Annotated in this window: 43 protein-coding genes and 2 pseudogenes; 23 read left to right on the top strand and 22 right to left on the bottom strand. The window is 62.2% G+C overall.

Annotated elements, in window-relative coordinates:
- Positions 1-16: 16 nt before the first annotated feature.
- Positions 17-373 carry an autoinducer binding domain-containing protein gene (locus TP2_RS05225; protein WP_169739505.1) on the bottom strand — a complete coding sequence of 119 codons (357 nt, stop codon included), beginning with the start codon at positions 371-373 and terminating at the stop codon, positions 17-19.
- 140 nt (positions 374-513) lie between these two features.
- Between TP2_RS05225 and TP2_RS05220 the strand changes: the two genes are divergently transcribed.
- The 4 genes from TP2_RS05220 (at position 514) to TP2_RS05205 (ending at position 3,097) form a co-directional block, all read left to right on the top strand.
- A complete protein-coding gene (locus TP2_RS05220) occupies positions 514-1,116 on the top strand; it encodes a helix-turn-helix transcriptional regulator (RefSeq protein WP_038074446.1) in 603 nt (200 codons plus the stop codon).
- Between the two features lie 92 nt (positions 1,117-1,208).
- A complete protein-coding gene (locus TP2_RS05215; protein WP_038074443.1) occupies positions 1,209-1,910 on the top strand; it encodes a LuxR family transcriptional regulator in 702 nt (233 codons plus the stop codon).
- 273 nt (positions 1,911-2,183) lie between these two features.
- Positions 2,184-2,822 carry an acyl-homoserine-lactone synthase gene (locus TP2_RS05210; protein WP_038074440.1) on the top strand — a complete coding sequence of 213 codons (639 nt, stop codon included), beginning with the start codon at positions 2,184-2,186 and terminating at the stop codon, positions 2,820-2,822.
- The gene (locus tag TP2_RS05205; protein ID WP_038074437.1) at positions 2,822-3,097 is read left to right on the top strand and encodes a hypothetical protein; all 276 of its coding nucleotides are present in this window, start codon (positions 2,822-2,824) and stop codon (positions 3,095-3,097) included. The genes TP2_RS05210 and TP2_RS05205 overlap by 1 nt, the downstream gene beginning before the upstream one ends.
- A gap of 259 nt (positions 3,098-3,356) precedes the next feature.
- Here the strand turns inward: TP2_RS05205 and TP2_RS05200 are convergent, their stop codons facing one another.
- The 3 genes from TP2_RS05200 to TP2_RS05190 all read right to left on the bottom strand — a co-directional run bounded on the left by TP2_RS05200 (position 3,357) and on the right by TP2_RS05190 (position 6,130).
- Positions 3,357-5,315, bottom strand: a complete 1,959-nt coding sequence (locus TP2_RS05200) for an AsmA family protein (protein ID WP_038074434.1) — start codon at positions 5,313-5,315, stop codon at positions 3,357-3,359.
- A gap of 328 nt (positions 5,316-5,643) precedes the next feature.
- On the bottom strand, positions 5,644-5,838 hold the full coding sequence (locus TP2_RS05195; protein ID WP_038074431.1) for a hypothetical protein: 195 nt from the start codon (positions 5,836-5,838) through the stop codon (positions 5,644-5,646).
- Between the two features lie 67 nt (positions 5,839-5,905).
- On the bottom strand, positions 5,906-6,130 hold the full coding sequence (locus tag TP2_RS05190) for a DUF465 domain-containing protein (RefSeq protein WP_038074429.1): 225 nt from the start codon (positions 6,128-6,130) through the stop codon (positions 5,906-5,908).
- A 204-nt stretch (positions 6,131-6,334) separates the two neighbouring features.
- Between TP2_RS05190 and TP2_RS05185 the strand changes: the two genes are divergently transcribed.
- The 3 genes from TP2_RS05185 to TP2_RS05175 all read left to right on the top strand — a co-directional run bounded on the left by TP2_RS05185 (position 6,335) and on the right by TP2_RS05175 (position 9,616).
- Positions 6,335-7,267 (top strand): hydrogen peroxide-inducible genes activator, encoded by a 933-nt coding sequence (locus tag TP2_RS05185; RefSeq protein ID WP_038074427.1) that lies wholly within the window; start codon positions 6,335-6,337, stop codon positions 7,265-7,267.
- A 78-nt stretch (positions 7,268-7,345) separates the two neighbouring features.
- Positions 7,346-8,140 (top strand): ion transporter, encoded by a 795-nt coding sequence (locus tag TP2_RS05180; RefSeq protein WP_157617043.1) that lies wholly within the window; start codon positions 7,346-7,348, stop codon positions 8,138-8,140.
- Positions 8,141-8,257: 117 nt separating this feature from the next.
- Positions 8,258-9,616, top strand: coding sequence for an ABC1 kinase family protein (locus tag TP2_RS05175; RefSeq protein WP_051692201.1), 1,359 nt, complete (start codon positions 8,258-8,260; stop codon positions 9,614-9,616).
- On the opposite strand, the gene TP2_RS05170 is transcribed toward TP2_RS05175, so the two are convergent.
- Positions 9,598-9,801, bottom strand: a complete 204-nt coding sequence (locus tag TP2_RS05170) for a hypothetical protein (protein WP_157617042.1) — start codon at positions 9,799-9,801, stop codon at positions 9,598-9,600. The two genes, TP2_RS05175 and TP2_RS05170, sit on opposite strands and share 19 nt — an antisense overlap.
- Positions 9,802-9,812: 11 nt before the next feature.
- On the opposite strand from TP2_RS05170, the pseudogene TP2_RS18240 reads away from it, so the two are divergent.
- Positions 9,813-10,090, top strand: a pseudogene (locus TP2_RS18240) (IS5/IS1182 family transposase); the annotation flags it as partial.
- Between the two features lie 70 nt (positions 10,091-10,160).
- Here TP2_RS18240 and TP2_RS05160 read toward each other — a convergent pair.
- From TP2_RS05160 to TP2_RS05135, 6 genes are all read right to left on the bottom strand, one after another.
- Positions 10,161-11,102 (bottom strand): FAD:protein FMN transferase, encoded by a 942-nt coding sequence (locus tag TP2_RS05160; protein ID WP_038074420.1) that lies wholly within the window; start codon positions 11,100-11,102, stop codon positions 10,161-10,163.
- Complete coding sequence (locus TP2_RS05155; protein ID WP_038074418.1) at positions 11,083-13,290, bottom strand: PepSY domain-containing protein; 2,208 nt, start codon at positions 13,288-13,290, stop codon at positions 11,083-11,085. Before TP2_RS05155 ends, TP2_RS05160 begins: the two co-directional genes overlap by 20 nt.
- A gap of 12 nt (positions 13,291-13,302) precedes the next feature.
- Positions 13,303-13,773: a DUF2271 domain-containing protein gene (locus TP2_RS05150; protein ID WP_038074414.1), complete on the bottom strand. Its 471-nt coding sequence runs from the start codon at positions 13,771-13,773 to the stop codon at positions 13,303-13,305.
- A gap of 38 nt (positions 13,774-13,811) precedes the next feature.
- Positions 13,812-14,201: a PepSY domain-containing protein gene (locus TP2_RS05145; protein ID WP_038074411.1), complete on the bottom strand. Its 390-nt coding sequence runs from the start codon at positions 14,199-14,201 to the stop codon at positions 13,812-13,814.
- A gap of 175 nt (positions 14,202-14,376) precedes the next feature.
- Positions 14,377-15,063, bottom strand: coding sequence for a cytochrome b/b6 domain-containing protein (locus tag TP2_RS05140; RefSeq protein ID WP_051692203.1), 687 nt, complete (start codon positions 15,061-15,063; stop codon positions 14,377-14,379).
- Positions 15,056-15,373, bottom strand: coding sequence for a PepSY domain-containing protein (locus TP2_RS05135; protein ID WP_038074406.1), 318 nt, complete (start codon positions 15,371-15,373; stop codon positions 15,056-15,058). Before TP2_RS05135 ends, TP2_RS05140 begins: the two co-directional genes overlap by 8 nt.
- A gap of 144 nt (positions 15,374-15,517) precedes the next feature.
- Here TP2_RS05135 and TP2_RS05130 point away from each other — a divergent pair, with 144 nt between their 5' ends.
- Entirely contained in the window at positions 15,518-16,177 is a 660-nt protein-coding gene (locus TP2_RS05130) for a response regulator transcription factor (RefSeq protein ID WP_038074460.1), read from the top strand.
- A complete protein-coding gene (locus tag TP2_RS05125) occupies positions 16,174-17,523 on the top strand; it encodes an ATP-binding protein (RefSeq protein WP_038074403.1) in 1,350 nt (449 codons plus the stop codon). Before TP2_RS05130 ends, TP2_RS05125 begins: the two co-directional genes overlap by 4 nt.
- Before the next feature lie 638 nt (positions 17,524-18,161).
- Here the strand turns inward: TP2_RS05125 and TP2_RS05120 are convergent.
- Entirely contained in the window at positions 18,162-18,647 is a 486-nt protein-coding gene (locus TP2_RS05120) for a hypothetical protein (protein WP_038074400.1), read from the bottom strand.
- 399 nt (positions 18,648-19,046) lie between these two features.
- Here TP2_RS05120 and TP2_RS05115 point away from each other — a divergent pair, with 399 nt between their 5' ends.
- From TP2_RS05115 to TP2_RS05105, 3 genes are all read left to right on the top strand, one after another.
- Entirely contained in the window at positions 19,047-19,271 is a 225-nt protein-coding gene (locus TP2_RS05115; protein WP_038074397.1) for an AbrB/MazE/SpoVT family DNA-binding domain-containing protein, read from the top strand.
- Positions 19,268-19,654, top strand: a complete 387-nt coding sequence (locus tag TP2_RS05110; RefSeq protein ID WP_038074394.1) for a type II toxin-antitoxin system death-on-curing family toxin — start codon at positions 19,268-19,270, stop codon at positions 19,652-19,654. The genes TP2_RS05115 and TP2_RS05110 overlap by 4 nt, the downstream gene beginning before the upstream one ends.
- A gap of 169 nt (positions 19,655-19,823) precedes the next feature.
- Complete coding sequence (locus tag TP2_RS05105; protein WP_038074458.1) at positions 19,824-20,606, top strand: YdcF family protein; 783 nt, start codon at positions 19,824-19,826, stop codon at positions 20,604-20,606.
- A 239-nt stretch (positions 20,607-20,845) separates the two neighbouring features.
- On the opposite strand, the gene TP2_RS05100 is transcribed toward TP2_RS05105, so the two are convergent.
- The 7 genes from TP2_RS05100 to TP2_RS05070 all read right to left on the bottom strand — a co-directional run bounded on the left by TP2_RS05100 (position 20,846) and on the right by TP2_RS05070 (position 28,256).
- Positions 20,846-21,619, bottom strand: coding sequence for a carbon-nitrogen hydrolase family protein (locus TP2_RS05100; RefSeq protein ID WP_038074392.1), 774 nt, complete (start codon positions 21,617-21,619; stop codon positions 20,846-20,848).
- Positions 21,620-21,672: 53 nt separating this feature from the next.
- On the bottom strand, positions 21,673-22,848 hold the full coding sequence (locus TP2_RS05095; protein ID WP_038074389.1) for an iron-containing alcohol dehydrogenase: 1,176 nt from the start codon (positions 22,846-22,848) through the stop codon (positions 21,673-21,675).
- A gap of 21 nt (positions 22,849-22,869) precedes the next feature.
- Positions 22,870-23,703, bottom strand: a complete 834-nt coding sequence (locus TP2_RS05090; RefSeq protein ID WP_084713984.1) for an ABC transporter permease — start codon at positions 23,701-23,703, stop codon at positions 22,870-22,872.
- Positions 23,696-24,568, bottom strand: coding sequence for an ABC transporter permease (locus TP2_RS05085; protein WP_038074386.1), 873 nt, complete (start codon positions 24,566-24,568; stop codon positions 23,696-23,698). The genes TP2_RS05090 and TP2_RS05085 overlap by 8 nt, the downstream gene beginning before the upstream one ends.
- Before the next feature lie 3 nt (positions 24,569-24,571).
- Positions 24,572-25,660, bottom strand: coding sequence for an ABC transporter ATP-binding protein (locus tag TP2_RS05080; RefSeq protein ID WP_051692198.1), 1,089 nt, complete (start codon positions 25,658-25,660; stop codon positions 24,572-24,574).
- A 64-nt stretch (positions 25,661-25,724) separates the two neighbouring features.
- On the bottom strand, positions 25,725-26,834 hold the full coding sequence (locus tag TP2_RS05075; RefSeq protein ID WP_038074383.1) for an ABC transporter substrate-binding protein: 1,110 nt from the start codon (positions 26,832-26,834) through the stop codon (positions 25,725-25,727).
- Between the two features lie 75 nt (positions 26,835-26,909).
- Positions 26,910-28,256 carry a glutamine synthetase family protein gene (locus TP2_RS05070; protein ID WP_051692197.1) on the bottom strand — a complete coding sequence of 449 codons (1,347 nt, stop codon included), beginning with the start codon at positions 28,254-28,256 and terminating at the stop codon, positions 26,910-26,912.
- Positions 28,257-28,382: 126 nt separating this feature from the next.
- Here TP2_RS05070 and TP2_RS05065 point away from each other — a divergent pair, with 126 nt between their 5' ends.
- Both TP2_RS05065 and TP2_RS05060 read left to right on the top strand, forming a co-directional pair.
- Positions 28,383-29,210 carry a helix-turn-helix transcriptional regulator gene (locus tag TP2_RS05065; RefSeq protein WP_051692196.1) on the top strand — a complete coding sequence of 276 codons (828 nt, stop codon included), beginning with the start codon at positions 28,383-28,385 and terminating at the stop codon, positions 29,208-29,210.
- 107 nt (positions 29,211-29,317) lie between these two features.
- Positions 29,318-30,073 carry a glycosyltransferase family 2 protein gene (locus TP2_RS05060; RefSeq protein WP_038074381.1) on the top strand — a complete coding sequence of 252 codons (756 nt, stop codon included), beginning with the start codon at positions 29,318-29,320 and terminating at the stop codon, positions 30,071-30,073.
- Between the two features lie 61 nt (positions 30,074-30,134).
- On the opposite strand, the gene TP2_RS05055 is transcribed toward TP2_RS05060, so the two are convergent.
- From TP2_RS05055 to TP2_RS19040, 3 genes and pseudogenes are all read right to left on the bottom strand, one after another.
- Positions 30,135-30,389, bottom strand: coding sequence for a hypothetical protein (locus TP2_RS05055; protein ID WP_038074379.1), 255 nt, complete (start codon positions 30,387-30,389; stop codon positions 30,135-30,137).
- 797 nt (positions 30,390-31,186) lie between these two features.
- Positions 31,187-31,918, bottom strand: coding sequence for a LysR substrate-binding domain-containing protein (locus TP2_RS05050; RefSeq protein WP_240473712.1), 732 nt, complete (start codon positions 31,916-31,918; stop codon positions 31,187-31,189).
- Positions 31,919-31,945: 27 nt separating this feature from the next.
- Positions 31,946-32,122: pseudogene (locus TP2_RS19040) on the bottom strand (helix-turn-helix domain-containing protein); the annotation flags it as partial.
- A 109-nt stretch (positions 32,123-32,231) separates the two neighbouring features.
- Here TP2_RS19040 and cuyA point away from each other — a divergent pair.
- The 8 genes from cuyA to TP2_RS05010 all read left to right on the top strand — a co-directional run bounded on the left by cuyA (position 32,232) and on the right by TP2_RS05010 (position 40,052).
- Positions 32,232-33,254, top strand: a complete 1,023-nt coding sequence (gene cuyA / locus TP2_RS05045) for a D-cysteate sulfo-lyase (RefSeq protein ID WP_038074377.1) — start codon at positions 32,232-32,234, stop codon at positions 33,252-33,254.
- A gap of 4 nt (positions 33,255-33,258) precedes the next feature.
- On the top strand, positions 33,259-34,467 hold the full coding sequence (locus TP2_RS05040; protein ID WP_038074375.1) for a DegT/DnrJ/EryC1/StrS family aminotransferase: 1,209 nt from the start codon (positions 33,259-33,261) through the stop codon (positions 34,465-34,467).
- Positions 34,464-35,186, top strand: coding sequence for a cysteate racemase (gene cuyB / locus TP2_RS05035; protein WP_038074373.1), 723 nt, complete (start codon positions 34,464-34,466; stop codon positions 35,184-35,186). Before TP2_RS05040 ends, cuyB begins: the two co-directional genes overlap by 4 nt.
- A 49-nt stretch (positions 35,187-35,235) precedes the next feature.
- Positions 35,236-36,225, top strand: a complete 990-nt coding sequence (tauA, locus tag TP2_RS05030; protein WP_038074371.1) for a taurine ABC transporter substrate-binding protein — start codon at positions 35,236-35,238, stop codon at positions 36,223-36,225.
- 64 nt (positions 36,226-36,289) lie between these two features.
- Complete coding sequence (locus TP2_RS05025) at positions 36,290-37,078, top strand: taurine ABC transporter ATP-binding protein (RefSeq protein WP_038074369.1); 789 nt, start codon at positions 36,290-36,292, stop codon at positions 37,076-37,078.
- Positions 37,075-37,944 carry an ABC transporter permease subunit gene (locus TP2_RS05020; RefSeq protein WP_038074367.1) on the top strand — a complete coding sequence of 290 codons (870 nt, stop codon included), beginning with the start codon at positions 37,075-37,077 and terminating at the stop codon, positions 37,942-37,944. Before TP2_RS05025 ends, TP2_RS05020 begins: the two co-directional genes overlap by 4 nt.
- Before the next feature lie 14 nt (positions 37,945-37,958).
- Positions 37,959-39,269: a histidinol dehydrogenase gene (hisD, locus tag TP2_RS05015; protein WP_038074364.1), complete on the top strand. Its 1,311-nt coding sequence runs from the start codon at positions 37,959-37,961 to the stop codon at positions 39,267-39,269.
- An 18-nt stretch (positions 39,270-39,287) separates the two neighbouring features.
- Positions 39,288-40,052, top strand: a complete 765-nt coding sequence (locus TP2_RS05010) for an alpha/beta fold hydrolase (protein ID WP_038074360.1) — start codon at positions 39,288-39,290, stop codon at positions 40,050-40,052.
- Positions 40,053-41,153: the final 1,101 nt, after the last annotated feature.

Raw genomic sequence — 41,153 nt, 5'->3', positions numbered from 1 at the left:
CCCATTGGCGCTGACGTCAGACAGTCTGGCCCTGCGCGATCTCCTCATCTGTGATCGGGCGCGACGCATGAGAAAAGAAACCGAGCGACCGGTCCAATTCCCCGATCGCGACCACTTTACCGAAGCGAAGCCCGAAGCGCGCAGCGGCGCCAAAGACATCGCTCTCGTCATTGTCCGAAAGATCAGCCCAATCGCAAACGCCCTGGTTCGCAATCGCCCAACGCACTGCGGGGTCTACGAAAACGAGCTCTTTTTCCGTGTAAAAGTCCACCCACTCGCGCGGGTAGGTGACGTAGCGAAGGGTTGGATTCGCGAAGCGAATGTGCAACCCAAGGGCAAAGGTCCAGTCAGTCACTTGCGTCAAACGTTGCAAGCAGTCTTGTATTGTGTGCAGTCTGTCCAAACGTCGCCTCCGGATCACCTCGGTGAAGTTTCATGAATGCGTATGGCGTTTCCAGTGCTCGTCTCACAGAGACTACGATTTGCAAATTCGGAATAAAAGAGCTGTGATGGATGAAACCCAGTGAATGCAAAACATTGTTTTCCGAACTTGCACCGGCAGGTTTCTATGTGGCCATTCGCGTAGGCTTCTATTCTCCGGAATTGGAGATGAACCACTTCTCCCCAGAATGGATTGATCACTACACCCGCGTGGGAGGCGCGCTGTCCGACCCCCTCCTGCAATGGGCGCGTGACAACGCGGGCCATGCCCATTGGCGCGATATCGCATTGGCGCTCAAATCACAGGTTCTCAACGATTACGCGCGCTTCGGGCTGGGCCACAGCTGCGTCGTGTCCGTATTGGGATCGCGCGAAAACCCGAAACGTTCGGTCGGGATCTTCGCCCGGCGAGAGCGGGACTTCAACGCGTCCGAACTGGCCGAGTTCGAGGCGATTTTGAAAAACCTGCATGAAGACAGCGGCAGGTGCCTGACCGAGCCCCAGCTCGAAGCCCTTCGCCTCTATGCCAAGGGATTTCTCTACAAGGAGATCGCCCATGAGCTCGATATCTCTCAAGGCGCCGTGAAGTTGCGCCTGCGAAATGGAGCCGACCGGCTCGACGCGCGATCGGTCCGGGAAGCGGCTCACATTGCCGCGAGCCGAGGCCTGTTATAACATCCTTTCAGAACCTCATGTATACGCAACCGTGTGAGAGCGGTGTGCGCGGCCATCCGTCACTCGTTACGGGCAGGAAATAGAGGGCTGTAATGGATATCATTGACCTCGGCGCGCAGAGCCCGACCTCCGCGGATTACATGTCCTACATCGCCACGATGTGCGATGCGCTCGAGCTCGATTACGGATCCTACGCTTCGGTAAACCCTGTCACGGGGGACGTGGTGGGATACGCCAACTACTCCGACGACTGGAAACAGCATTACATTTCGCGAAATCTTCACCGCGTCGATCCCACGCTTCATGTCGCGAGCCGAAGCATTGCCCCTGTCGACTGGCAACGCTTCGAGCGAGATCGCAAATTTCATTCCGTTTTTCGGGCGGCCGCAGATTTCGGGGTAAGCGCTCAGGGTTTGACCGTTCCCATCCGTGGACCCTACGGAGATCGAGGTCTCCTGTCAGTGACGCGCAACTGCTCGATCGAGGAGTGGGAGAAGCTGAAGAAGCACATAATCGGGAACCTGCAGACCGCTGCCGTGCATCTTCACGACTCGGTCATGCGCAGCACGAGCCTCGTCAGAGCCATGGGTTTCCCAACGCTTTCGGCGCGCGAGATTGAAATCCTTCAATGGACCGCAGTCGGGAAGTTACAGCAAGACATCGGCGACATTCTCTCGATCTCCCATCGCACGGTCGAGATCCATCTGAGATCGGCGAGAACGAAGCTAGGTGCGGTAACGACGAGTCAGGCTGTCGGTCGCGCCATCGGCATGGGTTTGATCTTTCCAGGCTGAGCGCGCCGGCCAAACTTCCGGTGTGCATCCCGCCCGCCCCGCTCAGGACGCTGCGGCCAGCAATACGACCCATCCCAGACCCTCGTTCGGGAGCGGCTCGCCGAAGGTTTTCATCGTGTGGTTGCGCCACGTGTTTGCCCAAGGGATCCCGCTCGAGGCCCTCAACCCGATGTCATAAAGGCACTTCCGTCACAGTATACGGGATTCCCCTTATTCCTGCATCGTATGGTTAATACCTATAGTTGAGTAAGCATTCATACGGTGGACACGAAAATGATCGTCATAGTCGACTCGCTCAACTCTCACGAATATTCCGACATTCTGGCCGAGATGCACCGCTTGAGGGCCAGGGTCTTCAGTGATCGCCTCGGTTGGGACGTGAAAGTCTCAAACGGCATGGAACGCGACGAGTTCGACGACCTCGACCCTGCGCATGTCATCAGTCTTGACGACAAGGGTCAGGTCGTCGGCTGCATGCGGCTCTTGCAGACAACCGGTCCGCATATGCTGTCGGATGTGTTCTCCTGCCTGCTCGATGGGGAGCCGCCGATCCGCAGCCCTCACGTGTGGGAAGCAACGCGTTTCTGTGTCGATACCAATCTCCTGGGCCGCGGCCCGACCCGCAATTCGATTTCCTATGTCACCAGCGAGGTGATGATCGGGGCATTCGAATACGGGATGCACGCAGGCATCACCGACGCAGTCGCAGTGATCGACCCCGTGATGAACCGGGTCATGCAACGCTCCGGGAATGCGCCTTACGGCTATCTCGGCTCGCCGCATCCTATGGGCAAGGTGACCGCGCTGGCGGCGCTGATGGATTGCTCCGAGGAGCGTATCGAAAGCCTCCGAGCGTTCTCCGGCATTCGCCACGATGTTTTCGAACAGCAGGTCTACGAGGAGGGTGTCTGATGGAAATTGCTCAGATTCTCCGGCTGTCCAATCGTGCGTCCGGGCAGCCGCTCGGCGTCGAAAGCGCCGAGGATCACCAATGGGTCATCGGCCTCCTGGCGGATGTGGTAACCTATTTCGAAGACAACCAACTGGATGAAGCCGGTGGAGTGCTGGCCGAAGCGCTGGAGCGGATCGCCCCGCTTCTGGCCAATCGTGACCATGACATGTGGCTGCCCGATGGCTTCGAGAATACGTCGACGGAGAATGTCGTTTTCCTTCACCAACGCATCTAGGCTCAGGCTCCATCAATCGTCTTGCGCCAGCATCGGCGGCGTGGTCCATGCTCTCCAACTCTGAGAGGGCACAATGGAGCCATCTTTTCTGGCTGGCTGCCGAACAGATGGCGCGCCTCGAGCCGTTCTTTCCGAAGTGCTCGACCCCAAGGCAAAGGACAGATTGCGGAGAGGGGCGGCTGAAAGCCACACCTCGAGGCCCCAGGGACAAACAGGCACCTGCACGCAAACAGGACCACTTGGGCGGGGCTGGTCCCCCCTATTTGAAAAGCTTCAGCAGACCTTTCGTGGCCTCCTCCTTGAGCTTCTGCTTTGCCGCATCCTCGGTGCTTTGACCTTCCTCCGGCGTGATCCCGAGCTTCTTGGCGATCTCGGCATCCGCCTTCTCCTTGAGATCCTTCTTCGCCGCATCGACCTTGTCGCCTGAGATCGCGCCCACATCGAGGCCGAATTTCGGCTTGGACCAGGGCCCCTTGATCGTGAGCGGCACCTTCACCCCACCGGTTCCGTCGGCCTTGCTGAGCGCGGTCGGCGTGACCGTGTAATCGAGGGTCTGCGCGCCGATATCCACCCGGCCCTTGCCTGCGGCACTCAGCAGCGGCGCCTTGAATGCGAGGTCGTCATTCGACAGCACCCCGTTGGCGATGGTGAAACTCGCGGTGATCTGGTCGAAGATCGTTTTCGCCCCCTCCCCCACATAGTTCATATCGAGCGTGCGCAGCATCCCCACCAGATCAAGCCCCTGCAGCGCCCCCTTGCCAAGGGCGACCGTGCCCGAGCCCGAGAGCGAGCGCGCGAGCGCGGCTTGGCTGTTGCCCGAGGCCAGAAGCTTCACCGCCAGATCCGCTTTTGCATCGAGGCGCGTGTAATCGGCCAGATCGCTCAGAAGCGGCTGCATCGAGAGTCCCTTTGCGCTCAGATCCGCGGCTGCCGAGAACCCGCTGCGCGCATTGGCCACAACTTGCCCGGTGACGCTGCCACCATAGGCCGAGACCTGACGCAGATCCGCCACCAAGCGGCCGTTGTCGATCGTGATCTGCGTTTTGGTCGGACCAAGCTTGACGGTGCCGAGATCGATCGAGCTCGCATCAAGCGCGATCGCGCCGTCCACCGCCTGCAGACCCGTTGCGTCGATGGTCGCACTCGACCAGCCACCGGACTTGGAGCCGTTCGACCCGCCCGAGCCAGTCTCGCCCGACCCTGTCAGCGCCGAAAGATCGAGCGCGCCTGCGTCGATCTGGGCGTCGATCCGCGGCTTGCCTTTCGGGAAGGAGAGATCCCCGGCCACACTCAGCGCATTGCCGTCGAGCGTAAGTTTGCCCCCGCGCAGCTGCACCGCGCCATCCGCGCCCAAGGTCACGTCGCCCGTCGCGGTGATCGTGTCACGCCCCAGCCCTTTCGGCAGATCGGGCGCGGCCTGTCCGAAGATCGCAGCCAGCGCGGCCGGATCCTTGACGTTTGCCGAAAGCGCACCTTTCGCGGCCAAGGGCGCGGTCCCGAACGTGCCCTTGAAGTCGATCGATGACGCGTCGAGGGTCAACGCGAGATCGGTGGGCACCGGATCGCCCGCGAGGAAGGAGGCGAAGGCTCCAAGCGTGCCCTTCGCCTTCAAAGCCTTGCCGCTGACCTGCCCCGTCAGGGCCAGGCTCGCCGGACCGGCGAAGGACGGAAGCGCGAGGCTCGCGTCGATGCCGGTAAGCGCAAGGCGCTGGCCGCTTGCATGATCGATCCAGGTCACCGATCCGTCGCTGACCTCCCCCTTGTCGAGGCTGAAAGCCGTCACCCCGCCGCCCTCGCCTTGGCTCGCGGGCGCGGCGCTGCCGGCCGCGGCCGGTGGCGTGAAGTCCCAGTTCCCGGTCCCGTCCTTGCGCCGCTCGAGCAGGATGTTCGGTGACAACACGTCGACCTTCGAGACGCGGATTTCGCCGCCGATCAGCGCGCCCGGATCGACACCGATCTGAAGCCCCTTGGCCGAGAGCATCGGCCCGTCCTTGGACCAATCCGCATTCGCGATCTCGACCGGCCCCGTGCGCACGCCGAGCTGCGGCCAGATCGTTGCATGGACAGACCCGCTCAGCGTCATCTTGCGCCCGGTCGCGGCTTCGAACCGCGCCTCGGCGATCTGGGCGATCTTCTTCGAGGGGATCAGGAGGAGCGCCCCCCCGAGGCTCAGGGCGATCAGGACGATGAGAGCAAGAGCGCGAAAGAGCCAGCGCATGGGGCCTCCGGGAGGTTGTGTCTTCGCGGTCAGGCTACGCGTCCGCCCGAAGGAGTTTCAAGTCGGAACAACCGCACTGCGGGCAACGTGATGGCGGCGAGGAACCCGTGGAAGCTCGACCAATGACGTGGGTCGATTTTGAGGTTGCTCGGATCGCGACATCGCATGTTGTTCGTCGAACACTCCCTCTCGTGCCAGAAAGCAAATTTTCGGTGAGATCGGCCTCTTAGGCCAAAGACGTGCCCTCGAGCAGCCCTGGGGGCACGTCCATTTTAACGAATCCTGTTCGGCACGGGCTGCCGCTTCCTGCAGTTTCCTCGTCTGCTCGTCAGCGATGAGAGGTCAGGCACGGACGCGTCGTCTCCGGGGCATCGAAAAGCTCGAACCAGTCGACATTCTTCGCAGGCTTCCTGACGCGCCGCCGTGTCTCGTCGCGACAGCTCAGCGCTTCTTCCAGTTCAGAGATACCGGCGCTTTGCAGAAATCGGCCGGCCATGAGCGGATCGGGCAGAGACTGGGGCATTTGGATTCTCCTGGCAGAAAATGTGGCGCCCGGAAGGGCGGCGTGGATACGTGAAAACACGGGCCTGTCAGCCGGCCGCCCGACGACGTGCGAGCATTCGCATCATGCCCTCGTAACGGCTCAACTCATCCTTGAGGCGCAAACGGCGGCGCTTGAGCCGCTGCAGGACGGTCATGTCGCGCCAGGCGCGTTTCTGCTCCTGCGCCACACGGTCATCGAGGTCGCGATGACGCAGCTGCAAGGCTGCGATGCGGGCAGCGATCGCGGCATGGGTCCGGTCCGAAAAGCTCATCTATTTGGCCTCCTTTTGCACAGAATTTTCTGCACTGAGTTTCGTTCGTGCCGAGGGGAGACCGTCCCGAGGAAACGGCGGGGGATCAAGCTATGCCGTTTCTGTTCTCGGGCTCCCTGGAAGTCCCCCTCGACAATCTCGATCTGGGATTGCGTAAGCGCAGGCTCAATCCTAACCTTCCTGAAAATATGATCGGAAAAACCTATGGAACGCTCTGCCCTTCCCACCCTTCGCCAGCTGGAATATTTCCAGGCGCTTGCCGAGGCCGGGAATTTTCGCAAAGCCGCCGAACGCGTGGGCGTCAGCCAGCCCTCGCTGAGCCAGCAGATCGCCAATCTCGAGGCGGTTCTCGGCGCGACGCTGGTCGAGCGCGGTCGTGGCGGGGCAGTTCTGACGGCGGCTGGGCGCGAGATGCGTGCGCGGGTGGACGGCATTCTCGAAGAGGTCGCTTCTCTGGCAGAACTGGCCGAGCAGACCCGCGAGGGGCTTGCCGGGACCTACCGGCTCGGCGCCTCGTCAACTTTCGGGCCCTATCTGCTCCCGAGCGTGGTGCAGCGGCTCCACGCGGATCACCCCGAGCTTCGCCTGTTCATCCGCGACGGGCAGCCACGCGCCTTGCTGGAAGATCTTCATGCCGGCCGGCTCGATCTGGTCCTGACACAGCTCCCGGTGCTGTCTTCGGACCTGAGCGTCACTCGGCTTTTTCGCGAGCCGCTCCAGCTCGCCGTGGCCCGCGATCATCCCCTGGCGCAACGCGCCAATATCGAGGATGGCGATCTTGCGGGGCAGACGCTGCTCGTTCTGTCAAACGGCTTCTCGCTCCATGCTCAGCTTCTCGAACTGGCCCGCGAGATCGGAGCGACGCTTCGCCAGGACTACGAGGGCAGCAGCCTCGATGCGTTGCGCCAGATGGTGGCGATGAATATGGGCGTCACGCTTCTGCCTGCGCTCTATTCCCATTCCGAAGTGGAGCAGCCCGAGGGGGATGTCGCGCTCGTGCCCTTCCGCCGCGGCCGGGTGATGCGCTCGATCGGGCTCGTGAGCCGGCGCAGTTCGCGCATTCCGCCGCTCTTCGCAGAAGTGATCCGAAATGTCGTGCGCACAGATTTCGCCAAGGTGCTCACCCCCGAAACATAGGCACAAAGAGCGCGCAAGCGCGGTTGCAGGCACGTGCCCGGCCAACCATATCCCTTCGACAAAAGATGGAGGGACGGCATGGCTTTGCGCGACCGGATCGCGAAATGGCTCGATACATCGGCTTTCAGAAACACGATTACGGCGGTGATCCTGTTCAACGCGCTGCTCCTGGGATTGGAGACCTCTGACAGCGCGATGGCGGCGGCGGGTGGCATGATCCGGCTGCTCGACATGGCCTGCCTTTCGGTCTTCGTGATCGAGATCGGGCTGAAGCTGTTCGTGCAGCGGCTGGGCTTCTTCCGTTCGGGCTGGAACCTCTTCGATTTCACCATCGTCGGCGTGTCGCTCGTGCCGGGCGCACAGGTCTTCAGCGTGCTGCGGGCGCTGCGCGTGTTGCGACTGCTGCGCATCATCTCGGTCGCGCCGCGTCTGCGCCGGGTGGTCGAGGGGCTGATCAATGCACTGCCCGGCATGGGCAGCGTGTTCCTGCTGATGGGCATCATCTTCTACATCGCGAGCGTCATGGCGACGAAGCTCTTCGGCACGAGCTTCCCGGAGTGGTTCGGCTCGCTCGGGCAATCGGCCTATTCGCTGTTCCAGATCATGACGCTGGAAAGCTGGTCGATGGGGATCGTGCGCCCGGTGATGGAAACCCATCCCTGGGCCTGGGCCTTCTTCGTGCCCTTCATCATGATCACGACCTTCGCTGTAGTGAACCTTCTGGTAGGCCTGATCGTGAACTCGATGCAGGACGCCCATTCCGAGGAGGAGACCACGCGCACCGATGCCTATCGCGACGAGGTTCTGCTGCGGCTGGAGGCGATTGAACAGCGGATCGGCGATCTGCGTGAAGCGGCACCGCCCCGCAAGTGAGCCCGTTTCGGACCGCGAGCGTATAGACAAAGACTGCCCCGATCTCAGGAGATCCCGCGCGATGCGCCTGCACCCCACCCCGTCCGGCCTGCCCGGGCCCGATACGCTGAGCCCCCGATGACCGACCGCTCGCGCCGGGTTCCCAAGACGCGCCTCACGCGGCTCGCGGCTTTCGGTCAGATGGCGGGCGGGATCGCGGCGGGGGCGCTTGGCGAAGGGGCGCGCAAACTGGCCAAGGGCGAGCGACCGCAGCTCTCGGAGCTGATCCTGACACCCGCAAACGCGCGCCGCGTAACCGATCAGCTCGCGCGGCTGCGCGGGGCGGCGATGAAACTCGGGCAGATGATTTCGCTCGATGCGGGCGACGTGCTGCCGCCCGAGCTGACCGAGATCCTCGCCCGCCTGCGCGAAGCCGCGAATGTGATGCCTCCCAGGCAGCTTGACCGGGTTCTGGCAGAGCAATGGGGTCCGGACTGGCGCAAGCAATTTGCGCGTTTCGAGACGCGCCCGATCGCGGCGGCCTCGATAGGCCAGGTGCATCGCGCGGTGCTGCCTTCGGGGCGCGAGCTGGCGGTGAAAGTGCAATATCCGGGTGTGGCCAACAGCATCGACGCCGATATCGACAATGTCGCGGCACTGCTGCGCTATTCGGGGCTGCTGCCGGTCGGGCTCGATATCCGGCCGCTGCTGGCCGAGGCGAAGCGCCAGCTGCACGAAGAGGCCGATTACCTGCGCGAGGCCGAGCAGATGCGCCGCTACCGTGCGCTCATGGCCGAGGATGCGCGTTTCGTGATCCCCGAGCCGCTCGACGATCTGCTGCGCCCCACGATCCTGCCGATGGATTTCGTTGCGGGCGCGCCGATCGAGACCGTGGCCGAAGCCGATCAGGCCACGCGCGACGAGGTGGCCTCTGCGCTTCTGTCGCTGGTCCTGCGCGAGCTTTTCGAATTCGGCTACATGCAGACCGATCCGAACTTTGGCAATTTCCGCTGGCAGAAAGATCAGGGCCGGATCGTGCTGCTGGATTTCGGCGCCGCCCGCGCGATCGCGCCCGAGACAGCGGCCTCCTATCGGCGCCTGCTGCGCGCGGGGCTCGACGAAGATCCGGCAAAGCTGCGCGCGGCTCTTCTCGAGATCGGTTTCGTGTCCGAGGCACAGCTCACCCGGCACGGTGCCACCTTCGACGAGATGATCGAAATTTTGCTCGCCCATGTCGCGCAAAGCCGGCCCGAGGGGGCGCTGTTCGACTTCTCCGACCGCAGCTTCGTCGAGGCTCTGCGCGACCGAGCGGCCCCGATCATGGCGGATCGGGCGAACTGGCATCTGCCACCCGCGCAAACCCTGTTCGTGCAGCGCAAGATCAGCGGCACCGCGCTCCTGAGTGTGCGGATGCGCGCCCAAATGCCCTTGATCGAAATGGTGCGCCCCTATGCCGAGGGTGAGGACCCCGATCCGCCTCAGTCGAGCCCAAGCTGATCGAGAATTCGCCGGATCTTCTTTTTGACCTTGCCGAAACCGGCCGTTGCGTGGGGCCAGACGACGCGGTCCCGGTCGCGGCTCAGCTCGCAAAGCGTGATCCCACACTCCGTCAGTTCGAATTCGGCCTGCGCGGTCCAGTCTTTCAGCGGGGCTCTGTTGCGCAAACCCCTGGTGGAATTCATCTCGTGAATCCAGTGTGGTAGCTGGGCCGCATGAACAGACCCACAAGTGCCATGATGCCATAGAGGATCGAGGCGCTGCCGCCGTCATCCCTCCCCGCAAGAACGCAAAACCATAAAAGCCGAACACGCCCGGGGCGCGCGCGAAACTAAGATGTATTGTTTAAATCTGCTGGGGCAGCGCCTCATGGCGCGGGACTTCGACCGTCAGGTCGCTGAACTCCAGATCCGCATAGCCGTCCTGAATGGCTACACCGACCTTGGCATATCTGTCACTGAGGTCGTGGGATAAGTCTGTCCGGGGATAGGGGAACCTCGCCGAACAGCCGAATGGCGCAACAGAGCCCACCGAGGGGAACAGGTCAAAACAGGGCGCCCGTGCCGAAGCTCGTCACCTGGCCGCAGTTCTCACGCATCAAGAAAAGTGCATCGAGCCGGATCTTCCGTGCAAGCTCTCCCCCTGCCTCCGGGCCGCGCACCATGAGTGCCGTCGCCCATCCGTCGGCCTCGGCACAACTGCGCGCAACCACCGTCACCGATGCGGGCGATGTCACCACAGGAGCACCGCGCGAAAGATCCATCGTATGCGAAAGCCTTCGGGTGCCGAGGTCGATCCAGTGCCGGTAATCGCCGGAGGTCGCGACCGAGGCATTCTCGAGCGCGAGGATCGAATGCGGCGTGCGGCGCAGCGGATCCGGGCTCTCGATCGCAATCGTCCAGGGCGTGCCATCGGGCCTCAGACCGCTGGCGCGCATCTCACCGTCGATCCCGACGAGACCGGCTTCGATCCCCTGCTCGGCGAGTGTCTGAGCGAGACGGTCGACTCCATAGCCCTTCGCGATCCCGTTCAGATCCAGCACCAGGGGGCCGCGCTTGCGAGCCCTGCCATCGTCGAGTTCAAGCAGTTCAAATGCGGGTTGGCGTTTCGCACTCATTGCGGCGCGAATCCTGTCGGGTGCTGCCTCCTCCGGGCCGAAGCCCCACGCGTTCACCGCATCCCCAAGACCGATATCGAATGCACCGCCCGAGGCTTTCCCGATTTCGAGCCCGAGCCGGAGCACTTCGGCGAGCCGCTCGGGCACCGCCACCCATTTATCCAACGCCGCCGCGTTGAGCCGCATCAGATCGCTGTCGGGTTTCCACGTGGACATCTGGGCATCGACTTCCTCGACCGCTGCCTGAAGTGCTTCGCGGATCGGCGCAGGGTCGCGCTCGGGCGAGGCGAAGAACAGGGCCGTCCAGCGTGTGCCCATTGTGGGGCCGTGCAGGGCGTGGCGCACAAGATCAGAAGATGTCTTCGACATAGCGCCCCTCCGCTTTCAGTTTTGCCGGGCTCAACCCGCTCGCTGCGAGGATGTCGCGCAGAGCCTCGGAGACGCCCGCAGCCATGTCCCGCCCGCCGCAGACCATGATCCGCGCTCCGCTTTGGACCAGTCGCACAAGTTCGGGCGCATCGGCGCGCATTGCGTCTTGCACGTAGCGCGGTCGCTGGGCGCGCGAGACCGAGGTGACGAGACGCGACAGGCGTCCTTCGTTCTTCCAGTCGCTGATTTCCTGCGCATAGAGAAAATCGCTGTCCGGATCGCGCATGCCGAAGAACAGGTGGATCGGACGGCGTTTCGCGTTTTCGCGCACGAACCCCGCCAGCGGCCCGATCCCCGTGCCCGCGCCGATCAGGATCAGGGGGGCGCGCGAGCGGTCCGGTCGGAAGGCGGGGTTGCGCCGGACGAAGGCGCGCACGCTCTCACCAGGCTCAAGCGCGGTCAGCTGGCCCGAACACAATCCGCCGGGATGTTTCTTCACCACGATCTCCGCGAACCCGTCGCGCCGCGAAGAGGCGAGCGAATAAAGGCGCGGCGCCTGCGCCCCGTCGGGCAGGATCGCGACCAGATCGCCCGCGCTGAACCGTGCAAAGCCCGTGCCCGTCAGCTTTTGCCACAGCGTCGGGCGAGGCAGGGCAAAGCGCAGGATCGAGGTCGGAGCCTGCACTTCCGCCCCGAAATCGCGGCGCGACACAAGCGTGAGGTCGGTGGTGGAAGGGAGGACGGTCTGGTGGCACAGATCGAGCTCGATCCCGAGCGCCGCCCCCAAAGCCTGCCCCCAGCGCGCAAAGGCCTGCGGCGACTGCCGGTCGATCGTGTCATAAGGCAGCAGAACCGGCCATCCCGCCGCTTCTGCGGTATCGGCGACGGCCCGGGCATAGGCACAAAAAGCCGGGAAGGTCCGGTCCCCGAAGCCGAGCACCGCGACCGGAATGTCATGCGCGCCGCGATGGGCCTGAAGTGTCTCCAGAAAACCCTTTGCCGAGCCGGGTGCCGCGCCGTCACCATAGGTGGCCGCGAGCAAGATGATCCGCTCGGCCCGCGTATAGCGCTCGGGCGCGAAGGACGACATCGGCGCGATATGGGCCGTCTGCCCCGCGGCACCGAGCGCCCGATGCAGCGTCGCGGCAAAGCCCCAGGTGCTGCCGCCTTCGCTGCCGACAAGGATGATGGTGTCGGCGCGTCCGGGCGGCTGGTTGGCACGAATGCGCGGACGTCCGCGCCGCCCCGCCAGCCAGATCAGGACACCCGTGGCGCCCATCGCGGGCACGCCAAGCGCCATGATCCCCAGCACCGCGCCCAGCAGCGCGGCACCCTGACCAGTATGAAGGGTGTAGATCGTTTCGGAAATGCGCTGCCACGGGCCGAGATCGGCCCAGGCGAGCACCGCGCCGTTGCCCTGATCGAGATAGCCTGTGCCCCGATCGGTCTTCAGCGTGAATACGTCCGTAGCATCACCGGGGTAGGGAAAACTCAGGCTCCGCAGCTCCGATACGGGCGTGGTCCCGAGCAAGGCAAGCTCGGCGAGCGGTGCGCCGGTCTCGCCGCTCACCTCCGAGGGGATGGCAAGCGAGGGGCTGCCATCGGGGATCAGCTCGAACGTGGAGGCAGTCATCCACAGAGCCGTGGCCGAGGACAGTATCAGGCCGACCACGGCGACCCGCGCGATCTCGACATGCACGCGGCCGGGAAGGGGCCCGCGCAGACGGGCGAACCAGTTACGCCAGCCACCTGTACGCCGCGCGACGAGAAACGCTCCGGACACCGAAAGCACCAGCATCGCCACCGCTCCGAGCGCGCTGATCACGCGGCCCGTATCTCCGAGAAAGAGGGCGCGGTGAAGATTGGTCAGCCAGCGCTGAAGCGGATCGGGATCGGCCGAAGCGACGCCCTGTCCGGTCGTGGGGTCGATTACCGCCGCGCCGGGTTGTCCCAAATCGAACCAATAGGCCGTGATCCGCCCCGAAGGCGCGCGCCGGATCTGCTCTAGCCCCGGATAGACCACTTGAACGCGCTCGGCGAGCGTTGCGACGCTCAGTCCCGCCTCGGCCTGCGGTGCCGCGATCCGCTCCGTGACCGGAAAGACTGCGAGCACCGCGCCGCTGAGCGCAAGCACCGTGACAAGAGCCAGGGCGATCAGCCCCGGCCAGCGATGAAACGCGCGGATCATGGCCCTGTCACCTCACATGTCGTAGGCAAAGCTGGCAACGTAGCGACGCCCGGCAACCGGCTTGCCCACGCCATCGGTCGTGAGCGGGATGGCAACCTCGTTGGGACTGTCGCGCATGTCCTCGACGGCAGCGTCGATATGAAGCGTGTAGCCCGCGTCAAACAGGGCATCCGCCAGATCGAGAGTGATCTCGAGCGTGCGGCCCGCACCGACGCTCGCGCCGGTGATGCCGTTGATCTGCGCCGGATCGCCGCCAGTCGCGCGATACCAGTCACTCAGATGTTCGTAATATTTCGACTTGCCGCCCGCCATCCAGAGGCTGCCCGCATAGGCGCCCGAAGCGTCGGTGACATAGAGCGCGAGATAGGCGCCGTCGCCACCGTAATTGCTGAGCGTCGTCGTCAGCGTGACCGGCCGCGCAGAAGCGAGGCCGGGAAGGGTCAGCGCCGTGCTAAGCGCCAGTGTTGCGAGAAGGGACTTCATCTGGGGATTCCTTTTTCAGGCGTTGCGTCGCGAGGGCCTCAGTTCACCTGGACCTTCGGCGGGGCGCCGTTGCCGAAGAGGCCGTTCTGGGGCGGGGCGACCGTGCCCGCCGGGGCGGGGTTGCGCGTGGACGCGCCGTAATCGTCGTCATCCTCTTCGACGTCATGCTCCATCTTGAGGACGCGCAGCGTCACCGGATCGAGCTTCGCTTCGATCTTGCGCCCCTCGCGGTCGCGACCCTCGATCTCGTATCGGCCGTCCTCCATCTCGATTTCGCGGACAGTCCAGCCGTTCTCGCGCGCGAGCTGCATCACGGCGTCGCGGGACTGCGATTGTCCGCGCGCGGTTTTTTCATAGTCGTCATCGGCGAGCGCCACGCCCGCGGGAAGCAGGGCGATGAGGGAAATTGCGGTCAGGGTCTTACGCATGGCAGGGTCTCCTTTTTCATCTGCTACCGACAATCTTGGATGCCGACCTGAGCGGTTCCTGACGGCCCGGCACTTTCCGCTTCAGCTTCGCGTCAGGAAAAAAGGCCCCACCTTGTGAGGGCGGGGCCAGTGAGGCCGCAGGACGAAACGGCCTTGGGGTCGCGATCAGGAACGATCAGGCGATATCGCCGGGATCGGGTGCACGCTTGTCGCCGGTCAGCATCGCCCGGGCGAGGTTTTCGCGATGCCGGAAGGAGGCCAGAACCACCCCGGCGACATGCAAGGCGACGAGCAGCAGGACCAGATTGGCGAGAACCTCGTGCAGCTCCTCGAGGGCCTCATTCCCTCCGCCTTCCGCACCTTCTCCGCTTTCGCCGTATTCTCCGTATTCGCCATCCTCGTCCGCGAAAGCCGGGGTCGCGATCTGCGGCAGCTCCGGAAGCATTGCCAGACGCGCAGGTTCCGCCATGAGCCAGCCGGTGAAGGCGGTGCCCGATAGCGAGATCAGCAGGGCCACGATCATCAGGGCCCCGGCGGGGTTATGACCGAGATAGCGCCGCTCCTTCCCGCGCAGCATGTCGCCAAGATAGGACAGGGTCGGCCCGGGCCCTCTGAGGAATTGAGTGAACCGGGCATAGCGCCCGCCCACGATCCCCCAGATCAGCCGGAAAGCGATCAGCCCCGCGACCGTGTAGCCGGCGATCTCGTGCACCGGCTGCAATTCGTCAGCCGTAAGCCACGCCGTCGCAAAGGCCGCGACCAGGCCCCAGTGGAAGATACGCACCAGCGGATCCCAGACTCGCAGCTTGCCTCCGGCGCTTCCGCCGGGATGGGTCTCGTCGTGAAATGTTGCGTCAGTCATGTTTGCCACCTTCACCATCTTCACGGGAACGACTGCGTTCATCGTCCTCGTATTCGACTTCGAGAATCTGAAGCGTCGAGGGATGAACCTTCACTTCGACGCGGCGGCCCTGTGCATCATTGCCGTCGATTTCGTAGCAGCCGTCATCGATCTTGATACGACGCACCGTCCAGCCGTTCTGCGTGGCCAGCTCGGCCACCGCATCACGCGGCTGCCAATTCGCCATCGGGACGAAACAGTCGTCATCCGCCAGAGCCGTTCCGGCAGGAAACGCCAGGAGAAAGGCGAGAATTGTCACTGTCTTCTTCATGGGCCAAACTCCTGTTCGCGGCCAGCTTGTCGCCTTTCATGGGCAATCAATCTGACGGGAACCTGAAGCCGCATCCTGCGCCGCGTCAGCTTGGTGTCAGCCTCGCGGATCAAGACAGGGCATCGAACAAGAGATGGAATGAAAATGCGCATCCTGCTGATCGAGGACGACACTATTCTGGGCGCTGCCGTGCGCGATCAGATCGCCAGCGATGGCCATTCGGTGGACTGGGTCACGCGGCTCGACGAGGCGAGCGCAGCGATCCGCAGCACCGGCTATGATCTTGTCTTGCTGGACCTGATGCTGCCTGACGGGCGGGGTATCGGGTTTCTAAAATCACTGCGCAGCCGGGGCGATGTGAGCCCGGTGATCATTATGACTGCACTTGATCAGGTCTCGGATCGGATCGAGGGACTGAACGCGGGCGCCGACGACTACCTCGTGAAGCCCTTCGATCTTGCCGAGCTTTCGGCGCGCATCGGTTCGGTCGCGCGGCGCTACAGCGGCAACCCGAACCCGATTCTCACTCACGCCGGGCTGGAGATCGACCTTGCGGCCCGCAGCATCCGGCGTGACGGCAAACCTGTGCAACTGACGGCGCGTGAATGGGCATTGTTCGAAGCCTTCCTTTCCCGTCCCGGCCAGCTGCTTTCGAAGGCCCAGCTCGAAGAGAAGCTCTATGCCTTCGATGCGGAGGTAGAGAGCAACACGATCGAGGTTCACGTGAGCCGCTTGCGCAAGAAGCTTGGAGCGCATGTGATCGAGACCGAGCGCGGTCTCGGCTACAGGCTGGGCAAACCATGAGGTTGCCCAGCAGTCTTCAGGCCCGTTTGGGGCTTTCGCTCGGGATCATCCTGACGCTCATGTGGCTCGCCGCCGCGACGGTCACGGCGTTTATCGTGCGAAAGGAGATGAGCGAGGTTTTCGACTCTACGCTCCAGGAAACGGCGCAAAGGATCTTGCCGCTCGCAGTCATGGATATCGTGAACCGGGACGGCAACAACGCGACGCAGCGTCTTGCGAGCCTGCGCGATCATGAAGAATTCTTCACCTATATCGTGCGTGACGCAGAGGGACGCATTCTACTTCAGTCTCATGCCGCTGACCCGGCGATATTCCCCGACTATGCGGAACGCGGTTTCAGCCAGACAGCCACGCACCGGCTCTACAGCGATGCAGCTCTTCAGGACACGATCCGCATCACCGTCGCGGAGCCCCTGTCGCATCGGGCGCAGGTCGCGCGTGAGATCGCACTTGGCCTCGGCCTGCCCCTGCTTATCGTCATCCCGCTTGCATTCGTGGCAGTGGTTCTGGCGGTTCGCGCCAATCTGGGGTCTTTGCGGCGTTTCCGCAGCAATCTCGAAGCGCGCAATGCCCGCGATCTGACACCGATCCCGACTGAGGGTCTGCAAGCCGAGATCGCACCGGTCGCAACGACGCTCAACAATCTGCTGGGCCGATTGCGCGAAGGGATCGAGGCCGAACGCAACTTCGCGTCGAACGCCGCGCATGAGTTGCGCACGCCGCTTGCGGGCGCAATTGCCCAGACCCAGCGCTTGAGTGCGGAGACCACCGATTTTGCGGCGAAGGCGCGCGCTGGGGAGATCGAGGCAACGCTCAAGCGGCTCACGCGACTTGCCGAACGCCTGCTGCAACTCGCCCGGGCCGAAGGCGGACCGTTGCGGTTGGACCGACCCTCGGACCTGCGCGTCACAGCCCGTATCGTCGTCGAAGATCTTGCACGCGGCCTCGACCCGGGACGCATCGTTCTTGAACTCCCTCAGACGCCCGTCAACTCGGATTTCGACCCCGACGCCTTCGGGATCGTGTGCCGAAATCTCGTCGAAAATGCTCTCAAGCACGGCGCACCGGACCAGCCCATATCGGTGCGGCTGACCGAGGATGGAATTTTCACCGTAACTAATGCCGGGCCTGTTCTGCCGCGAGAGACCCTTGCGCGTCTCACGGCACGGTTCGAGCGAGCCGATAGCAAGAATGATGGCAGCGGATTGGGGCTTGCGATCGTCGCAGTCATCGCCGAGCGGATCGGAAGCTCTCTTACTCTGAGTTCACCACCTGCCGGAAAGAAATCTGGCTTCGAAGCCCGAATGAGCCTCCCTTTAACCACGCCGACGGCGAAGCTTTCATAACGCGCGCCCCTTGGGATCGCTGAAATCAAGACCTTTGAAAGAGCGGTTCCGCATAAGCGGGCGAGCGGCTTCTCTATACACCTCTAAACATGTGCCGTGGACCCAGCGAATGCCCGCTTCCCATCCTCTCGATCGTGAGGTCACTCTATTGCCTGACGCACTCGTTGCGACAAGGCGCAGCAGCTCCCGCTCGTGAGCCCGCTGGCATAGGAAAACACATAGGCCGGCTAGCGCATTCCCGGCACGAATATTGCATCGAAGTTCTGAGCGATGCCACTGTCGGGGCGGGTTGGTCGGTGCCCCCTTTCGGTCCACCTGTCTTCTACCTCGGAGGCAAAGCAATGGAAGAGAGACCTCCCGACGCCGAGACTGCCACCGCCCCGCAATGAGAAACTGCCGACTTTCGGCGAAAACTCGGTGACACGTATCCAAGTGAAGATCCGCCACGATCAGAGTTTTCGTCATTCTTCCCATCTCCGCGAGACGCTGCGAATGGCAGCAATCAGATCAGCAGATCGCGTCCGGTAGCGCGCAGCGTTTTCGCGAGGCGCCCGATCTGCCGGAGGCTGGGCGGTCGCCCAATTTCGCACATCTCTTCGACGAACACGCGCACGCGTTCCATCTCATCTGGCTCCACATCATCGCCGGCCGCGCGCTTGAAGAACGACACGAGGTGCGCAGGATCGCTCACGTCGACGCGGAACGCCCCGCGGCATACGCTTTTCGAAATGCGTGAGCACCCTTTCCGCCCAGCTGAGAACCTCTCGTTTATGGCGTTCCCGGTCGCCCCTTAAGGCCGCGGTGGTCATCGGATGCGAATGGATTTCCGCATAAAGCGTCGCCGCATCCCGACGCAGCCGACGCTGATAGCTCGTGCCTTTCGCACTTTTCACGGTCTCACGGATCGTCTCCAGCTTCTCGGCCCAGAGCGCCTCGAGCTTCTTGAGCGTCGTCGTGCCGTCAAGCTTGATCGGCGCTCTCGGCTCTGCGACATGGCGCGAATAGCGTGGCACCCGCATCGCCTCGCCAAAGACCTGTGCGGCCGTGTTCACCTGTTCCGGCGCCCCCTTCACCTTGCGCGGGGCCGCCGAATAGCATTCGATATGGACAAACTGATAGCTCATGGATCACCTCTTCTCTTCCCGGCTTGCACTCGAGGATAAGAGGGTGACCTGAAAAAACGGACAGGAGACCGGTGCGAAAAACGGCGCCAGGAAAACTAGCTATATGACAGACTGTAGGTAGGTTTTTCGAACGGCTGGATTGCGGACCTGGGCGTAAGCGCCGAAAAGGGTCCCATGGATACGCTCTGCCGTATCGTTGCCCAGAAGCCAGAATCCTGCTCTCCGGCAGCAGTGCCCCGCGAGATCTGGAAACAGAGAGTATGCCCGGCGCCGAGGTCATGGCGGCCGCCTTTCGCGAAACAGGCATCGCGCCAAACCAGACTCTCCGGGTGAGCACTTAAGAGCTTGCCTCTCGTGGTGCGCCGCGTATATACTTCAATATATCCAAGGAGCCTTATAATGATCGAAACGAAGGTCCGAAAAGTTGGCAACTCCGCGGTCATGACGCTGACGACCGAAATGCTGACGATCCTCGACGCCAAAGAAGGCGACACGCTTTTCGTCCTGCGTGGCGATGATGGCAGCCTGAAGATCACCCCACATGATCCCGCTGTGGCGGCTGCACTGGCAGCGGCGGAGATCGTCATGGATGAGAACCGTGATCTCCTGCAGGCGCTCGCATGACGGAACCGATCTGGGTTCCGCTTGCAGCCGTCCTTGCCATCCACGATCGACAGATCACCCGCCATGGCGGCGCGTCCGGGCTGCGTGACAGAGCACTCTTGGAGATGGGTTGCGCCCGCGCGATGAATCTCGCCGCATATGCCGGAGCGGACCTCGAAGAGATTGCGGCGGCCTATGCCTTCGGCATTTCAAAGGCGCATGCTTTCGTGGACGGCAACAAACGCACAGCTTTCGTGACGGCGCTCACGTTTCTCCGGCTCAACAACTTCTCCTTTAGACCGTCTCCGATCGAAGGCGTTCGGATGATGGAGGATTTGGCCTCGGGCCAGGTTGACGAAGCAGCATTCGCCAAATGGCTCTCGCAGGGCATGAAGCCAATCTGACCTGCTCGAAGGTTCTTCGAGACATCAGGCCACTTGAGTGAAAAGCCCCGCTGGTTCGCCAGCAATCCGCCACGGGCGTCGAAGCATTTCGCTATCGCGCCATGTCTCGCATCTGATCCAGGCAACAATGGTGATTGCAGACCAGCACGGAAGCGCCGACAAGGGTCCCATGGATACGCTGGTCTTCGTCATCTCCAAGCTCCTGACCCTCCTGCTGCGCGCGGAAACCTGGGCAGCGCTCTTGCTCGCAGCCGCACTGATCGCGCTCGTAAGGGGGCGCCTGCGCGCCGCGCGCAGGATGCTTTCCATAGCGCTCGCGGGCCTCCTGGCTTTGGGGATCTTTCCCCTCGGCGATCTCCTCATCGTGCCCCTGGAGCGAACCTATCCGGCCAACCCGCAGCTCACCCATGTCGACGGGATCATCATCCTGGGCGGTGCGGAAGATGGCGCAGGCACAGCCCGCCACCATCAGGTTCAACTCAACGCGGCCGCCGAGCGCGTCACTGCAGGCCTAGCCCTCGCACATCGCTTTCCCGATGCCAGGATCCTGCTCTCTGGCAGCAGCGGCGACCTGCGCGACCTTGCCCGAGAGAGCATGCCCGGCGCCGAGGTCATGGCGGCCGCCTTTCGCGAAACGGGTATCCCGCAAGCGCGACTTCTTCTCGAGACCCGCTCGCGCAACACCTCCGAGAATGCGCGCCTCAGCCACGATCTCGCGCAGCCCGAACCGGGCGAGACCTGGCTGCTCGTCACCAGCGCCTTTCACATGAGACGCGCGATGGCGAGCTTTGAGCGGGCCGGGTGGGGTGAGTTGATCCCCTACCCTGTCGATTATCGCGACGATGGGTTTCTCGACGGCATCGGCTGGGACCTCGCCGGCCATCTCGACACGCTGGATCTCGCGATCAAGGAATGGGTTGGCATCGCGGCTTACGCGGCGAGCGGGAGATAGCGCCGCCACGACCCGCAGCAGGCAGAGCCCAGTTTCATCCTCTGCTGGGAGCGCCTATCGACGGGTCGAACAGATTTTTCCCGGGCCGCCGTTTTCATGAAGATACCGGAACGCGCTTGCGAGGCGTGCCGAACGGGTCGATCGCCCGATCTTACGGGACATTACCGGTCAATTTGAGGACCTGTTTAGAACGTTCATTTTGCGATCTTTCGGGTCACAGACACAGGCTGGGGCTTCCGCTAGGAAAAGCTACGCAAATCGCTGATTTGAACCGAGATAGCCTCTGGCGGATAACTCGTTTTCTGCGGCAAGTCTGCCACCATTATTGCTTGCTCTTTACCTGCCTGCGCCAGAACACCTCCGTCGGGACCGACAATCGCCGAAGAGCCGCCAAAGACGACCTCGCGATCCGGTCCGGTATAATTCGCATAGACAACGGTGACTGCATTCTCGCTCGCGCGTGCCCGCACGAGCAGATCGGGGACGTGATCATAGCCAATCGGATTCGCTGTCGGCACGAGGATCAAGTCCGCCTTGGATCGAGCGAGAGCCCTGGCATGCTCGGGAAACTCGATGTCATAGCAAATCAGCAGACCGGTCCGAGTGCCCTCCAGATCGAACACGGGTGGTGGCTCCGTGCCGAACGCAAAGCTCGCACGCTCCATCTCGCCGAAGAGCTGGATCTTGCGGTAATGTCCGACCCGCGCGCCGCTCTTGTCGAACACCGACGCCGCGTTGAACACGTCATCGCCCAACCGTTCGGCCCAGCCATAACAGATCGCGCATCCGTGTTTCCGTGCCATGTCGCCAATCACGCCGCACCACTCTCCCCCGATTGGCTGCGCCTGCGCACGATGCTCCTCGGGCCGGTTGTAGCCGGGCAGGATCAGCTCGGGCAGCACGACCAGATCGGCGCCGAGCGACGCCAGACCGCTCACCCATGTCTCGATAATCGGCAATATCTGCGCCGGGTCAGAAGAAAGCGGCTGCGGCTGGACAAGCGCGATTTTCATGTTTGTCTCCAATCTCGGCAGCCAAGGGTATCGCCTGTGCCGCAGGCCGGCAATCAGCGTGCGGCGCGTAAGATTTGCTCCACACCCTCCGGATCCAAGGGGGTCGGATTTCCTCCGGCGCACGGATCACGCAACGCATCGGCGATCAGATCCGGAATATCACTGTCATTCACCTTTACGCCCATCTTGCTCAGGCTCGACGGCATATTGACCCGCACCTGCAACGTCTCAAGCCAAGTAAGAACGGCCGCACCGGCATCGCTGCCCTCCAGACGCAATTCATGCGCGAGCGTCGCCATCTGCTCGCTGACAGCAGGGAGATTGAAGCGGAGCACATGGGGCATCAAGACGGCATTGAGCATGCCATGATGCGCGTCGTAGCGCGCGCCCAACGGATGCGCCAAGGCATGAACTGCCCCAAGCCCTTTTTGCAGGGCCGTGCAGGCCATTGCGGAGGCGACGATCATGTTCGAGCGCGCCTCGAGATTTTCGGGCTCCCTATAGGCCGTCGCGAGCGCTCCGTCGATCATCTTCAGCGCCGTCAGCGCCAAGCCATCGGCCATCGGATGCCACCCCGGCGCGCAGAGCGCTTCCAGCGCATGCGAAAGCGCATCCATACCGGTCGCGGCCGTCAGAGTGGGGGGCAGGCCAACGGTCAACTCTGGATCGAGGATGACCAGCTCCGGCAGCATCTCGGGGTGGAAGATGATGACCTTGCGATGGGTCTGGGTATCGGTGATCACCGACGATCTGCCAAATTCCGAGCCCGTCCCTGCCGTTGTCGGGATCGCGATGACAGGCACCATTTCCTCGGTCTGAACGCGCCGGAAATTGTCGCAGATGTCTTCGAAATCCAGCAGCGGACGGGTTTGTCCCGCCATCATCGCTACGGCCTTGGCAGCATCCATCGCAGACCCTCCGCCGATCGCAATGACGCAATCATGGCCGCCTTTGCGCAAGACCTCCCGTCCCGCCATGACATTTTCCACAGTGGGGTTCGGCTGCACATCGTGGAAAAACCCAGGCTCCATGCCTGCAGCTTTCACGATCTCCAGCGCCTGCGTTGCGATCGAAGAGGTCGCGAGACCTCTGTCGGTAATCAGCAGCGGCGCCTTCGCGCCGATCTCCGCCAGTCCTGCCGGCAGATCGGACAGACGCCCGGCTCCAAACCAAACCAGCGTCGGAAAGCTCCAGCGGGTTTGAAGATTTGCGAAATCGTATTGGGTCATCGGGATTTCCTGCCGGATTGATCAGCTCTCGGCGATCCTGCTCAAGCGACGACGAGTGGCGCGTTTGCGCAACCTGTCGACGGCGAAGATCAATACCAAGGCGGGGATGAAGGTCAGCGTGGCGAGGGCCGGGTAGATCGGGGACGAGCCCACCGCGATCCCCGAGAAGACGAAGGTCGGCAGCGTGCGCGTCGAGCCCGAGAGACTGTAAGTGATGTAGAAATTCCCCCAGGAGAGCAGGAAAGCAAAAACCGCTGCCGAGAAGATCCCCGGCCAGATCAGCGGGAGCGTGATCTCTCGCAAAATTTGCCAACGGGTCGCCCCCGCGTCCTCGGCGGCATAATCGAGCGTGTTGTCATAGCCCTGCATTTGCACCGAGATGATCACGATGCAGAAAGGCGTAATGTAGATGACGTGCCCGATCACCGCGGACCAAAGCCCCGGCGACAAATTCAGCCATCCGGCCAGAACCGAGAACCACAAGAGCATCACGACGCCCAGCAGAAGCTGCGGGAACAGGAGCGGCGCGAAAGTCAGGATCCGAAAGCCCCACTGAAAGCGGAACTTGTAGCGGGTCCAGGCAAAGGCGCCGCCAATACCCAGAAGCGTTGCAAACAGCGTTGCCAGAACGGCCAACAGTGCAGAGTTCCCCAGCGACGACCAGAAATCGCGATCGGCCAGCAGCTCTCCATACCAGCGGGTCGAAAACTCCGGGATCGGCCAGGATAGAAAGCGGCTCTTTGTTAAAGAGAAAAGAACGAGTGTGGCAATCGGAATGTAGAAGAAAATGAGCGCTGCGATCACCGAGCCATAAAGCAAGACATCCGCAATCCGCTTTTCCATACGATCAGTCATGTGCCACCCTCCGAGCCTGCCAGAGAGCGACCGCCCCGAACACCGTCAAAGCCGCTGCACCGATCACGATCAGAACGAGAGTCAGAGCCGCCCCAAGCGGCCAGTTGACCCTGGTTTCAAAACTCTGCCGGATCAGCTCCGCCGCCAGCGGAGAGGTCCCGCCCCCCATAACCTTGGGCTCGAGGAAAACCCCGAGACTTAGGACAAACACCAGAACCGCCCCAGCCCAGATGCCGGGCTTGGCAAGCGGCAAGGTCACCTCGATGAAAGCCCGCAGCCGGGACGCGCCCGCGTCACGTGCCGCGAGCACCAGATCTCCGTCGATCCGCGCCATGGAGAGCGCGATAGTGAAGATCGTGTAGGGCAGCAGATTGTAGACCATGCCGATCATCGTCGCGTTCGGCGTGAAGAGCACGTTCACCGCGGCCGGTGGGAACCCGATCGCCTCGAGCGTGCCGTTCAGCACGCCGGAGCGATCGAGAAACAGCACCCAGCCGAAGGTCTTCAGAACAGCATCGGTGAGAAAGGCGAAGACCATCAGCAGCGTGATATGGTCGGACCAGCGCGACAGGCGATGCAGCATGCCATAGGCGATCGGGATCGCGAGGATGGTGCAGAGCACCGTGCAGACCAGCGCCATCATCAATGTGCGCCACATGATTGTCCAATAGTGGATTTGGCTGAACACATCGGTCCAGACCTTCAGATCCCAGGTCCAGACGAGCCGGTAGTATTGCGTTCCCTGAAAGCTCAGGAGTGCCGTCATGATCAGCGGGATCACGAAGAACAACCCCATCAACAACAAAAGCGGCAGCGTCGAGAGCCGCAACGCCCCGTCCCGCCAGGTTTTCTGTATCTCGGCCATCGGTCAGGTCTCCACAGCGAACAGGTCGCCAAGCGCGAGACCGAGCCTCACGGCATCGCCCTGCTTTGCGGGCAGAGTGGAAGTGCCGGGGATATCCATCACGATCTCGGTGCCAGCCGCAGCGATCCGATACTGGATGGAAGCGCCACGGATGAAATACTCGTTCACCGTACCGACGATGGTGCATTCGGCATTCTCGCCTTGCGCAAGCAGGCGCAGCATTTCCGGGCGTATCATAAGAGCCGCCTCGCTTCCCGCCGCAACTCCGGGCGCCACCTGATCGGCCGAAAGGAGAGGTTCGGCGCAATCCAGTATCTCGCACGCGAACCGGAACCCATCGCCTGCTCGCGTGATCTTCGCGGGCAGGAGATTGGTGTCTCCGATGAACCCGGCAACGAAGGCATCCGCCGGACGATAGTAGATTTCGGATGGCGCGCCCAGTTGCACAATCCGACCCGCACGCATCACGCAGATCCGATCGGCGAGCATCATCGCTTCCTCGAGATCGTGCGTGACGTGAACGAAACTCGTCCCGACATGGCGGTGCAGGTGTTTGAGTTCGGCCTGCAGGGATTTCTTCAGCTTCGCGTCGAGCGCGCTCATCGGTTCGTCGAGCAGCAGCACCGGCGGCTGCGACACCATCGAACGCGCGAGCGCCACGCGCTGCTGCTCCCCGCCCGACAGCTCATGCGGGTATCGGTTGAGATAGCTTTCCTTGAGGTGCATCAGCTCCAGCATTCTGCGCACCGCAGTGTCGATTTCCGGTTTCGGACGTTTGGCTAGATGAAGCGGGAAGCCGATATTCTGCGCGACGGTCTTGTGAGGAAACAGCGCGAGTTTCTGAAACACCATCCGCGTCGGTCGGGCCGAGGCAGGTATCCCCGCCATGTCCTTTCCGTCGATTACGAGACTGCCCGCCGAGAGATCCTCAAATCCGGCCAGGATCTTGAGCAGCGATGTCTTTCCGCACCCTGACGGTCCGACGAGTGCCAGAAATTCACCATTCGCGACTTCCAGAGAGATATCGGAAAGCGCGCGATAGGTGCCGTAATATTTTTCGATTCCGGTGGCTTTGATGATGGGGGAAACCAAGGGGGGAGTTCCTGTCTCAGAAATAGAGCAAGGGCGGCGAAAGCCACCCTTGCAAAGCGGTAGTTCAACGCGCGGCGGCCAGTTCCTGAGACCAAATCTCAAGCATCTGATCGATGTTCGGAGCGACATTGTGGAAGTGGGACTTGTCCCAGGCCTCCCACATGTAATCCATCTGCAGCACGTCTTTCTGCTCGTCCGTGAACAACGCCTCGGCCTTCTGCGACGGGACGAGGTTGCAGGTCGCTTCCGTCCAGGCGAGCTTGACGGCGACCTCGGGCGAGGTCAGATCGCGCAAGAGCGCTTTGGCCTTCGCGTCATCGACCGGATCTTTCACGATGCCGCCCGCTTCCATCCAGATGATACCCTGCTTCAGGCCGTCTTTCGGCTCGGGAACGATCGACATGATCTCTTTCTGGCCATCCTTGCGCAGCGCCGAGGTGCAGTAGGTCCCGCCGCCGATCAGGGTTCTGAACGAGCCGTCCATCAACCCCTTCTGAGCGACGGACAAGTCGCCCACGATCGCCCGCGTATTCTTGAACAGCGCGCGCAGCACGAGGCGGATCTCGTTGAGCTCGGCGTCGTCGAGCTCCTTGTAAGGATCGATCCCGGCATAGAGCGCCATCGGCATGATCGGCCAGTCGCCCCAGTCGAGCACGCAGATCTTGTCCTTGTAGGCGGGGTCGAAGCACGGCGCATAGCTGCGCCAATTTTCGAGCGTGTCATATTTCGTGTTTACAGTCGGCCCGACCCAGCCCCAGCGCGTCGGCAGACCCGTTGTCTTCCCGTCGAAATCCAGCGGCGCGAAGGGGGCGCGGAACTGGGGGTAGAAGCTCTCGTAGACGTCGGCGAACTCGGCATCGTCGAGGAATTCCCCGATTCCCGCCGGCCCCATCCGCTGCACCCAGGGGCTGTCAGTTGCGACCACGTCAAAGTCACGCCACGCACCTGCCGCGAGCTTCGCGAACCCGCCGGGACTGTCGGTGATGAGGTCGATCGAGATCGAAACGTCGTTCGCCTCCTCGAAGGGCTTGATGATGTCGGGGCTGTCATAGCCCTCCCAGCACATGAACTTCATGGAGGTCGCGGCCTGTGCGGACCGAGGCATCAGGCCAGCACCTGCGAGCCCCGCAGCGCCCATGCCTTGCAGGAACGTGCGGCGATTGGGCGAAAACATCGGTATTCCCTTGGACTTTGTCATCTCTCTTAACTCCCGGTTGGTTGGATCAAGGCCAGCTTTGTTTTATTTGTTTCAGACGACCTCTAGGTATCTTTCGCGTTCCCAAGTGCTCACGTGGCGAAGGAAAGAAGCGTATTCGTGACGGCGCGCCCGCACGAAACTGTCGATAAAGACATCCCCGAAAAGGGCGCGGGCAACCCGGCTCTCATTCAGCCGGTCGGCCGCCATACCAAGATCGCTCGGAAAGCGGCTCTCGGGTGAAGGCTGCAGGATATATTGATCGCCCGACGCCGCTGGCCCCGGATCGACCTCGTTCTCGATCCCCCACAATCCAGCACCGATGCACATGGCCAACGCCAAATGCGGGTTTGTATCCGCCGAAGGAACCCGAAACTCCACGCGCGTCGCATCCGGAGAGTCGTTCATCACCCGGGCCGCGACCGTGCGGTTCTGAATCCCCCAGGAGGCCGACGTGGGCGCCCACATTCCCGGCACCATTCGGCGATAGGCATTTACGGTGTGGCTGCACAGCGCGAGCATCTCGGGCATCAAGGCGACGAGCCCACCGATGAAATGCCGTGCTGTCCGGCTCAAGCCGTCCGCATCGTCAGGATCGACAAAGGCGGGGCTCTTGTCTTTCAGGTTGCGCAACGAGACATGCAGATGACCGGACTGACCCGAGAGGTTTTCGTTCAACTTCGACATGAAGCAGGCGGTGAGCCCGTTGCGCCGGAAATAGGTCTTCGCGAAGTTCTTGAACAGTGCAGCATCGTCGGCGGCTTTTACACCCTGTGTATGAGTCAGCGGCACCTCAAGGCAGCCGGGGCCCAATTCCGTATGGAGCGCATCCAAGCTGATCCCCAGTCGCTCCATCATGTCCACGAGCCCTTCCAGAAGGTCGTGCTCGTTCGCCAGCGTCTCGAGCGAGTAGGTCTTGTTGCCCAGCGCGTAATGCTTGGGCTCGGCAAACCCGCCTTCGCGCAGGCTTGCCGCGTCCTCGTCGAGAACATTGAACTCGAACTCGAAAGCCGAATGGACCGAGAAACCCATATCGCGCGCTTTCTCGAGTTGGCGGATCAACTGATTTCGCGCGGACCGCTCTCCGAAGGGCATCGTATAATCGGCGATGCAAATCGCTTGTTCGCCCTCGAAAGGCCAGGCCCGCAAAGTCTCAGGGAAAAGCTGCGCCGGAACGTCGGTATAGTCGCCGCTCCCATAGGTTTCCTCGGCGCTGTCCCAATTGTAGAGCACATCGCAGAACGGGTAGCCCCCTCGGGCCAGCTTCTCCGCCTTGGCGCGCGCGACCCGTTTGACGCGGAACATCCCGTCCTGATCGAAAATCCCGATATGCACATATTGCGCGCCGATCCGATCGAGCATTTCGTGCATATCGACATGATTGGGGGTATCAGCTTGCATTCCGCAGCATTCCATTTTTCCTAATTGTGGTCAGCTTAGAGCTTTGAATGAGCCCACCAATACCCCTCGAGGGGTAGAGCCTTACCCCCAAAGGGTTAGGCGCGGATCGAAACGAGACCCGGAACGATGTCTGGATGGAACGAACGCATCGCCGATGCGATCACCGCGATGGGAACAGAGGACTTCGCCCGAGCGCTGGACCGGGCGACGGAGACGCTATTCCCCTACAAGATTTGCATGGTCTTTGCCTATGAGGGCAATGCGACGCCGCAATCGCTCTACCACAATCTGCCGCCGGATGCGGCGCGGATCGTGATCTGGGATTACTGCACCGGTCCGTATCTGCTCGACCCGTTCTACGCCGAGACCGAACGGCGGCGCTCGGGGATGGCCGGTCTTCGACAGATGGCACCGGACAAGTTTTTCCAGTCGGAATACTACGCCAAGCATTACAGCCGCACCGGCATTCGCGACGAGATCGGCATCTTCGCCGCGATCGGGCCAGAGCGGGTTGCTGTGATCAGCTTCGCCCGGGAACGCGGTCAGCCGGTTTTCAGTGCGCGCGAGCGGGCGCGTCTCGCCGAGGTTGGACCCGTCATCGAAGCCCTGATGCGCGCCCATTGGGGCGTCACGGCAGCGCGCGAGGCGCGAGACGATGCGGCGGAGACTGCCCTGCCCCCTCTGGAGGTCCTGCTCGACCGAATTGCCGGAGGGGTGCTGACCCCGCGCGAGACCGAGGTGATCGCGATGGTGCTGCGTGGCTATTCGACGACTGCGATCGGCGCAAATCTCGAGATCAGCGACGAAACGGTGAAAGTCCACCGCAAGAACGCCTACCGAAAACTATCGATATCGTCTCAGGCGCAACTCTTCTCGCTCTTCCTGAAGGCTTTGGACGAAAGCTCTGCGCCAGTTCGCGAGAGACATGTGGCTTCGCTCCGGAAGCGAGAATAGCCCTAGCTATTCGCAACTGCGTGACGGGTTAGGGATTGGTCGGTTTCGTCCGCCTCGCTAAACGCCTATAGACAGATCAAACGCATTTTTCCGGGCCGCCCTTTCCCATGAAGATCACCGTCATCACCGCCGTCTACAATTCTGAAGCCACCGTCGGAGAGGCGATCGAGAGCGTCGGGCGGCAGACCCATCCCGAGCTCGAGCACCTGATCATCGAGGGAAGATCGAAGGACGGATCGCTTGCCGCGATCGAGCGCGCAGCCCACGACCGGATGACCCTCGTGAGCGAGCCCGACAAGGGGATCTACGATGCGCTCAACAAAGGTGTGGCGAAGGCCTCCGGCGATGTCCTGGGTTTCGTTCACAGCGATGACTTCCTCGCCCATGACGAGGTCCTCTCCCGCATCGCCACGGCTTTTGAAGATCCCCAGGTCGAGGCGGTCTTCTCCAATCTCGATTATGTCTCGCAGGCCGACACGAGGAAGGTCGTCCGCCATTGGGCGACGGGTCCCTTCAGTGCCGCGAAGCTCAGACGCGGCTGGATGCCTGCCCACCCGACCCTCTATCTTCGGCGCTCGGTCTACGAGCGCATCGGCAGCTTCGACATCGGCTTCCGGATCGCGGCCGATTACGACTTCATCCTGCGCTATTTCTCGCAAGCGACCGGCCGCTCGGTTTATATCCCCGAAGTGCTCTACAAGATGCGCTTGGGCGGTGTGAGCAATCGCGACTTTGCGCGCATTCGCGAGAAGATGGGCGAGGATTGGCGCGCGATCCGGCGCAACAAGGTCGGCGGTGTGATGACGCTGGCGAGCAAGAACCTCTCGAAGATCGGACAGTTCGTCGAGCGGCAGAAAAGCTGAGAGCCCGCGTGCTCGGAGCATGACCTTTTTCGCGGTTCAGTCTTCAGGAGTGGCAGGCCGATCAGATCCGGTTCCGTGCGATCACCTCGGCTGCGCTCAGCGGTTGATACGTGTCTTCTGGGGCTGCGAAGGCATGGGTCAACTCGGCTTTCAGGCGATCGACGGCCTCCAGCTCAGCCCTTTTCTTGTCGCGACGGATCAAGTCGCGGATGTGTTCGCTGACATTTTCACAGGACCCGTCATCACCCACATTGGCCGAGACAGAGTCACTCAGGGCTCCACCGAGGCGGACGGTCAGTCGGGTCGTTCGGGACATCGCACAGCACCTCTCACGTCACTCGTCTTCTGAATAACCGAAAACAAGCACAGACAAAACTGGCCTGCGCGACCGTGTTGCACGCCTCGATGAAGAGGATCGGCGAGGTCGCGCAAATCAGCCTTGGGCCTGCACACGCCCTTTTCCGTATTCGTTCAAGAAATGACCTCGACCTTCGCTCTGCCGAGGACGGTGGAGCGGATCATATTGGCGATAAATATCTGAATTCCGGCGTCGTTGCGATCGATCCTGCGTCGTGACAGGATCCCCTCGCCGAATACGTTTCGGTAGTTCACTTGCCTGCCCGAGCTGCAAGGATGGCGGGCTCGTCGAACGCCGGGGCCGCTACGGCAGCGTCCGGTTTCCAGACAGCGACGGTAACCGCTAAGTGCTCGACAAACGACATGGCAGCGCCCGAATGTATATTGTCGAGCATGCAGCAGATAGGATCGCCCCTGCTCGACTAACGACATGGAACAGCTTTGGGGGTTGCTCGGATTGCGACATCGCATGTCGTTAGTCGAGCACCTCACACCGCTCGCAAGCCATTGATTTCTATAGAATCGAGATAATTTCTCATGCTGCGAAACGAGCACCCCCCCTTTGATGTCAGCAGGAGAATTTGCGACGAGATTTGCAGCGCAGCCAGGAGACGCGGGGAGGGTGATCGACCTCCCCAAACGGCTCACTTTACACTTATGCGGACGATGCTCCCGATGTCATCTTGGAGCATAGTGTGGGATGTTGGTTTGGAAGGCGATTGCAATAACCTGCCAAGCATATTCTCATAGCAGAAGTCAATCGAGCACCTTTGCCGTGAACAGTGGGGCTCGTGGAACACGGTGCGATCTAAGCGAAGACCAGAAGGTCTCTTCCGCGAGGTTGTAATTTCCTTGCAGTCGCATCGCTTTGATTTGCAGCTCGCAGACTGGAAGTTCGGCCGAGAGGTCGACCAGATGCCCCGCCGTGATCGGCTCCAGCGCGAGCGACTCCGGCACCCACGCGACCCCCATGCCGATCACCGCCATCTCGACCGCCGCCAGCGTAAGGGCGGTCTCGACCTTGGGCACATAGCGGATCGCGGGACTGAGATAGGGGAGGATGCTGCGCTCCATGACATGGCCAAAGAAAACGTCCGAAGGGTAGGTGATATAGGGGATCTCGACGGGCCCCGCACCCTCGGGCACAGCTTTCGGCACGGTCGAGTTGAAGACCGGGATAAGTCGGTCGGTGCCGATCGTGATCTCCTCGAGAAAATCTGCGCGGGCGTCGTCCCCCTCATCCCGCGTTCTGTAGACGATCGCGACATTGGCCTGCCGTGCGAGCAGAAGCCCCGTGCAGGCGTCGAGATTGGCCGAGCGCAAGCGGACATATATCCCGTCGCGCTCGGTCGGCATCTTGCGCAGGATCGAGGGGATATACCCTGTGGTCAGCGAGTGCTGGCAGGCAATTACAACGCGGTTGCTTGCCATGCTCTCGCCGCGCCGGAGATCGACGACGAGCTGGCGTAGCCCGTTCGACAATTGCATAATTTGATCTCGCTGAGCCTTGGTCGTTGGCTTGAGACGGATCGGCTTGTGGGAGCGGTCGAACAATTCGACGCCGACGAAATCTTCTATCTGCTTAATTCGGCGTGAGAATGCGGATTGCGTGAGCATTCTGCGCTCGGCCGCGCCGCTGAAAGATCCCGTATCCTCGATCGCGAGGATGTCTTCGAGCCACTCCAGTCGCATACCACCCCTAACATGCAAAAAGCGCAAAACGTATCAAGAATTTCGAATTTGCATTAGGGCGCAGATCTGCGCAACCCTCGATCCAGACAAGTTACCCAAGGAACTCCATATGCATCTCGCTCGCTTTCCCCGCGTCCACCTAGCGCATCTGCCAACCCCTCTCGAAAAGCTCGATCGCCTCTCGAAAGAGCTCGACGGGCCGGAAATCTGGATCAAGCGAGACGATTGCACGGGCCTGTCGACCGGTGGCAACAAGACCCGCAAGCTGGAATTTCTCATGGCCGAGGCGCAGGCGATGGGGGCCGACACGGTGATGACCCAAGGGGCGACCCAATCGAACCACGCACGCCAGACGGCAGCAGCAGCGGCGAAGCTCGGGATGGCCTGCCATATCCTGCTCGAGGACCGCACCGGCTCGAATGACATCAACTACAATGAAAACGGCAACGTGCTGCTCGACCATCTGCACGGAGCGACCACGTCGAAACGCGCGGGCGGCAAGGACATGCAGGCGGAGATGGAGGAGGTCGCCGAAAAGCTTCGCGGCGAGGGCCGCACGGTCTATGTCATCCCCGGCGGCGGCTCGAACGCGACGGGTGCGCTTGGCTATGTGAACTGCGCGTTCGAACTGGTGGGTCAGGCGAATGATCGCGGGCTGGTGATCGACCATATCGCGACCGCGACCGGCTCGGCGGGCACGCAGGCCGGGCTGATCACCGGGCTCAAGGCGATCAATGCCGGAATTCCCCTGACCGGGTTCGGGGTGCGCGCGCCCAAGGATAAGCAGGAAGCCAATGTCTTCGCGCTTGCCCAGAAGACCGCCGAGAAGCTGGGCTGCCCCGATGTGGTAGCCCGCGAGGACGTCGTGGCCGACTGCAGCTATGTCGGCGAAGGCTACGGCATCCCGCGCGAGGATACGCTGGAAGCGATCCGCATGTTCGCGCAGCTCGAAGGCATCCTTCTCGATCCGGTTTATTCGGGAAAAGGCGCGGCGGGGCTGATCGACTATTGCCGGAAGGGCCATTTCAAGAAGGGAGAGCGCGTGGTCTTTCTGCATACCGGCGGTGCAGCGGCGCTGTTTGGCTACGAGGCCGTCTTCGCTGAGGCCAACAAGACCCTCGTGGTGGACTGAGATCGTGACCCGGGCGCGCTTCTCCAAGAGTTTCACGCAACAGCCCCCGATCCCCGAGGAGGGGATCGAGGCCGCCGTGGCAGTGATGCGCTCGGGCCGGTTGCACCGCTACAACCGCGCGCCCGGCGAGGCGAGCGAGGTGATGAAGCTGGAGCGCGAATACGCGCAATGGCAGGGCACGCGCTATTGCCTCGCGGTGGCTTCGGGCGGACAGGCGATGCAGATCGCGCTGCGCGCGGCAGGGGTGAAACCGGGCGATCGCGTGTTGACCAACGCGTTTACCCTGGCCCCGGTGCCGGGCGCGATCGCGGCGGTAGGCGGCGAGCCGGTTCTGGTCGAGATCACCGAGGATCTGGTGCTTGACCTCGAAGCCTTGGCCGCGAATGTGGCTCAAAGCGGCGCGCGTTACCTTCTGTTGTCGCATATGCGCGGGCATCTTTGCGATATGGACCGGCTGATGGAGATCGCGATCGCTCATGGCGTGACGGTGATCGAGGACTGCGCCCATACGATGGGGGCGCGGTGGAATGGCAGGCTGTCCGGTTCTTTCGGGCTGGCGGGCTGTTTCAGCACCCAGACCTACAAGCACATGAACTCAGGCGAAGGGGGGCTGCTCACCTCGGACAACGCTGAATTCATGGCGCGCGCGACGATCCTGTCGGGCTCCTACATGCTGTATGAGAGCCACGGGGCGGGGCCCGCACCCGAAACCTACGACGCCATTCGGCTGGAGACGCCCAACATGTCCGCCCGGATGGACAATCTGCGCGCGGCAATCTTACGCCCGCAGCTTCGCCAGCTCGAGCAGGGCATCGCTGCGTGGAACGCGCGCTACGATCTGGTCGCAGAGCGGCTGGCGCGTTCGCCCGCGATCCGCCTGCCCCATCGCCCGCCCGCGGAATTCCATGTCGGCTCATCGATCCAGTTCCGTGTGCCCGGCATTGCCCTTGCCGAGGCGCAGGCGCTGATCGCGCGGCTCGCGGAGGCGGGCGTCGAAGTGAAATGGTTTGGCGCCGATAAGCCCAAGGGCTTCACCTCTGATCACCGCAGCTGGCATTATATCGCAGCGCAGGATCTGCCACAGACCGATGCGGTTCTCGCTGACCTTTTCGATATGCGCCTGCCGCTGACCTTCAGCCTCGAAGATTGCGCGCTTCTCGCCGATCACATTCTTGATGCGGTCGAGAGCATCCGCATTAGGGTAGGCGCATGATGCGGCGGGTTGGTATTCTGGGCGGTATGGGGCCGGAGGCGACGATCCTCGTGATGCAGAAGGTTCTGGGTGCCGTGCGCGCGCAAGACGATTCCGATCATGTCCCGCTGATCGTCGATCAGAACCCGCAGGTGCCCTCGCGCATCCAGCATCTGATCGAAGGCAGGGGCGAAGACCCCGGTCCGGTTCTCGCCGACATGGCCCGCCGGCTGGTAGCGGGCGGGGCGCAGGCGCTCGCAATCCCCTGCAACACCGCACATCACTACCTGCCCGCGATCCGTGCGGCCGTCGAGGTGCCGGTGCTCGACATGGTGGAACTGTCGATTGCCCGCGCCGCGTCCATGACCGGTCCGGGCGGCACTGTCGGAGTTCTTGGCTCTCCCGCGCTGCGGAGGGTGAAGCTTTTCGATGCGGCCGCGGCGCGGCACGGACTTGGCCTCCGCTATAGCGAAGCCGAGGACGATCTCTTGGCCGCAATCCGTCAGATCAAGGCGGAAGGTCCGCAACCGGGCGCACGCGAACGACTGGCAGCCGCTTCGAGCGGGTTATTCGAATGCGGCGCAACTGTGCAGATGATCGCCTGCACCGAATTTTCGCTCATTCCGGAGGCAGTTTGTCCCCGTGCAACCGCATTTGACACGCTTGACGAGCTGGTCGCTGCTATCCTCGCCTTTGCGACCTCGCGAGCGGAAAGGTGCAGCGACTTTGAAACGCGATAACCAGAAAGCGAGAGAGACATCTCGCAATATGACCAACGGAGGTTCAAACATGAACAAACTCAACAAGATGATGATGACGGCGGCTGCCGCACTGACGCTGTCGACGTCGGCGCTCTGGGCCGAGACGATGACGATCGGGACCTTCAGCGATCCGACCCCGATGAACGCCGCACGCGCCGAAAAGGCCTTCGAAAAGGCCACGGGCTGGACGATCGAATGGCGGGTGTTCAACTCGGGCACAGACGTGATCGCGGCCATGGCCTCGGGCGATGTCGAGGTCGCTGAACTCGGGTCCTCGCCGCTGGCAATCGCTGCGAGCCAGGGCGTTGACTTGCAGATGTTCATGGTGTCCTACGCGATCGGCGATTCCGAGAGCCTGATCGCGCATAACGGATCGGGGATCAAATCGCTCGAGGACCTGAAGGGCAAGCGCGTCGCGGTCCCGGTCGGCTCGACCGCGCATTACTCGCTCATGGGGGCGATTGCGCATGCCGGGATGAAGGAGTCGGATCTCACGATCATCTCGATGCCGCCGGACCAGATCGCGGCCGCATGGGATCAGGGCACGATCGACGCAGCCTTCATCTGGCCGCCGGTGCAGACCAATATCCTCAAGACCGGCAGCCGCATCGTGAGCGCCGCCCAAACCGCGAAATGGGGCTATCCGACCTTCAACGCATGGACCGTCAGCACCAAGTTCGCCGAGTCGCACGAGAAGGAAATGGTGGCCTTCGCCAAGGCGATGGACGCGGCCAACAAAGCCTATCTCGACGATCCCTCGGCCTGGACTGCCGATAACGAGAAGGTCAAGGAGATCGCGAGCGTGACCGGTGCGGGCGCTGATCAGATCCCCGGGATTCTCAAAGGCTACACCTTCGTGCCGCTGTCGGAACAAGTCAGCGACACCTGGCTCGGCAATGCCGCGAACATCATGAAATCGACAGCGGAATTCCTGAAATCCGCTGGCCGCATCGACACCGTCGCCGACGATTACTCAGCTTTCGTGAACACGAAGATCGCCGAAGACGCCCTGAAGTGAGACCGCTTTTCCTGCCCGGGCATCCGATCCGGGCAGGATTAAGAAACTGAGATGGAGCAGCGACGTGGGATTAAATATCGAGGATGTATCGGTCGTCTATCCAGCTGCGGATGGTCGTCCACCCGTCGAGGCCTTGAGCCGCATCAACCTGACAATCGAAGACAATGAATTCGTCGTGGCGCTCGGCGCATCGGGGTGCGGGAAATCCACGCTTCTCAACCTGATCGCGGGCTTCCTGTCACCCTCGTTCGGCTCGCTGACGCTGGATGGTGCGCGTGTGTCCGGTCCGGGCGCGGATCGCGCGGTGGTGTTTCAGAAACACGCGCTTCTGCCATGGCTGAACGTGTTGGACAACGTGGCTTTCGGATTGCAGATCCAGGGCGTTGCCGAGGCAGAGCGCAAGAAAGTTGCAAACAAGTTCCTGAGCATGTTGGGGCTCGACGGCTTTCAGGATGCGCCGGTCTATTCGCTCTCGGGCGGGATGCAGCAACGCGTGGGCATTGCCCGGGCGCTGACCTGCGATCCGCGTGTCTTGCTGATGGACGAGCCGCTAGGCGCGCTCGACGCACTGACCCGGGAAAAGGCGCAGGAGCTGATCCTGAACATCTGGAACGACACGCATAAATCGGTCTTCTTCATCACGCATAGCGTGGAAGAGGCGCTGTTCATGGGCACCAAGCTTGTGGTCATGTCGCCCCGCCCGGGCCGGATCACGCATGTGTTCGACCTGCCGTTCTCGCGGCAGTTCCTCGACGGGATGCCTGCCCGACAGGTTAAGGCATCCCCGAAATTCATCGAGCTTCGCGAAGAGGTCCTGAAGATCATCTTCGCTGACGAAGAGGCCGCAGCATGACGGAACAAACCAGCCAAACCCCGACGAAACCGCCTGGACTGTGGAAGCGGATCTCGCGCTCGCGGCCGACCAAGCCCGGCCAGACCTATGGCGTGCCGGGACAGGGCAATACATTGTGGCTCTCGGTCTGTTCGATCCTGTTCTTCATCTTCGTCTGGTGGCTCGTGACCTTCATGGGCTGGGTGAAGCCGCTGTTCGTGCCCTCGCCGATGGCGATCGTGTCGAAGTTCATCTCGGTCTGGAATAACGGCTACACCGGCACCTCGTTTCTCGACCACGTCGTGATCTCGACGGTGCGGGTCTTCGGGGCTTTCCTTCTGGCCTGCGTGATCGGCATTCCGCTGGGTCTCGCGATGGGGATGAGTCCGATCATGCGGGGCATCTTCGATCCTCCGATCGAATTCTACCGCCCGATCCCGCCGCTCGCCTACCTTCCGCTGATGATCATCTGGTTCGGGATCGGGGAGACCTCGAAAGTTCTGCTGATCTTCCTGTCGGTCTTCGCTCCGGTCGTGCTGGGCGCACGCTCTGGCGTCAAATCGGCGGCGATCGAACAGATCCACGCCGCCTATTCCTTTGGCGCCACACGCTGGCAGGTGATGCGCTATGTGATCATGCCCTCGGCGATGCCGGAAATCCTGACGGCGATGCGGATCGGGGTGGGCTTCGGCTGGACCACGCTGGTCGCTGCCGAAATGGTCGCCTCGACCAAGGGGCTTGGCTACATGGTCCTCTCTGCCAGCCAGTTCCTGCAAACGCCGGTCGTGATCATGGGGATCTTCGTGATCGCCGCGATCGCCTTCGCCTTCGACCTCTTGATGCGCTTCGTCGAGCGTCGCCTCGTGCCCTGGAAGGGCAGAATGTAACGGGAAGAACCACCATGATCCACTTGAAGAAAGCCGTCCGGACAGCCGAGGCGGATCAGGAAGGCGTGCATGACATCGTCTCGAAGATGCTGGCGAAGATCGCCGTCGGCGGCGAGGCGGCGGCGCGCGACTACGCCAGGGAGCTCGACAAATGGAACGGCGAGATCATCGTCACGCCCGAACAGCGCGCCGCCGCCAGTGCCGCGGTTCCAGAGCAGCTCAAGGCCGATATTCGGTTCGCCCATAATAACGTGCGCCGTTTCGCCGAGGCGCAGCGCGCGACGGTCAGCGACTGCACGATCGAGATCCTTCCCGGTCTGACCGCGGGCCAGAAGCAGATCCCGGTCTCCGCCACTGGCTGCTACGTGCCCGGCGGTCGCTACAGCCATGTCGCGAGCGCGATCATGACGATTACGACCGCCAAGGTCGCGGGGGTTCCGCATGTCGCCGCATGTTCGCCGCCGCGGCCCGGTCTCGGCATCCCCCCGGCGATCCTCTACGCGATGGATCTTTGCGGCGCCGACGTGATCCTCTCGATGGGCGGAGTGCAGGGGGTGGCGGCGATGGCAAACGGCCTGTTCGGCCTGCCCAAAGCCGATATCCTCGTCGGGCCCGGCAACCAGTATGTCGCCGAGGCGAAGCGCATCCTGTTCGGTCAGATCGGCATCGACATGTTCGCAGGGCCCACCGACAGCATGGTGATTGCCGATGCGACGGCAGATCCCGAGATGGTCGCCTATGACCTCGTGGGGCAGGCGGAACACGGCTATAATTCACCGGTCTGGCTCGTCACCTCGGATCGCAACCTGGCCGACCAGATTCTGCGTCGCGTGCCGGAGTTGATCGAGACCCTGCCGGAACTGAATCGTCACAGCGCGAAAGCCTCCTGGGCGGATTTCGCCGAAGTCATCTTGTGCGAAGATGCCGAGGAGATGGCCCGTTTTGCCGATGAGCTCGCGCCCGAGCATCTGCATGTCCAGTGCAAGGATCTCGACTGGTGGCTGGGTCGGCTTAAATCCTACGGGTCGCTGTTTCTCGGTGAGGAAACCACGGTTGCGTTCGGCGACAAGACATCGGGACCCAACCATGTGCTGCCGACCTCGGGTGCCGCGCGCTACACGGGCGGGCTCTCGGTGCATAAGTTCATGAAGACCGTCACCTGGCAGCGCGCGACCCGCGAGGCGTCCCGGCCGCTTGCGGAAGCCACGGCGCGGATCTCGCGGCTCGAAGGGATGGAGGGTCATGCGCGCTCCGCCGATATCCGGCTCTCGAAGTTCTTCCCGGAGGAAGATTTCGATCTGAGCCCGGCGCAGGTTCCGGGCTGACGCGGAGAGGAAGTGCAGATGCCGGAATTGTCCTTCACACGGGCTGGCAGCGGGCCTCCGCTGGTCCTCGTGCATGGCTATCTTGGCGGTAGCTCAATGTGGGCGGCGCAGCTTGCCCATTTCAGTCCGACCCGCGATGTGATCTGCCCCGATCTCGCGGGGTTCGGCGCAAGCAACGCGCTGGAGGCCCCCGAAAGCATCGAAGGCCATGCCCACGCGGTGCTCGATCTTCTCGACAGGCTTGCGGTCGATCGGTTCGACCTTCTCGGCCATTCGATGGGGGGGATGGTCGTTCAGGAGATGGTCCGCCTTGCTCCGGAGCGCATCGGCAAGCTCGTGCTCTACGGCACAGGGCCGCGCGGAGTGATGCCGGGCCGGTTCGAGACGATCGCGCAGTCGCGCGACAGGCTCCTGCGCGACGGAGTGCCGGACACCGCACGGCGCATCGCGGCGACATGGTTTCGGCAGGGAGAGTCGGCGGAGGGTTTTGCGCTTTGCCTGTCGCTTGGCCAGCAGGCGCGCGAGCAGGCGGCAATCGCAAGCCTCAAGGCCTGGGAAAATTGGGACGGCAGGCCCGCTCTTGGCGCAATCGCAAGCCCGACCCTCGTTCTCTGGGGCAGCCGCGACCGCTCCTATGACTGGACGCAGCCTGAAGCCCTCTGGCGCGGCATCCCGGGGGCAGATCTCGCCGTGGTGCCTGGCTGCGCCCATAACGTCCACATGGAGAAACCCGACTTGTTCAACAGGCTGGTCGCCGACTTCCTCTACGCAGTCGATCTCTAGCCAGAGGCAGGCAAGGCGAAGATACGCAAACCCTCATAGCGGCGGCGTGCGGGAGGTGCCCTCACCGTGTTCGGCAACAACCATTTCGCGGCCTGACTGAATATTATCGAACATGCGGCGCCGATAGGTTTCCGATGTTCGGCAAACAACACTCTTTCACGCGGGAGTGTTCGGATCGCGAAACAGCAGATAAGTTGCCGAACACACCGGCCCCATATCAACTGATTGATATTAATAGGAAACCAGTGCCGCGAAATGCTGCGAAACGAACACCCCGACGCTATTTTCGTGCCGCACCCTTCCCGGAAGGATATGAAGCTTCCCCTCGCAGGAATGGTGCTTCCGCCTGTGCCGGCGGATGGCTCGATCGACAACGAGATCGGTCGCACGACAAATCGCACCAGCGCCGCGCACTTCTTGGTGCAACAGGTCGTGATGCTGGGCCACCACTTCGCAGACGGGAAAAGGGCGTCATGCCGTTCCGCGCCATGTGGAAGATCTGCGGCACGATTTCAGAAAGCTGGCATTGTGCGAATGCAGCGACCTCCGCCTAGACAATATGGGGTCAGCGGGCAAAGGCCGCATCCTCTAGGATCAGCCTGACAGCTTCGAACCCGTTTGGTATTCTCCACATCAGATGCCAAGAATAGGCTCAGCAATCCCCGCATCCTCTCGCAGAACCCCGAACGGAATCGCCTCCGCAAGGCAGGGGAAGAAGGATTAAGAAATCAAATTGAAGCAAGATCATTGCTTCACCAGAAGTATCTCGGAGAGGCCGCGCGGGGAGGTCGATCCTTCTTGAAGTTTCCACCGTAGCGCCGAGGACAGCTCACCTGTCATGATCGAGCGATCAGATCGCCGAAGGCAGATCCGGGCCCGACGGTGAGACCGCGTCATAGCTCGCGGTTTCGGCCTTGATCCACCCCGTTTGCGGGATGCTGACATGCGACGCTGCATCATCGCATCCGTGACAGCCGCACACTGGAACGTTTCTGCCAAATAGACTCAGAAAGCGAACTCAGCGGCACCGATCAAACGAGACAAAGCACGCGCTTTCAGGCTATAGCTAGGCTTCACGGAGATCGCGTCCCAAGAAGTGGT

Origin of the sequence: Thioclava pacifica DSM 10166, assembly GCF_000714535.1 — a bacterium.
Lineage (GTDB): Bacteria > Pseudomonadota > Alphaproteobacteria > Rhodobacterales > Rhodobacteraceae > Thioclava > Thioclava pacifica.
This window is presented reverse-complemented; position numbering and strand designations above follow the sequence as displayed.

What these genes read in the sequence shown, in the direction of transcription:
- TP2_RS05220 (WP_038074446.1), top strand. Translation starts at nt 514, where the DNA reads ATGAAACCCAGTGAATGCAAAACATTGTTTTCCGAACTTGCACCGGCA.
- TP2_RS05215 (WP_038074443.1), top strand. Translation starts at nt 1,209, where the DNA reads ATGGATATCATTGACCTCGGCGCGCAGAGCCCGACCTCCGCGGATTAC.
- TP2_RS05210 (WP_038074440.1), top strand. Translation starts at nt 2,184, where the DNA reads ATGATCGTCATAGTCGACTCGCTCAACTCTCACGAATATTCCGACATT.
- TP2_RS05205 (WP_038074437.1), top strand. Translation starts at nt 2,822, where the DNA reads ATGGAAATTGCTCAGATTCTCCGGCTGTCCAATCGTGCGTCCGGGCAG.
- TP2_RS05200 (WP_038074434.1), bottom strand. Translation starts at nt 5,315, where the DNA reads ATGCGCTGGCTCTTTCGCGCTCTTGCTCTCATCGTCCTGATCGCCCTG.
- TP2_RS05195 (WP_038074431.1), bottom strand. Translation starts at nt 5,838, where the DNA reads ATGCCCCAGTCTCTGCCCGATCCGCTCATGGCCGGCCGATTTCTGCAA.
- TP2_RS05190 (WP_038074429.1), bottom strand. Translation starts at nt 6,130, where the DNA reads ATGAGCTTTTCGGACCGGACCCATGCCGCGATCGCTGCCCGCATCGCA.
- TP2_RS05185 (WP_038074427.1), top strand. Translation starts at nt 6,335, where the DNA reads ATGGAACGCTCTGCCCTTCCCACCCTTCGCCAGCTGGAATATTTCCAG.
- TP2_RS05180 (WP_157617043.1), top strand. Translation starts at nt 7,346, where the DNA reads ATGGCTTTGCGCGACCGGATCGCGAAATGGCTCGATACATCGGCTTTC.
- TP2_RS05175 (WP_051692201.1), top strand. Translation starts at nt 8,258, where the DNA reads ATGACCGACCGCTCGCGCCGGGTTCCCAAGACGCGCCTCACGCGGCTC.
- TP2_RS05170 (WP_157617042.1), bottom strand. Translation starts at nt 9,801, where the DNA reads ATGAATTCCACCAGGGGTTTGCGCAACAGAGCCCCGCTGAAAGACTGG.
- TP2_RS05160 (WP_038074420.1), bottom strand. Translation starts at nt 11,102, where the DNA reads ATGTCGAAGACATCTTCTGATCTTGTGCGCCACGCCCTGCACGGCCCC.
- TP2_RS05155 (WP_038074418.1), bottom strand. Translation starts at nt 13,290, where the DNA reads ATGATCCGCGCGTTTCATCGCTGGCCGGGGCTGATCGCCCTGGCTCTT.
- TP2_RS05150 (WP_038074414.1), bottom strand. Translation starts at nt 13,773, where the DNA reads ATGAAGTCCCTTCTCGCAACACTGGCGCTTAGCACGGCGCTGACCCTT.
- TP2_RS05145 (WP_038074411.1), bottom strand. Translation starts at nt 14,201, where the DNA reads ATGCGTAAGACCCTGACCGCAATTTCCCTCATCGCCCTGCTTCCCGCG.
- TP2_RS05140 (WP_051692203.1), bottom strand. Translation starts at nt 15,063, where the DNA reads ATGACTGACGCAACATTTCACGACGAGACCCATCCCGGCGGAAGCGCC.
- TP2_RS05135 (WP_038074406.1), bottom strand. Translation starts at nt 15,373, where the DNA reads ATGAAGAAGACAGTGACAATTCTCGCCTTTCTCCTGGCGTTTCCTGCC.
- TP2_RS05130 (WP_038074460.1), top strand. Translation starts at nt 15,518, where the DNA reads ATGCGCATCCTGCTGATCGAGGACGACACTATTCTGGGCGCTGCCGTG.
- TP2_RS05125 (WP_038074403.1), top strand. Translation starts at nt 16,174, where the DNA reads ATGAGGTTGCCCAGCAGTCTTCAGGCCCGTTTGGGGCTTTCGCTCGGG.
- TP2_RS05120 (WP_038074400.1), bottom strand. Translation starts at nt 18,647, where the DNA reads ATGAGCTATCAGTTTGTCCATATCGAATGCTATTCGGCGGCCCCGCGC.
- TP2_RS05115 (WP_038074397.1), top strand. Translation starts at nt 19,047, where the DNA reads ATGATCGAAACGAAGGTCCGAAAAGTTGGCAACTCCGCGGTCATGACG.
- TP2_RS05110 (WP_038074394.1), top strand. Translation starts at nt 19,268, where the DNA reads ATGACGGAACCGATCTGGGTTCCGCTTGCAGCCGTCCTTGCCATCCAC.
- TP2_RS05105 (WP_038074458.1), top strand. Translation starts at nt 19,824, where the DNA reads ATGGATACGCTGGTCTTCGTCATCTCCAAGCTCCTGACCCTCCTGCTG.
- TP2_RS05100 (WP_038074392.1), bottom strand. Translation starts at nt 21,619, where the DNA reads ATGAAAATCGCGCTTGTCCAGCCGCAGCCGCTTTCTTCTGACCCGGCG.
- TP2_RS05095 (WP_038074389.1), bottom strand. Translation starts at nt 22,848, where the DNA reads ATGACCCAATACGATTTCGCAAATCTTCAAACCCGCTGGAGCTTTCCG.
- TP2_RS05090 (WP_084713984.1), bottom strand. Translation starts at nt 23,703, where the DNA reads ATGACTGATCGTATGGAAAAGCGGATTGCGGATGTCTTGCTTTATGGC.
- TP2_RS05085 (WP_038074386.1), bottom strand. Translation starts at nt 24,568, where the DNA reads ATGGCCGAGATACAGAAAACCTGGCGGGACGGGGCGTTGCGGCTCTCG.
- TP2_RS05075 (WP_038074383.1), bottom strand. Translation starts at nt 26,834, where the DNA reads ATGTTTTCGCCCAATCGCCGCACGTTCCTGCAAGGCATGGGCGCTGCG.
- TP2_RS05070 (WP_051692197.1), bottom strand. Translation starts at nt 28,256, where the DNA reads ATGCAAGCTGATACCCCCAATCATGTCGATATGCACGAAATGCTCGAT.
- TP2_RS05065 (WP_051692196.1), top strand. Translation starts at nt 28,383, where the DNA reads ATGTCTGGATGGAACGAACGCATCGCCGATGCGATCACCGCGATGGGA.
- TP2_RS05060 (WP_038074381.1), top strand. Translation starts at nt 29,318, where the DNA reads ATGAAGATCACCGTCATCACCGCCGTCTACAATTCTGAAGCCACCGTC.
- TP2_RS05055 (WP_038074379.1), bottom strand. Translation starts at nt 30,389, where the DNA reads ATGTCCCGAACGACCCGACTGACCGTCCGCCTCGGTGGAGCCCTGAGT.
- TP2_RS05050 (WP_240473712.1), bottom strand. Translation starts at nt 31,918, where the DNA reads ATGCAATTGTCGAACGGGCTACGCCAGCTCGTCGTCGATCTCCGGCGC.
- cuyA (WP_038074377.1), top strand. Translation starts at nt 32,232, where the DNA reads ATGCATCTCGCTCGCTTTCCCCGCGTCCACCTAGCGCATCTGCCAACC.
- cuyB (WP_038074373.1), top strand. Translation starts at nt 34,464, where the DNA reads ATGATGCGGCGGGTTGGTATTCTGGGCGGTATGGGGCCGGAGGCGACG.
- tauA (WP_038074371.1), top strand. Translation starts at nt 35,236, where the DNA reads ATGAACAAACTCAACAAGATGATGATGACGGCGGCTGCCGCACTGACG.
- TP2_RS05020 (WP_038074367.1), top strand. Translation starts at nt 37,075, where the DNA reads ATGACGGAACAAACCAGCCAAACCCCGACGAAACCGCCTGGACTGTGG.
- hisD (WP_038074364.1), top strand. Translation starts at nt 37,959, where the DNA reads ATGATCCACTTGAAGAAAGCCGTCCGGACAGCCGAGGCGGATCAGGAA.
- TP2_RS05010 (WP_038074360.1), top strand. Translation starts at nt 39,288, where the DNA reads ATGCCGGAATTGTCCTTCACACGGGCTGGCAGCGGGCCTCCGCTGGTC.